General features: G+C 53.3%; 56 protein-coding genes (1 of these 56 running past the window's edge). 22 read left to right on the top strand and 34 right to left on the bottom strand.

The window, feature by feature from the left end; translation table 11 throughout:
* The 4 genes in view from R6U41_RS01610 to R6U41_RS01595 are tightly spaced (at most 52 nt apart) and all read right to left on the bottom strand, a layout consistent with a single transcriptional unit that may run on beyond the window.
* Positions 1-2492, bottom strand: partial view of an FAD-dependent oxidoreductase gene (locus R6U41_RS01610; protein WP_410268083.1) — the 5' portion only. Its footprint begins 763 nt before the window's first position; 2492 of the gene's 3255 nt are visible here — the first part of the coding sequence; its start codon is at positions 2490-2492; its stop codon lies beyond the left edge, outside the window.
* Between the two features lie 24 nt (positions 2493-2516).
* Positions 2517-4370, bottom strand: coding sequence for an NADH-ubiquinone oxidoreductase-F iron-sulfur binding region domain-containing protein (locus tag R6U41_RS01605; RefSeq protein ID WP_410268082.1), 1854 nt, complete (start codon positions 4368-4370; stop codon positions 2517-2519).
* Between the two features lie 30 nt (positions 4371-4400).
* Complete coding sequence (locus tag R6U41_RS01600; RefSeq protein ID WP_410268081.1) at positions 4401-4883, bottom strand: NAD(P)H-dependent oxidoreductase subunit E; 483 nt, start codon at positions 4881-4883, stop codon at positions 4401-4403.
* Between the two features lie 52 nt (positions 4884-4935).
* Positions 4936-5322, bottom strand: coding sequence for an FAD-dependent oxidoreductase (locus R6U41_RS01595; protein ID WP_410268080.1), 387 nt, complete (start codon positions 5320-5322; stop codon positions 4936-4938).
* A 436-nt stretch (positions 5323-5758) separates the two neighbouring features.
* Between R6U41_RS01595 and R6U41_RS01590 the strand changes: the two genes are divergently transcribed.
* From R6U41_RS01590 to R6U41_RS01580, 3 genes are all read left to right on the top strand, one after another.
* Positions 5759-7192, top strand: coding sequence for an ATP-binding protein (locus R6U41_RS01590; RefSeq protein ID WP_410268079.1), 1434 nt, complete (start codon positions 5759-5761; stop codon positions 7190-7192).
* A complete protein-coding gene (locus tag R6U41_RS01585; RefSeq protein ID WP_410268078.1) occupies positions 7189-8607 on the top strand; it encodes a sigma-54-dependent transcriptional regulator in 1419 nt (472 codons plus the stop codon). Before R6U41_RS01590 ends, R6U41_RS01585 begins: the two co-directional genes overlap by 4 nt.
* Before the next feature lie 381 nt (positions 8608-8988).
* Complete coding sequence (locus R6U41_RS01580) at positions 8989-10650, top strand: response regulator (protein WP_410268077.1); 1662 nt, start codon at positions 8989-8991, stop codon at positions 10648-10650.
* Positions 10651-10871: 221 nt separating this feature from the next.
* Here the strand turns inward: R6U41_RS01580 and miaA are convergent, their stop codons facing one another.
* From miaA to murJ, 8 genes are all read right to left on the bottom strand, one after another.
* Positions 10872-11858: a tRNA (adenosine(37)-N6)-dimethylallyltransferase MiaA gene (miaA, locus tag R6U41_RS01575; RefSeq protein WP_410268076.1), complete on the bottom strand. Its 987-nt coding sequence runs from the start codon at positions 11856-11858 to the stop codon at positions 10872-10874.
* The gene (locus tag R6U41_RS01570; protein WP_410268075.1) at positions 11836-12513 is read right to left on the bottom strand and encodes a response regulator; all 678 of its coding nucleotides are present in this window, start codon (positions 12511-12513) and stop codon (positions 11836-11838) included. Before R6U41_RS01570 ends, miaA begins: the two co-directional genes overlap by 23 nt.
* Before the next feature lie 80 nt (positions 12514-12593).
* Complete coding sequence (locus tag R6U41_RS01565) at positions 12594-13244, bottom strand: LuxR C-terminal-related transcriptional regulator (RefSeq protein WP_410268074.1); 651 nt, start codon at positions 13242-13244, stop codon at positions 12594-12596.
* Between the two features lie 82 nt (positions 13245-13326).
* Positions 13327-13782 carry a PaaI family thioesterase gene (locus tag R6U41_RS01560; RefSeq protein WP_410268073.1) on the bottom strand — a complete coding sequence of 152 codons (456 nt, stop codon included), beginning with the start codon at positions 13780-13782 and terminating at the stop codon, positions 13327-13329.
* Between the two features lie 8 nt (positions 13783-13790).
* Positions 13791-14720: a zinc metalloprotease HtpX gene (gene htpX, locus R6U41_RS01555; protein WP_410268072.1), complete on the bottom strand. Its 930-nt coding sequence runs from the start codon at positions 14718-14720 to the stop codon at positions 13791-13793.
* Positions 14721-14870: 150 nt separating this feature from the next.
* The gene (locus R6U41_RS01550) at positions 14871-15137 is read right to left on the bottom strand and encodes a hypothetical protein (protein ID WP_410268071.1); all 267 of its coding nucleotides are present in this window, start codon (positions 15135-15137) and stop codon (positions 14871-14873) included.
* Positions 15134-15466, bottom strand: a complete 333-nt coding sequence (locus R6U41_RS01545; protein ID WP_410268070.1) for an FtsB family cell division protein — start codon at positions 15464-15466, stop codon at positions 15134-15136. Before R6U41_RS01545 ends, R6U41_RS01550 begins: the two co-directional genes overlap by 4 nt.
* Complete coding sequence (gene murJ / locus R6U41_RS01540) at positions 15463-17013, bottom strand: murein biosynthesis integral membrane protein MurJ (RefSeq protein ID WP_410268069.1); 1551 nt, start codon at positions 17011-17013, stop codon at positions 15463-15465. Before murJ ends, R6U41_RS01545 begins: the two co-directional genes overlap by 4 nt.
* Positions 17014-18023: 1010 nt before the next feature.
* Here murJ and R6U41_RS01535 point away from each other — a divergent pair.
* From R6U41_RS01535 to rpsT, 4 genes are all read left to right on the top strand, one after another.
* A complete protein-coding gene (locus R6U41_RS01535; protein ID WP_410268068.1) occupies positions 18024-18476 on the top strand; it encodes a hypothetical protein in 453 nt (150 codons plus the stop codon).
* 103 nt (positions 18477-18579) lie between these two features.
* Entirely contained in the window at positions 18580-19179 is a 600-nt protein-coding gene (locus R6U41_RS01530; RefSeq protein ID WP_410268067.1) for a hypothetical protein, read from the top strand.
* A gap of 170 nt (positions 19180-19349) precedes the next feature.
* Complete coding sequence (locus R6U41_RS01525; RefSeq protein WP_410268066.1) at positions 19350-20255, top strand: HAMP domain-containing protein; 906 nt, start codon at positions 19350-19352, stop codon at positions 20253-20255.
* A gap of 170 nt (positions 20256-20425) precedes the next feature.
* Positions 20426-20683: a 30S ribosomal protein S20 gene (gene rpsT, locus R6U41_RS01520; protein WP_410268065.1), complete on the top strand. Its 258-nt coding sequence runs from the start codon at positions 20426-20428 to the stop codon at positions 20681-20683.
* Between the two features lie 18 nt (positions 20684-20701).
* Here the strand turns inward: rpsT and lptE are convergent, their stop codons facing one another.
* Both lptE and leuS read right to left on the bottom strand, forming a co-directional pair.
* Positions 20702-21178: an LPS assembly lipoprotein LptE gene (lptE, locus tag R6U41_RS01515; protein WP_410268064.1), complete on the bottom strand. Its 477-nt coding sequence runs from the start codon at positions 21176-21178 to the stop codon at positions 20702-20704.
* A 64-nt stretch (positions 21179-21242) separates the two neighbouring features.
* A complete protein-coding gene (gene leuS, locus R6U41_RS01510; RefSeq protein ID WP_410268063.1) occupies positions 21243-23849 on the bottom strand; it encodes a leucine--tRNA ligase in 2607 nt (868 codons plus the stop codon).
* A 285-nt stretch (positions 23850-24134) separates the two neighbouring features.
* On the opposite strand from leuS, the gene R6U41_RS01505 reads away from it, so the two are divergent.
* The 6 genes from R6U41_RS01505 (at position 24135) to topA (ending at position 32135) form a co-directional block, all read left to right on the top strand.
* Positions 24135-25595 carry a ribonuclease E/G gene (locus R6U41_RS01505; RefSeq protein WP_410268062.1) on the top strand — a complete coding sequence of 487 codons (1461 nt, stop codon included), beginning with the start codon at positions 24135-24137 and terminating at the stop codon, positions 25593-25595.
* A 70-nt stretch (positions 25596-25665) separates the two neighbouring features.
* On the top strand, positions 25666-25989 hold the full coding sequence (gene yajC, locus R6U41_RS01500; protein WP_410268061.1) for a preprotein translocase subunit YajC: 324 nt from the start codon (positions 25666-25668) through the stop codon (positions 25987-25989).
* 52 nt (positions 25990-26041) lie between these two features.
* A complete protein-coding gene (secD, locus tag R6U41_RS01495) occupies positions 26042-27610 on the top strand; it encodes a protein translocase subunit SecD (protein WP_410268060.1) in 1569 nt (522 codons plus the stop codon).
* 10 nt (positions 27611-27620) lie between these two features.
* Positions 27621-28688: a protein translocase subunit SecF gene (secF, locus tag R6U41_RS01490; RefSeq protein WP_410268059.1), complete on the top strand. Its 1068-nt coding sequence runs from the start codon at positions 27621-27623 to the stop codon at positions 28686-28688.
* A 37-nt stretch (positions 28689-28725) separates the two neighbouring features.
* Complete coding sequence (gene dprA, locus R6U41_RS01485; RefSeq protein WP_410268058.1) at positions 28726-29865, top strand: DNA-processing protein DprA; 1140 nt, start codon at positions 28726-28728, stop codon at positions 29863-29865.
* Positions 29862-32135: a type I DNA topoisomerase gene (topA, locus tag R6U41_RS01480; RefSeq protein WP_410268057.1), complete on the top strand. Its 2274-nt coding sequence runs from the start codon at positions 29862-29864 to the stop codon at positions 32133-32135. Before dprA ends, topA begins: the two co-directional genes overlap by 4 nt.
* A gap of 22 nt (positions 32136-32157) precedes the next feature.
* On the opposite strand, the gene R6U41_RS01475 is transcribed toward topA, so the two are convergent.
* From R6U41_RS01475 to cooS, 7 genes are all read right to left on the bottom strand, one after another.
* Positions 32158-33312: a hypothetical protein gene (locus R6U41_RS01475; protein ID WP_410268056.1), complete on the bottom strand. Its 1155-nt coding sequence runs from the start codon at positions 33310-33312 to the stop codon at positions 32158-32160.
* Entirely contained in the window at positions 33309-35618 is a 2310-nt protein-coding gene (locus R6U41_RS01470; protein ID WP_410268055.1) for a tetratricopeptide repeat protein, read from the bottom strand. The genes R6U41_RS01475 and R6U41_RS01470 overlap by 4 nt, the downstream gene beginning before the upstream one ends.
* A gap of 279 nt (positions 35619-35897) precedes the next feature.
* On the bottom strand, positions 35898-36746 hold the full coding sequence (fdhD, locus tag R6U41_RS01465; protein ID WP_410268054.1) for a formate dehydrogenase accessory sulfurtransferase FdhD: 849 nt from the start codon (positions 36744-36746) through the stop codon (positions 35898-35900).
* A 9-nt stretch (positions 36747-36755) separates the two neighbouring features.
* Positions 36756-37310, bottom strand: a complete 555-nt coding sequence (locus tag R6U41_RS01460) for a type I restriction enzyme HsdR N-terminal domain-containing protein (protein WP_410268053.1) — start codon at positions 37308-37310, stop codon at positions 36756-36758.
* Positions 37307-37939 carry a methionine biosynthesis protein MetW gene (metW, locus tag R6U41_RS01455; RefSeq protein ID WP_410268098.1) on the bottom strand — a complete coding sequence of 211 codons (633 nt, stop codon included), beginning with the start codon at positions 37937-37939 and terminating at the stop codon, positions 37307-37309. The genes R6U41_RS01460 and metW overlap by 4 nt, the downstream gene beginning before the upstream one ends.
* Positions 37908-39092: a homoserine O-acetyltransferase gene (locus R6U41_RS01450; RefSeq protein ID WP_410268052.1), complete on the bottom strand. Its 1185-nt coding sequence runs from the start codon at positions 39090-39092 to the stop codon at positions 37908-37910. Before R6U41_RS01450 ends, metW begins: the two co-directional genes overlap by 32 nt.
* Positions 39093-39225: 133 nt before the next feature.
* Complete coding sequence (gene cooS / locus R6U41_RS01445; protein WP_410268051.1) at positions 39226-41190, bottom strand: anaerobic carbon-monoxide dehydrogenase catalytic subunit; 1965 nt, start codon at positions 41188-41190, stop codon at positions 39226-39228.
* A gap of 296 nt (positions 41191-41486) precedes the next feature.
* Between cooS and R6U41_RS01440 the strand changes: the two genes are divergently transcribed.
* The 9 genes from R6U41_RS01440 to R6U41_RS01400 all read left to right on the top strand — a co-directional run bounded on the left by R6U41_RS01440 (position 41487) and on the right by R6U41_RS01400 (position 48695).
* Entirely contained in the window at positions 41487-41849 is a 363-nt protein-coding gene (locus R6U41_RS01440) for a DVU0772 family protein (protein ID WP_410268050.1), read from the top strand.
* 153 nt (positions 41850-42002) lie between these two features.
* Positions 42003-43958, top strand: coding sequence for a thioredoxin domain-containing protein (locus R6U41_RS01435; protein WP_410268049.1), 1956 nt, complete (start codon positions 42003-42005; stop codon positions 43956-43958).
* Positions 43959-44010: 52 nt separating this feature from the next.
* Complete coding sequence (locus tag R6U41_RS01430; protein ID WP_181551036.1) at positions 44011-44214, top strand: hypothetical protein; 204 nt, start codon at positions 44011-44013, stop codon at positions 44212-44214.
* Positions 44215-44235: 21 nt separating this feature from the next.
* Positions 44236-44868: a nitroreductase family protein gene (locus R6U41_RS01425; protein WP_410268048.1), complete on the top strand. Its 633-nt coding sequence runs from the start codon at positions 44236-44238 to the stop codon at positions 44866-44868.
* Positions 44869-44957: 89 nt separating this feature from the next.
* Complete coding sequence (locus R6U41_RS01420; protein ID WP_410268047.1) at positions 44958-45218, top strand: glutaredoxin family protein; 261 nt, start codon at positions 44958-44960, stop codon at positions 45216-45218.
* Positions 45215-45544 (top strand): ferredoxin-thioredoxin reductase catalytic domain-containing protein, encoded by a 330-nt coding sequence (locus tag R6U41_RS01415; protein ID WP_410268046.1) that lies wholly within the window; start codon positions 45215-45217, stop codon positions 45542-45544. Before R6U41_RS01420 ends, R6U41_RS01415 begins: the two co-directional genes overlap by 4 nt.
* 42 nt (positions 45545-45586) lie before the next feature.
* On the top strand, positions 45587-46129 hold the full coding sequence (locus tag R6U41_RS01410) for an acyl-CoA thioesterase (RefSeq protein ID WP_410268045.1): 543 nt from the start codon (positions 45587-45589) through the stop codon (positions 46127-46129).
* The gene (locus R6U41_RS01405; RefSeq protein ID WP_410268044.1) at positions 46126-46689 is read left to right on the top strand and encodes a dual specificity protein phosphatase family protein; all 564 of its coding nucleotides are present in this window, start codon (positions 46126-46128) and stop codon (positions 46687-46689) included. Before R6U41_RS01410 ends, R6U41_RS01405 begins: the two co-directional genes overlap by 4 nt.
* Before the next feature lie 299 nt (positions 46690-46988).
* On the top strand, positions 46989-48695 hold the full coding sequence (locus tag R6U41_RS01400; protein ID WP_410268043.1) for an FAD-dependent oxidoreductase: 1707 nt from the start codon (positions 46989-46991) through the stop codon (positions 48693-48695).
* Between the two features lie 3 nt (positions 48696-48698).
* Here R6U41_RS01400 and R6U41_RS01395 read toward each other — a convergent pair whose 3' ends face one another.
* From R6U41_RS01395 to R6U41_RS01335, 13 genes are all read right to left on the bottom strand, one after another.
* A complete protein-coding gene (locus R6U41_RS01395) occupies positions 48699-50345 on the bottom strand; it encodes a SidJ-related pseudokinase (RefSeq protein ID WP_410268042.1) in 1647 nt (548 codons plus the stop codon).
* 31 nt (positions 50346-50376) lie between these two features.
* Complete coding sequence (pcaD, locus tag R6U41_RS01390) at positions 50377-51168, bottom strand: 3-oxoadipate enol-lactonase (RefSeq protein WP_410268041.1); 792 nt, start codon at positions 51166-51168, stop codon at positions 50377-50379.
* Between the two features lie 44 nt (positions 51169-51212).
* Positions 51213-51767: a hypothetical protein gene (locus R6U41_RS01385; protein ID WP_410268040.1), complete on the bottom strand. Its 555-nt coding sequence runs from the start codon at positions 51765-51767 to the stop codon at positions 51213-51215.
* A gap of 44 nt (positions 51768-51811) precedes the next feature.
* A complete protein-coding gene (locus R6U41_RS01380) occupies positions 51812-52168 on the bottom strand; it encodes an Mth938-like domain-containing protein (protein ID WP_410268039.1) in 357 nt (118 codons plus the stop codon).
* A gap of 93 nt (positions 52169-52261) precedes the next feature.
* On the bottom strand, positions 52262-52576 hold the full coding sequence (locus tag R6U41_RS01375) for a carboxymuconolactone decarboxylase family protein (RefSeq protein WP_410268038.1): 315 nt from the start codon (positions 52574-52576) through the stop codon (positions 52262-52264).
* A gap of 461 nt (positions 52577-53037) precedes the next feature.
* On the bottom strand, positions 53038-53514 hold the full coding sequence (locus R6U41_RS01370; RefSeq protein ID WP_410268037.1) for a YqhA family protein: 477 nt from the start codon (positions 53512-53514) through the stop codon (positions 53038-53040).
* Positions 53515-53639: 125 nt separating this feature from the next.
* Positions 53640-54086, bottom strand: a complete 447-nt coding sequence (locus tag R6U41_RS01365; protein ID WP_410268036.1) for a CGGC domain-containing protein — start codon at positions 54084-54086, stop codon at positions 53640-53642.
* A gap of 295 nt (positions 54087-54381) precedes the next feature.
* The gene (locus tag R6U41_RS01360) at positions 54382-54834 is read right to left on the bottom strand and encodes an acetyl-CoA hydrolase/transferase C-terminal domain-containing protein (RefSeq protein WP_410268035.1); all 453 of its coding nucleotides are present in this window, start codon (positions 54832-54834) and stop codon (positions 54382-54384) included.
* Complete coding sequence (locus R6U41_RS01355; protein WP_410268034.1) at positions 54807-55073, bottom strand: hypothetical protein; 267 nt, start codon at positions 55071-55073, stop codon at positions 54807-54809. Before R6U41_RS01355 ends, R6U41_RS01360 begins: the two co-directional genes overlap by 28 nt.
* 94 nt (positions 55074-55167) lie before the next feature.
* Entirely contained in the window at positions 55168-55791 is a 624-nt protein-coding gene (locus tag R6U41_RS01350) for a DUF3786 domain-containing protein (RefSeq protein WP_410268033.1), read from the bottom strand.
* Positions 55792-55923: 132 nt separating this feature from the next.
* Entirely contained in the window at positions 55924-56487 is a 564-nt protein-coding gene (locus R6U41_RS01345) for a D-glycero-alpha-D-manno-heptose-1,7-bisphosphate 7-phosphatase (RefSeq protein WP_410268032.1), read from the bottom strand.
* 18 nt (positions 56488-56505) lie between these two features.
* A complete protein-coding gene (locus R6U41_RS01340) occupies positions 56506-56823 on the bottom strand; it encodes a hypothetical protein (protein ID WP_410268031.1) in 318 nt (105 codons plus the stop codon).
* A gap of 5 nt (positions 56824-56828) precedes the next feature.
* Complete coding sequence (locus R6U41_RS01335) at positions 56829-57149, bottom strand: hypothetical protein (protein WP_410268030.1); 321 nt, start codon at positions 57147-57149, stop codon at positions 56829-56831.
* Between the last annotated feature and the right edge of the window lie 522 nt (positions 57150-57671).

Here is a 57671-nt window from a genome sequence, read left to right as displayed (position 1 = left end):
CAGTACATGCGGCCCGGTTCCCTTGATCCAACGCATTGGATAAAAGCTGCGCTGTTGATTTTTTCAAGGCCCGGATCCTCCTTTTGGAACTTTTTGTCCAGTTCCAGGCTGGTAACAATCCTTTGATCCTGACCATAGGCGTATTCCGTGGGCTCATAGGGGGAAGCGCCCGTGGCAAGCACGGCGGCCCCGTGCTCGAGTTCAACTTCCTGGTCGTTTTCAAGCATGATGGTTTTGAAATTGCCCACAAAACCATCCACGTTCTGAATCCGGGTATTTAAGTGAAGGTTGATTTTTTCATGGCCCTTGACCTGGGAAATGAGATTTTCCAGGTTTTCGGCAACAGATTCTCCCTTGGCTGTGTGATAGAGGTTTACCGCCTGGCCCCCGAGATGGTCGGTTTGTTCCACCAGATGGGTTTCAATTCCCTGGTCAGCCAGGCTTTTGGCGGCTGCCATGCCGGCAATGCCGCCACCCACAACCATTGCGGCCGGGTTGACCGATAGCTCGGATTCCTTTAACGGCTCCATCCGGGCAACCTTGGCCACGGCCATGCGCACCAAGTCCCGGGCCTTTTCCGTGGCCAGAGCCGGGTTGTTTTTGTGCACCCAGGAATCCTGGTTGCGGATATTGGTCATTTCAAAAAGGTATTTATTGAGCCCGGCATCGGTCAGGGTTTCCTGGAACAGGGGCTCGTGGGTCTTGGGGGTGCAGGCGGCCACCACGATGCGGTTTAGCCCTTTTTCCTCGATAATCGCGGCCATGTTTTCCTGGGTGTCCTGGGAGCAGGAAAACAGGTTGTCATCCACATATTCCACAAAGGGCAGGGTACTGGCGTATTCCACCACTGCCGGGACATCCACAACACCGGCGATGTTGATGCCGCACCGGCAGACAAACACGCCGATTTTGGGCCGTTCCCCGCCCACGTTGCGTTCCGGGACAATTTCTTTTTCCTTGGTTCGCGTATTGCGGGAATCGGACAGGATTTCAGCGGCTGCAGAGGCTGCGGCACTGGAATCAATGACCGACTGGGGAATGTCCTTGGGCCCCTGGAAGGCGCCGCAGGCAAATATGCCCTCCCTGGAGGTGGCCACCGGGGTAAAGGTATTGGTTTCACAGAAATTGCCCGGCGAAAGTTCGATTCCCAGGTTCCTGGACATCTCCACGAGTTCGGGCGGAATCTGCAGACCAATGGAAAGCACCACCAGGTCGAATTTGTCAGTCAGGATTTCGCCATTATCCGAGACATATCGCAGTTCGAGTTCGTCTGAATCGGCAAGCGGGTTGATGGTATGCACCCGGCTGCGTACGAAGTTGACCCCGCTGTTGTTTCTGGCGCTTTCATAGAACTTTTCAAAGTCCTTGCCCGGGGTGCGCATGTCCATGTAGAAAATCGAGCAGTCCAGGGCGTCGCCGGCATGCTCCTTGGCGATAACCGCCTCTTTGATGGCATACATGCAGCAAACCGATGAACAATAGGCATTGTCGCACCGGTTCATGTCCCTGGAGCCCACGCATTGAAGCCAGGCGATTTTTTTGGGCTCCTGGTGGTCTGACAGGCGGATCAGGTGGCCGCCCGTGGGCCCGGATGCCGACAGCATCCGCTCCATTTCCATGGAGGTGATAACGTTGGGATGATCGTAATTGTAAAAATCCAGAGTGGACGGATCAAACGGCTCAAACCCGGGCGCCAGGATAACAGAGCCCACTTCGAGCTCAATGGTTTCGTCCTCCATGGAATGGTCAATGGCGTTGACCGGACAGATATCCGAGCAAATCTTGCAGCCGCCGGTCTTAAAGTGCATGCACACATCCCGGTCAATGACCGGGGTATTGGGCACAGCCTGGGGATAGGGCACGTAGATGGGTTTGCGCCCCCTGAGTCCCACATCGTATTCGGATTTGATGATTTGCGGCTTGTTGGCGGTGATCAGCTCATTGATTTTATCCAGGGTGATATGGCCGGTGGGGCACATAAATGCGCAGGCACCGCAGGCCTGGCAGATATCGGTTTGCACGTGAAACGGGGTGTCGACCTTTAAATCCAACCCCCGATCAGTAAGGGTAATGGCGCTGTTGCCCATTCTTTCACAGATCCGGGTACACAGTCCGCAAAGAATGCAGGTTTCGTGCTCCTGCTCGAATCTGGGCTTTTCAATTCCGTATTTCTCGGCCAGTTCCCGGATCACCGGCACGTCGGCGCACCTTGCCATGAGCATTTCAACGATAAGCTTGCGCCCTTCATGCACGGTTTCCGTGTCTGTCTGGACCTCCATGCCTTCCCAGATGGGATAGTTGCAGGCTGTAACAAATTTGGTCCTGCGGCCGTCAAAGAGTTCCACCGTACAGAGTCGGCACATGCCAGCGGGCTCAAGGGCTTTGTGGGCGCAGAGCGTGGGGATGTAGACCCCATGGTTCTCGGCTACCTGGATAATATATTGGCCTTCCTCGCCTTGAACCGTCTGACCGTTCAGCTTGAAAGTAATCATATCTGGTTAAATCCTTGTCATAAGTTATCGAATGGCAACGGCGTCAAATTTACAAATGTCGTAGCAAATGCCGCACTTAATGCATTTTTCCTGGTCGATTTCGTGGGGTTCTTTCTTTTCCCCGGAAATGGCCTCCTGCGGACACTTTTTGGCGCACAAGGTACATCCCGTACAGGCTTCTTCATCGATTTCATAGTGAAACAAGGGCTTGCAGACCCCGGCCGGGCATTTTTTGTCATAAATATGGGCTTCATATTCATCCCGGAAATACAAAATCGTTGTCAGCACCGGGTTGGGGGCGGATGTGCCCAGGCCGCAGAGGGAAAATTTCTGCATCATGGTCCCGAGTTCTTCAAGCAGCTCGATATCGCCCTTTTTTCCGTTTCCTTCGCAAATGCGGGTCAACACCGCCATCATCTGCTTGAGCCCCTCCCGGCAGGGATTGCACTGGCCGCAGGATTCGTCAATGAGAAATTCGATGAAGTAGCGGGCCACGTCCACCATACAGGTGTCCTGGTCCATGACGATCATGCCCCCGGACCCCATGATGGAGCCGAGCTTTGTCAGTTCATCAAAATCCACCGGGGTGTCAAGAAATTGTTCCGGAATGCAGCCGCCGGACGGGCCGCCGGTCTGCACGGCCTTGAATTGTTTCTTTTTGGGAATGCCGCCGCCGATATCAAAAATGATTTTGCGTAGGGTCGTTCCCATGGGCACTTCCACAAGACCTGTGTTGACCACCTTGCCCACAAGGGAGAAAATCTTGGTCCCCTTGCTGTAGTCAGTTCCCATGGAGGCGTACCACTGGGCGCCCTTGTCAATGATTAAGGGCACATTGGCCCAGGTTTCCACATTGTTTAAATTCGAGGGGCTGTCGCGGAACCCCTTTTCGGACGTGTGAATATACTTGGCCCGGGGACGACCGGGCTTGCCTTCCAGAGATGCCATCAGGGCAGTGGATTCGCCGCAGACAAAAGCGCCCCCGCCCTTGCTGATGTGGAGGTCAAAATCAAAGCCGGATCCCAGGATGTCTTCGCCAAGCAGCCCGCATTGCTTTGCATGGTCAATGGCTTTGGCAAGGTTGGCCACGGCCAGGGGATACTCGTGGCGGACATAGACGTATCCTTCATGTGAACCCATGGCAAAGGCGCCGATGAGCATACCCTCGATGATCAGATGCGGATTGCCTTCCAGCAGTCCGCGGTCCATGTATGCGCCGGGATCGCCTTCATCTGCATTGCAGATCACGTATTTGGGCCCTTTATGCCTGCTGCAGGAGTCCCACTTGATGGCCGCCGGAAAACCGCCGCCGCCGCGTCCCCGCAGGTTGGCGCTTTTGATCTCTGCGATGATCTCCTTGGGCTTCATTTCAAACAGGGCTTTTGCCAGGCTCTGGTAGCCGCCCACAGCCAGGTAGCTGTCAATGCTGTTGGGATCAATCAGGCGGTTCTTGCCGAAAATCGAACGGGTCTGCAGCTTGTAAAACGGGACGTCTTCTTCCCTGACAACCCGTTTCTTGGTTGCCGGGTTCTTAAAAAGCAGTTTTTCAGCCGGCTCATTGTTGACCAGGGTTTTTTCAACAATCTCCGGGATGTTTTCCAGTTCGACCTTGGGATAGAAAATACCGCCCGGATCAATGACCATGATGGGCCCCTGCTCGCAGTATCCGTGGCACCCGGTCAGCCGGATTTCGTATTTATCGGCAATTCCGTGTTTTTTCATTTCTTCCGTGAGCGTATCACGGATTTTATCACTGTTGTGGATGATGCATCCGGGCCCGGAGCACAGGGAGATCAGGCCCTTGTCAGGGCTCTGGGCTTTTGCCTGGAGCTCTTGAATATAGGATTCCAGTGCCTCTTTATTTTCAAATTTAACCATGGCTGAGTTCAACCTCCGTGACCAATGCCGTTAAGAGGCATTTTTCTTATAGTCATCAATTATGTTTAACGCACTTGATCGATCCAGGCCGCCGTGCATGTTCTTGTTTACCGTAAAAACCGGTCCGGCGGCACAGCAGCCCAGACAGCGAACGGTTTCCAGGGTAAACAGGCCGTCCTGGGTTGTTTGTCCGGTATCGATTTGGAGATTGTCCTGTACGGCATCAATGATTTTTTCCGCTCCCCGGACATGGCAGGCGGTTCCGGTACAGACGTTGATGATGTATTTTCCGCGGGGTTCGAGGCTGATGGTCTTATAAAAGGTGGCCACACTGTAAATCAGGCTTTTTGGCACATTGAGCTTTTGGGCCAGGACCGGAATTGTGTCAGGCGGGACGTAATTATACAGCTCGTTTATATCCTGCAGGATCATGAGCAGCGATTCTTTGTCGCTGTTGTATGCATTAATGATGTCGTCTATTTTTTCCCAATCGATGTCGTTGTTGTATGCCATGGCAGGGAAATCCTTTTTTGCCGTTTAATATGGTAGAGCGGTTGCAGAAACTTTAGTTTGCAGCGATGGTCTGGGAAACCGGGCAGTTTTCAACACAGGCGCCGCATCCGGTGCACAGATCCATGTTAATGCTCCGGGCCCGCTTTTTGACCTTGACTTTGAAATTTCCGGGTTTGCCTTCAACGGATTCCAGATCCGCATATGTGATTAGCTCGATGTTCAAGTGCCGGCCGACCTCGACCAGTTTGGGCGAGATAATTCACATTGCACAGTCGTTTGTGGGAAAGGTCTTGTCCAGTTGGGACATAACCCCTCCGATGGAGGGGCTTTTTTCCAGAAGGTAGACGTAATATCCGGAATCAGCCAGGTCCAGGGCGGTCTGCATTCCCGAGATGCCGCCGCCGACCACCAGTACGGATCCGATTGTTTCTTGTGTCATAATCTTCTCCAGCAAACATAAGGTTTGGATAAGAATCAAAAACAGAAAAGTTTTCCGGTATCTTTTAACGATCTCCGAAATGAATTTGCAAATTAAGTCCTTCTGATATCTGTAATTTGAAATCTTGTCAATGAAATTTTGTGCAATGATTCCTGTCAATAACAGCTTTTCAGCCGTGCAGAAAGTCTGTTTTGGCATTTTTTCAAACCCGGGATTTTGCACATATGCTGATTTCGGTTTTGTTGTTTTTCAGAAAAGATCAATCAGAAAGGGCTTTTCTCTGTTTCACGGAGCTTGCCCGTCGGATCGGGCTGCGGGTGCTTGGCCCGCTTTTCGTGTGGTTTGAAATTTCAATGAAACCTGTTATGTATAGAGCATCACCAATGGATTGTCCGTGCTTTTGGCTTTCACCCCCTATTTCCCAAGGAGATGTAACATGAACGTAGCCATTGTGGGAGGCGGCACTCGTGGTTTATATCTGCTGAATTTTCTGAAAGAAAATTCCTTTCAGATGATTGATCTCAATGTCGTGGCCGTGGCGGATATCAACGAAAATGCCCCGGGGCTGATCCGTGCCGCTGAAAGGGGGCTGTATGTCACATCCGATTACAACACCCTTTTTGAGCGCAACGATATTGACCTGATCATTGAACTCACCGGCGATCTTGAGATTTATAATGATATTTTGCGCAAGAAGAAAAAGCACGTGCACACCCTGGCCCATACCACGGCACTGCTGTTCTGGGAAATCGATGATGCCTGCAAAAAGGTCAACGGGGCGGACCTGCTGACCGGCCACAAGCAGAATGTCTATGAAGTCCTGATGAACCAGTTCATCCAGGAAGAAGCCATGGTCATTGACAAGGATTACCGGGTCGTGGACATGAACGAGGCCATGATGAAAAAGCTGGGCAGAACCAGCCAGGACGTGATCGGCCGGTTCTGCTATCAGGTGGGCCATCACCTGGATCAGCCCTGCAGCGGGAAAAATCATCCCTGTCCCCTGGCGGAGGTGTATAAGAAAAACGAACCCTGCATGACCACCCATGTTCACCTGGATCAGGACAACAACGAGATTTATTATGCCATCTCCTGCTATCCCTTAAACAATGACGAGGAAATCATCGGTGTTATTGAAATCCTGCGCGATATCACCCCGGAGATCAAAGTTCAAAAAGCCCAGATGCAGCAGGAAAAGCTGATGTCCATCGGCCGGCTGTCAGCCGGTATTGCCCATGAAATCAACAATCCGTTGACCACCATCATGACTTCCGCCATGATGCTTCAGGAAGATCTGGATCCGAAAGATGAGATGCATGAAGAACTCCGGATCATTTCCAGCGAAGCTCAGCGGTGCCGGAAGATCGTGCAAAGCCTGCTGGATTTTGCCCGCCAGACCAAGCCCATGCAAAAGCTCCAGGACATCAATGCCATTATCCGGGAAAGCATCTACCTGACCAAAAAACAGGCAGAGTTCAATGATATCACCATTGAGTCGGATCTGCCCGATGATTTGCCCCGGATTTATGTGGACAAGGAACAAATCCAGCAGCTGCTGATCAACCTGACGCTCAATGCGGTGGAAGCCACCGGGGCCGGGGGACGCATTATGCTTTCCACGGGTTATGACCCGGCAGCAGATACAATTGCCATCCATGTCACGGATACAGGCAAGGGTATTGAAAAACAGGATCTGGAAAAAATATTTGATCCGTTTTTCACCACCCGTGAAATCGGCACCGGACTAGGGCTTTCCATCGCTCACAGCATTGTGGAGCAGCACGGCGGCAACATCGAGGTTGCCAGCAGGCCCGGCAGCGGCACCCGGTTTACCGTTACGCTGCCGGTGAAAGGGGTTTCCGAAGAATGAACGAGCAAAAAGCGCCCCGGATACTCATTGTTGACGATGAGATGCATATTTGCCGAAACTGCCGGAAAATTCTGTCAAAGCAGGCCTATGAGACCGAGTACGTGCTAGACGGGCGCAGTGCCCTGGAAAAGCTGGCTGAGAAAAGCTATGATGTGGTGATCACGGACGTGAAAATGGGCCGCATCGGGGGCCCGGAGGTGTTAAAGTGGCTTCGGGAGAACCATCCGGAAACCATGGTCATTGTGATCACCGGTTATGCCAGCGTTTCTTCGGCGGTGGAACTGATGAAAACCGGTGCCTTTGACTACCTGCCCAAGCCCTTTACCCCGGATGAACTGCGGCAGGTGGTGGCAGACGCCGTGGAGCAGCAAAAGATTGTCCGGCAGAACCGCCGGCTGATGCAGGAACCCTATCCGCACATGCCCAGGCTGTCCCACCAGCTCATTGGCAGCAGCCCGCAGATCCGCAAAGTCATCAGCATGATTCAGAAGGTGGCCGATACCGATGCCACGGTTTTGCTCTCGGGCGAAAGCGGCACTGGAAAGGAGCTTGTGGCCCGGGCTATCCATGCCAACAGCGGCCGGCATGACAAGGTTTTTTTCGGGGTGGACTGCGGCACCCTAAGCGGGAATCTCCTGGAAAGCGAACTTTTCGGATACCGCAAAGGCGCTTTTACAGACGCGAAAAAAGACAAATCCGGCATCTTTGAGCTGGCTGACGGCGGCACTGTGTTTCTTGATGAAATCAGCAACACCACACCGGATATCCAGGGCAAGCTGCTTCGGTTTTTAGATACCCGGGAGTTTCTGCCCCTGGGTGATACCGCCCGACGCCGGGTGGATGTGCGGCTGATTTTTGCCACCAACCGTGAGTTAAACCAGATGGTGGCGGAGAAATCGTTTCGTGAGGATTTTTATTACCGGATTTTTGTTTACCCCATTTACCTGCCTCCATTGCGGGAGCGCAAAAGCGATATCCTGCCCATTGCCTATCATTTTCTGGGCCAGCTCAACAACCAGCGGGGAAAATCCATTTCCGGACTTGACCCGGAAGCCGCCAGCCGCCTTTTAAACTACCACTGGCCGGGAAATGTCCGGCAGCTGCGCAATGTCATTGAACGCGCGGTGATTATGTGTGAAACCGATACCATCACCATTCAGGACCTGCCCCATCTCAGTGATATTGATGACATTGAGCGCCTCATGGAATGCGTGCCCGAGACCAATGCGGAACTGATCCGGATCAAAAAGGAAATCCGCCAGAAGGCCGTGGCCAAGGTGGAGAAAAATTTTTTGCTCAATGCCCTGGAGCAAAACGACTGGAACATTTCCCGGGCAGCCCGCCAGACCGGGATGCAGCGGCCCAATTTCCAGAACCTGATGAAGAAATACGGCATCAGACCTTCTTCCGGATAGCTTCTGTCCGGTATTCGGGTTGCTGCTGGCCATTATACACCTGCATATTTTTCTTATACATCTTGTTTTGCCCGCATTTGCTTGAGCAGCCTGTTGTTGTTTGCACCGGGCTGAGGCGCACCAATGATAGCTTTACCTGTATTTGACCTTTTTGTTGTCCCTTTTCAGGCCGGGTTTTACGTGTATGCACAACAGCTTCAGTTCTCCCGGATAAAATGATTTTGGTTTTAAAAATTTATATTATAATTCAATATGTTATAATATGTTTGGGTTTTTGGCATGCAACCTGCATTTCTGTAATCAAAAGTTTGAAAACAAACAACGCATTGACATTGATTCTTTTATAACCCGCCGGCAAACCCGGCGCAAAAGGAGGCTGCCATGACCGGAAAACAAAAAGTCCTTGTGGTGGACGATGAAAAACACATTTGTGACAATGTGAAAAAAATCCTGGCCAAAAACGATTATGAAGTGGAACTGGCCCAGAGTGGTCAGGAGGCCCTGGAGAAGCTGTCCAAAGAACCGTTTGCCCTGATGCTCTCTGACATGGTCATGCCCGGGATGAACGGCCTGGAGTTGTTAAAGCAGGTCAAAACCGAATGGCCCCTGACCAAGGCCCTGATCATGACCGCCTACGGCTCCACGGACACGGCTGTCAAGGCAATCCAGCTCGGGGCCCTGGACTACATCACCAAGCCGTTTACCCCGGATGAACTTCGGGAAACAATCAATCTGGCGGCTTCTGAAAGGCTTGCCGAAGCGCCGACTCCCGAGGAGGTAAAGCAACAGATCAACGTGATCGACCTGGATATGCCTTTTGACGCAGACGAGGTGGCCAAATATACCGGAGAGGATTATGTCAATACCCTGAGCCGTTCAGACAGGCCGGTGGTGGAAGTCAAAAAACCGGAAAGTTACTGTGAAATGGGGCAGATGGTATGCGATATCTTCAAAAAGCTGGGCAAGACCTGCAAGGCCGGCCTGAAAACCCAGGAATGCCCCCAGAAAAAGGGAAAAAAGGCAAAATCCGCCAAAACCGGCAAGGCCCCGTCCGTGAAAAAGCTCGTGGGCATTGACATGCCGTTTAACTATGATGAGGTCGCAGCCCTGACCGGTCCGGAGTATGTCAGCAATCTGCACTCCGGTGAAATCGCCTTTATGCCCTATGAGCAGTTAAAGGCGCAGATGGCTGAAACCACCGGCCGCAAACAGGCCCGGACCGGCTCGGAGCAGCCCTTTGACATGGATGAGGTTTCCAGATATACCGGTGAAGAATATACCAAGTCCCTGGGCAGTTCCGACATGCCGGTGGTGGAAGTCAAAAAGTCGGAAAATTACTGCGAAATGGGACAAATGGTATGCGATATCTTCAAAAAGCTGGGCAAGACCTGCAAGGCCGGTCTGAAAACCCAGGAATGTCCCCAGAAAAAGGGGAAAAAGGGCAAGGCCGCAAAGAAGTCCAGGGGCCCGGCAACCAAAACCCTGATCGGCGTGGACATGCCCTTTGACTATGAGGAAGTCGCTGCCCTGACCGGAGCTGAATATGCCGCTAACGTGGACCGCAACGGCTATGCCGTGCCGCCTTATGAGGAGCTAAAGGCGCGGGTCCAGGCCATGATGGAAGAAAACAAGGTTCCATCCGATGCCGATGTGATTGCGTTTCCCGCTCAGGCACCGGGGGAAAATGTCCTGGTCATTGATGATGAGCCCTATATTTCCAAAAACGTCAAGAAAATACTGGCAAAAAAGGGCTATGCCGTAAAACAGGCTGTCACCCGGGATGAAGCCCTGGATCAGCTTGAGGCCGGCGCCTATGACCTGGTACTGCTTGACCTGAAAATTCCGGGGGTCAAGGGCCTGGAACTGCTCGAGGCGGTAAGGCAAAAGCAGCCAGACGCGAAGGTGATCATTATCACAGGCTATGCCAGCATTGAAAGCGCAAAGGAAAGTGCGCGCCTGGGCATTTACGATTACCTGCACAAGCCCTTTACACCCGAGGAGCTTCGCAAAACCGCAGAGGCCGCCATCAGCCTGGCTGCCTGATAAACGAATCAAACCATCCCCGGTATCCCGGGTTTATACCGGATACCGGGGACTTTTTCAGGTGTTATTCCTGATGGCACCGTAAAAGTCTGATTTCAGATGGTGCCGTAAAAAGTTCAAGATCAAGGCTTGCGCAATTTCGAAGAATGCAGCGTACTTAGCCGTACGTGAAATTCTGAGAAATTGCGCGTAACGCAGATATTGGACTTTTTACGGCGCCATCATTCCTGCCCTCTCAAAAATTCCCAGACCCGTCCGCAGGCCTCTTCCACGCTGTCAGGCCCCATCCAGAACAGATTCGGGTCCTTTCTGAACCAAACCAGCTGGCGCTTGGCATAACGGCGCGTGTCTTTTTTCATTTGGTCCAGGGCCTCGTTCCAGCCCAAACGTCCCTGCAGATAGGCTGTCATGTGGCGATATCCCAGTGACTGCATGGATTTGAGTTCAGGGTCATAGCCCATTTCCTGCAGATCCCGGACTTCCCGGAGCAGGCCGTCTGCCACCATCTGTTCCACACGCTGGTTGATCTGCGCATACAGCGCCTGCCGGTCCATGTGCAGACCGATTTTTAAAAAGCAGTAACGGGCATTGGCAAATCCGTGGTCATGCTGGTATTCGGAGATGGGCCGCCCGGTGAGAGCGTGGACTTCAAGGGCCCGAATGATGCGGTAGGCGTCATTGGGGTGAATCCGTCCGGCGGCTTTCGCGTCACAGGCCGCCAGCCGTTTATGGAGGATACGAGTTCCTTTTTGGGCGGCCTCATTGCGCAGCTTTTCCCTGAGCCCGGGCGAAGACGGGGCTGCATCAAACAACCCGTAGAGCAGCGCCTTGATATACAATCCCGTTCCGCCAATGATCAGCGGCAGCCGGTCCTGTTGTTCCAGGCTTGCAACCGCTTCTTGCGCTTGTCTGGCGTACCGGGCCGCATCATAGGGTTCGTCCGGGTCGGCCACATCAATCAAATAATGGGGGGCGGCGGCCTGTTGCGCTGCATCGGGTTTTGCCGTGCCAATGTCCATGTGGCGGTATATCTGCATGGAATCGGCGCTGACAATGCCGCCGTTAAAACGGTTTGCCAGGGCCAGCGACAGCCGGGTTTTTCCGATGCCCGTGGGGCCGCAGACCACAACAACCCGGGGTTTGGATATGGATGAACCATTCATGGCGCCGGAGTTGCCGTTTTTTTCATGATCCGGCACCGTAATCACTATCCACGTCCACTACACCGATCTTGATGGCATAGCGAACCAGCGTGGCCATGTTTTTCATCTCGAGTTTTTCCATGAGATTGGTGCGGTGCTTGGCAACGGTTTTGGGGCTTACAGACAGCATCATTGCAATGTCATTGGTTGTGTAGCCTTCAGCCATAAAGCGCAGGATCATGTGTTCGCGTTTTGTGAGCAGATCATATTTGCTCGCAAAGGGTTCGGTGGTTTCCCTTTTCAGATAATTGTCAATGATGTCTGCATTGATTTCCGTGCTCAGATAATATTTCTGCTCTGCGGCCGCGCGGATGGCCCCAAGCACTTCCTCATATGGACTGGTTTTCAGCAAATATCCCATAACCCCTGCATGGAGTGCTTCCCGGACATAGGAACGCTTCTGATACATGGTCAGAATGACAATGCCGGTTTTTTCAGATATTTTTTTGAGTTCCAGGATACTGTTAATGCCGTCAATCCCTGGCATGGAAATATCCATGAGCAGCACGTCGGGTTTGGTCTCCCTGAGACGTTTGAAACAAAGGGCTCCCTCGCCGGCCTCGGCCGAGACCTTGATGTCGGATTCCTTTTCGAGCAGGGCTTTGATGCCTTCCCGTACTATCGGCTGATGATCTGCAAGCATGAGTTTGATTTTGGCCATGATTTCTCTCTTTCTGCTGTTTGCCAACCCCCCGGGCGGGTATTTCCGGGGGAAACGGATGATTTTGTGTTTTTGACGGATCAAAGGTCGAGAATACCGATTCTGGCCGCATACCGAACCAGTGTGGCCGTGTTTTTGAGCTGGAGTTTTTCCATGATGTTCATCCGGTGCTTGGCCACGGTCTTGGGGCTGATGGTGAGCATATCTGCGATTTCGTCTGTGGTTTTGCCCTCGGCAATGAGCTTGAAGACTTGGCGTTCTCGCTTGGAAAGCTGGTCATATGGCTCTGCCTGCATATTTTTCTGCTTTTTTTTAACAAAAGTATGGATGATTTCAGCGCTGATTTCAGGGCTCAGGTAGTAGGACTGCTGCTGCACGGATCGGATGGCGGTCAGAACTTCCGAATAAGACGCTGTTTTCAGCACATAGGCCCGGGCGCCTGCCTGAAGGGCCTCACGTACCAGGCTCTTGCTGCTCTGGCCCGTCAGGATCAGGATCTGGCAGTCCACCCCGGCTGCCTGAATCATGCGAACTGTATCCGTGCCACCGGAGCGGGTTGTTGCGGTTTCAGCAACAACCACGTCGGGCCGGTGCTTTTTGATCAAATCCAGGCTTTCTGCGGTGTCTGCGGCTTCGGCCACCACTTCCATGTCCGGCTCTTTTGCCAGCAACGCCTTGAGGCCCTGGCGCACCACCAACTGATTGTCTATAAGCATCAGTTTCATTTTCATGGCATTTTCCCTCGTGGTTGATATTTCCAGGTGTTTGCCTGCGGGTTTTTCCGCAGCGGCTTCCAAACCTTTCTGCAATAGTTCAAAACGGCAGCGGTTTGCCGGTGCAATAGGCCAGGGCCTGGCAGGTGGCAATCAGCTGCTGGTTTTCATCGGTCACCCGGATATCGTAACTGGCGGTTTTCCGGGTCCGGCTGGTTTCACTGGCCCGGGCAAAAAGGCGCATGGGTTCGGCCGGGCTCTGCACGTAAGTGACATTGACGTTTAAGGCAACGGCAATTGTGCCTCCTGTCTGGCTGGCGGTTTCAAAGGCTTCGTCAATCAGGGAAAAAATAGCGCCCCCGTGTGCGCGGTTGTAAATATTGGCCATGGTTTTCGGGTCATAGCGCATTTCCACGCATGAACAACCCCTTTCCAGTTCCAGCAGCTTCATGTTCAGCGCACAGGCCAGCGGCTCACTGGCCACGGCCCTGTAAATGGCATCCCGGATTTCGGGATCAAGGGGGGGTGGGTCAGAACTGGTCTGGTTGTTTTTCAATGCATTGGTCATCCGCTTAAACGGTCCCAGAATTGTTTTGCCCGGGCCTCGGCGCCCGGGGGCCGGGGTTGGGAATGATTCACTGGCCCCGGATTTTGGCCCCGCAGCCGGGCAATGCGTTGTTCAATGGGGGGATGCGTGGAAAATAAATGGGTCAGTCCCCGCCGTCCGCCAAGTGGATTGGCGATAAACATGTGCGCTGTGGCGGGTTCGGCCTGCATGGGGATTTTTTTGCTGTATGCACCAAGTTTTTCCAGAGCCGAGGCAAGCCCGTCCGGGTCCCGGGTGATATCTGCGGACGTGGCGTCAGCCATATATTCCCGGGAACGGGATATGGCCATCTGCACCAGCATGGCGGCTACCGGGGCGATAATCGACATGGCAATCAGGCCGAAAATGCCGCCGCCTTCCCCCTCGTCTCTGGAAAGCCCCCCGAATATGGCCGCAAATCTTGCGAAATTGGCGATCATCATGATGGCTCCGGCCATGGTGGCGGCAATGGATCCGATGAGGATGTCGCGGTTTTTCACATGCCCCAGCTCATGGGCAATCACGCCCGCAATTTCCCGGTTGTTCATGTAGCGCAGAAGTCCCTCAGTGACAGCGACCACGGCATGATCCGGATTTCTGCCAGTTGCAAAGGCGTTTGGCGCCTGCTGAGGAATAATGTACACCCGTGGCATGGGCAGCCCGGCCTTTTGGGTCAGTTGTTCGACAATGCCGTAAAGCTGGGGCGCGCTTTGGGAATCGGCTTCACGGGCTTTGTACATTTTTAATACGATTTTATCTGAATGCCAGTAGGAAAAAAAATTCATACCACCGGCAAATATCAGGGCGATGAACATGCCGCCGGTGCCCCCGAGCATTTGCCCGATAAGCATGATAATCACCGTTAAAACCGTCAGCAGCAATACGGTGCGGAAATGATTGCCGATCATGGGGTTGTTCTCCTTTTCATATATGAATTCTCCGGATCAACCAGAGATCTCTTAGTCTACTGTTTGTTGCGGATTTGTCCATTTTCAGTAGCTGATTACCACAAATATAAAACCGGTTTTGCGCAAATCAAGGATAAAATCAGGAAGGATTTAAATTTTCGGATAGCGGTCTTTTTTGTAAAACCGGTATCTGGCCACCAGGTCAAGCCATCGGGCCATGCGGCCGGCAAGTTCAGAGACAGTGGTTTCATCGGCCGCAGGGCTTCCGGAATCCGCCATTGGGTCCGCCATTTGGGTTTCCCCGGGCCTTGCGGTTTCCCGGAGGCGGGCGCAGATGATTTCGGCCTGCCGGGTGTACCCCTGTGCCGCGTATAAACGAGCCAGGGTCCGGCTTGCATATAAGGGGTGATTTTTCATTGATTCTGTTTTTGTTGGTTTTTATCGGCAGCGTCGTCAAAGCGGAACACGATTTCATCCGGCCGGACCATGTTGAGTTCCTCCCGCGCCACCTGCTCGATATATGCCGGATCGTTTTTCAGCCTGTTGATGCTGCGGTACAGGTCTATGTTTTCCTTTTCAAGCCGGGCGTTTTCCTGCCGGATTTGCTTTAGCTCCTCGCGCATGGCTTTCATGCCTGTCAGGCCATGGTCGCCAAAGATAATGGCCAGCAGGTAAATGCCGAGCAAAAGGGCGGCAGCCCAGAGCCCCCAACGCACAAGACCGGAGTTCTCGGATGCGGATTTCAACTGCGTTTCACCATGGAGATCAGAGCATATAGGGCGCTGCGGTGCAGCAGCCATGCGCAGGCGCCGTAGACCAGTATACCGGCAAAAATTGCCGCTGCCAGCTCCACAATCAGCACCCGCGCGGGACCTGCGGCATCCAGGGGCAGAAAAGCCATCCACCCCAGTAGGCCAACACCCATTACACTGGCAATTATCACAGTTTTGCCGGTGGAAACAATGATCTTTTTCCAGTGCAGCCCCCCCAGGCGGCAATGGAGCACGCCGGTGAGCAGGATAAAATTAATCATGGAGGCAAGGGATGTGGCCAGCGCCAGTCCGCCATGGGACAGGGGACCCATGAGGATCACGCCCAGGCCGATATTGGCTATGATGGAATAGGTGGCCATCTTGACCGGCGTTTTGGTGTCCTGGAGGGCGTAAAAGGTGGAGACAACGATGCGCACTGCGGAAAAAGCCCACAGTCCGACGCTGTAATGAAACAGGGCAAAGCCCGTGGCCTGCAGACTTTCAATCTCAAATGCCCCCCGGTGAAAAAGCAGCCCGACAATGGGTTCGCGCAGAACAATCAGGCCCACCATGGCCGGAATGGTAATAAAAAAAACCATGTTCATGGCATAGGCAAAGGTGTCGGCCAGGGCGGTGAAGTCTTCTGCTGCCGCTTGGCGCGAAAGACTCGGCAGCAGGGCGACAGACATGGAAATGGCGAATATGCCCAGGGGAAACTGCACCACCCTGTCGGCATAGTACAGGTAGGAGACACTGCCTTCGGCCAGCAGGGAGGCCAGCAGGGTGCCGACGAGAATGTTGACCTGGTAAACCGCGGCGCCGAAAACAGCCGGTCCCATAAGCCTGGCGACCTGGGCCAGACCCGGATGGAGAAGCGGGGCTTTTTGCCAGACCCGGATTCCTTTTTGCAGCAGAAACGGGAGTTGGAGTGCCAGTTGGAGGCCACCGCCGATTAACACGCCGATGGCGAGTCCCATGACAGGTTCCTGCATGAGGGGCGCGATAAACAGTACTGCGCCGATCATGGAAAGATTTAAAAAAACGGGTGCCAGGGCCGGGGCCGCAAAATGGCCAAGCGCGTTTAAAATTCCCATGCACAAGGCCACAAGGCAGATGCAGACAATGTAAGGAAACATGATCCGGGTGAGGGTGACTGTCAGCTCGAATTTGTCGCCGGAAAAACCTGGAGCCACCCCCTTGACGATCCAGGGAGCCGCGAGGATACCCGCAATGGTTACAACCACAAGGATCGCCGCCAGCAGGCGCATGGCCGATCTGGCAAGCGCAAATGCTTCGGCACGGCCGGAGCCGGTCAGGTATCGGGTAAAGACCGGCACAAAGGCCATGCTCAGGGTGCCTTCGGCGAACAGGCGCCGTAGCAGGTTGGGAATCCGGAAGGCCACGAAAAAGGCGTCTGAAAGCCTGCCGGCCCCGAAAAACCAGGCAATGATCATATCCCGGATAAAGCCCAGAATCCGGCTCAGCAGGGTGGCCAGGCCGATTACGCCGGCAGCCCGGGTTACTTTTTGTTTTTCATCCATAATGCAGGACTTTTACAATACCCGTACGGCAAGATCAAATGATAAAAGCCAATGCTTTGATTATGCGGGCTTTCGTAGTTGCCTGAAAGGCAGGCTTTTTTATCGGTTTCAGCGTTAACTGCTGCAAAATATGCCTTTTTTGAGTAATATTAAAAAATTCAGCAAATAAAAAAACACTGTTTATTTAAATAAAAATATGTGAGCATAATGATAGCTGTATGAAGATCTGATATTTGGTTTTATTTTTCTTGACATGTTTTTTACATTCATATAAATAGTGCCTGAACGAAAACCGTCTTTTCCGCCAATCTCTGCGTCCGGCTCAAATTTTAATCCTCAAAATACGTCGAGTATTCCTGCGGTTAAAATTTTCGCCGTCCTTGACCTTGACGAAAAATCCTGGTTTTCGTTCGGGCACTAAATATCCATCTTATTGAAAAGAATTCAGAAAATTAACTTTGCAGAGCCGAATTATTGGCATCGGAAATTCAGCCGTTTCCTTGTTGCTGCATCCGGAGTCCAGGTGGACTATATTTATAACAAGCCGCAATAATAGTATAATTTCCGACATGAATTGGGGTGGAATAGACTGGCTTTCTTTAGAAAAAGTTCTTGTCATTTTGAGTAATATCCCGGGCTGTCTCAATTTTTCTCTCTTCACTTGTTGTCATCAAAAACGCAATTTTTTGCCTGTGATGAATTTTACCCGCTTGCATTTCTCAAGTTCGATTTCATGTGCCATGACAGTGTTATTTTTTTGTAACCTTAGAAATATCAAAGCCTTTTTTGCTTTTTCGCCTTTATGAAAGGTGGATCCTGGGAAGTTTTAACCATCTGCCGAGCGTGAATAAATGCCTTTCGGGCAGAAAATCCCGGATACGTCGGTGGTGAAGAATTTTATTCATTGCCGGCAAAGGCATTGTTTTGTGCAGCGTGTCATTGGCGGGTGGTGGCTGCGGTAAACAGCCATGTGGAAAATAATTTTTCCGTCATCAGAAGGGGGGGAGGCAATGGCCAATTTGCTTGATTTTCATTTTAGGAGAACCAGAGCGGATACAAGCAATGAGATTACTCTTGACAGAGACATGCTCAGGCTTCTTGCGGCATTGGATGAGCGAAAAACATTACGCCAGGTAATGACTGACGCGGAGATGACCCCTGCGGATTTCAAGCAGACGTTTTCGAGACTTTATAATCTTCGCCTGGTTGAAAAAGTGGAGCCGAATATATCTTATTTGAATCCGGCTTTTATTAACGATGTCAAATCAGATTTGGTCGATTTGCTGGGGCCTCTCGGAGAGACGCTGATTGAAGATGCCGCAAGTGAGATGGGTTTTTCCTTAAATGGAATTCCAACAACAGGTGCGTGGGATTTTATTGAGCGCGTGGCTGAAATGATTCCGGGCAATAAGGAAACAAGTGCTTTCAAAAATAAGATGAATAACAAAATGAAGGGGTTTTAACTGCCTGGAAGCTTTATTCACCAAGCAAAGCACAATTCATTTTCATTGCTTTTGAGAAAAATTGTCAATCAACGCGCCACAGCGTTACATAAGGAGAAGAACATTGCGGAAAAACATTTTTTTGTTTTCAGGCATCGCGATATTCATATTTTTTTCAGGCTTCATCCCGGCCCTGGCCCAGGACGATAACCTGACAGGAAGAGACCGGATCGCTAAACAAGCCGCCCTGAGTTGCCGGGATGAAGTTATCCAGGAGATGGAAAAGCTCGTGGAATCAAATGTGGTATCATTCGCTGGTTTGTTTGATACTTTTTATATTCCTATTCCGGACACGGATCCGCCAAAATATCATACTCAATACGATCGTCATACGGATAAGGTCTTGCGTATTATTCTGGATAAGTATCTCGGACAGCAGTCCTGGTTTTTGTATGTTGTGGCTGCGGATCGTAATGGTTATGTGCCTACCCATAACTCGAAATATTCCAAGGCACTGACAGATGATCCGGATTACAACCTGAAACATAATCGGACAAAGCGTATTTTCAACGACCGCACAGGACTGGCCGCAGCACGCAATACCGATTCGTATTTGCTTCAGGAATACAAACGGGATACGGGTAACACGACTGCAGATTTGTCTGTCCCGATTTATATCCGGGGCAAACACTGGGGTGCGATTCGTGTGGGCTATGAGAAATAGCGGCAATGCCCGTCAATACCCACGGGTTATGGATTTATCTTTGATGGCACCATCTGAAATCAGACTTTTTACGGTGCCATCATCTTTAGAAAACAAACAGGTTATTCTTTTGTGATATTTTTTCATACTGGTGGAGCCAGATGTTGTAACCAAAAACAGGGGATCAAATCATGCTTTCATTTATTACCGGAAAAATGAGTGTAAAAATTTCTTTGATCATCAGTGCGATTATTATCATTGTGTTTTCGGCGGGCACCTATTTTTTGGTAAGCCAGCAAACCAGCAGGCTTGAGGATGAGCTTTTATACCGTGCCAAAATTCAGTCTGTTCTGGGTGCGGAAACAATCGGCACAATCATAGAGGAAGCAATCGATAATGGCGTTTTTTCCGTTAACAAGGCATTTGACTCGGATTACGAAATATTAGGCAATTTTGATCCGCCTAAATATCATACTTCCTATGATTCATACCTGGACCGGGCCATTCTTTCCATACAGGACAAGTTCCTTAAGGATGACAATCTGATTTACGCGGTTGCAGCGGATCGCAATGGATATGTTCCAACCCACAATTCCAGTTATCAGCAGCCCATCACCGGTGATCCGGAAAAGGATCGGGTCCGGAACCGAACCAAGAGGATATTCAACGACCCGGTTGGAATTAAGGCTGCTGAAAATAAAGAAGAGGGATTTCAGCAGATATATCATCGTGACACCGGGGAAGTCGCATGGGATGTTTCGTCCCCCATCACTGTCAAGGGAAAGCATTGGGGCGGGTTTCGTGTCGGGGTTGAACTCAGTTCAATCAGTGCCGCGCAAAAGCAGCTGGTGAAAACAATGGGCTTGATCATGATCCTTATTCTTGTTGTATCCTTATTGTTTACATTTCTTTATGTTACCAAAGCCATGGCACCATTGCGAAAAATGACGGTTGTGGCCAGAAACATAGCCAAAGGAAACGAATTGGAGAGTGAAATCCCGGTCACCCGAAAAGATGAAATCGGGGGGCTCCAGGATGCCCTGAACCGCCTGAGGTTGAGTATATTAATAGCGCTGAAACGGAAAAAGGGAAAATAAGATCAGAGCAGAACCGGTTTTTTGCCGGGGGTTGGTGTTGCCTTCCTGTTTTGACTTGACACAAGTTTTTTGGGGGGGTATAAAAACAAATTACGCTATTTTATTTTCAAACAAATCGCAACCAAAGAACAAAAGCCAACGTATAAAAAAGATACAAGGAGATTGGAGCATTGGCAAATCACAAATCCGCGCTGAAGCGAATCAAGCAGAACACCATGCGCCGCATGCGCAATCGAATGGTCAAAACCCAAGTCAAGACCTCGGTCAAAAACGTGCTCACAGCGGCAAAGGGTCAGGGAGATGTCAGCGCAGAGCTTCAAAAAGCCCAGTCTGTCATTGACAAGGCGGCCCGCAAAGGCGTGATTCACAAAAAAACCGCCGCCCGCAGAATTTCCAGGTTAAACCGGCGGGCAAACCGCTCTGTATAAGGGTTTTAACGCCCCTTTTTAAAAATCATCGGTCATCCGATAATAAATCCGCTGTGCCAGCCGGCCGGAGAGCTTGGCCACAGCGGATTTTTTGTTTTGCTCAGTGCCCATGTTGTCGCCGGCCACCGCGTATTCCTCCGAGGTTGAGATGCCGCTTGCAGACCACAGGGTCTCACCGCTTGTGCTGACAAGCCTGACATCCACCACCACAGTCACCCGCTCTTCTGAAGTTTCATGAGCTGCACTGTGGGAGATGCTGCTGCTGCGCGCAGAGCGGATCACCCCGGTAAGCACCGCGTCTGCCCGGTTTTTGTCGCTTATTTTGGCCTTGTCCGTGCGCGTGATCTCGTAGAGGATGTCATTGGTGATCACAGCTTCGATGCCGATTTCACCGGTGCGATTGGTAAATGTTTCCACTGCGATCCTCCGGACATCTCCGGGGAGGCTGCCGCCGCCGGCCAGTCGGTACCCGCAGCCGGCCGTAAGCATCGCCATGGCGGCGAAAACCGTGAATACAGAAAACAGCCGCCATTTGCGTTTGTGGGGTTGCTTTTGGGTATTATACAACGATATTCACCAGCTTGTGTTTGACCGTGATCACCTTTTTCACCGGCTTGTCGGCGATAAAGCGCACCACGTTTTCATCCTCCAGGGCCCGGGCCTTTAAGGCCTCGTCATCTGCCTCCGCATCGATTTCAAATTTGCCCCTGAGCTTGCCGTTTACCTGCACAACGATCAGGCGGGTGTCTGCGGATAGCGCATCTGTCCGCCAGGCGGGCCAGGATTGATTTGCCAGGCTGCCGGGTTCATGTCCAATGGCAGCCCAGAGTTCCTCGGTAAAATGGGGAACCACCGGTGCAAGCAGCAGCAGGGCGGTTTCCATGGCTCCGCGCATTACGGATGTAGCTGTATCATCTGCGGTTTCCGGAGAGATGTCCCGGGTTTCAGCCTGATACATGGCATTGACCAGTTCCATGACTGCACTGATGGCCGTGTTAAAATGGAACCGGGCTTCGATGTCGTCTGTGACCTTTTTGATGGTCTGATGGGTTTTGATGTAAAGGGGCCGGATCTTTTCATTCAGGTCATCGGGTGCATTGGTGAAAGCCCGGGTTTGTCTGAATCGGACCATCCATGCGGAAGCCAGCCGCCAGATGCGGTTTAAAAAACGGAAACCGCCTTCAACCCCTTGTTCACTCCATTCCAGATCCCGCTCCGGCGGGGCGGCAAACAGACAGAACAACCGGACCGTGTCGGCACCGTAGCGGGCCACCAGTTCATTGGGGTCAATGATGTTTTTCTTGGACTTTGACATTTTTTCCACCCGCCCCACTTCCACGGGTTGGCCGCATTTTTTGCAGAAAACCGATTCGCCGTGCGCCCCGGCTTCCTCGGGATATAAAAAACCATGTTCCGGGCAGTGCTGGGTTTCCTTGCACACCATTCCCTGGGTGAGCAGCCGCGTGAAGGGTTCCTTGAAATCCACCAGGCCCATGTCCTTTAATACCCGGGTAAAATACCGGGAGTAAAGCAGGTGCATGACCGCATGCTCCACGCCGCCGATGTACTGGTCCACGGGCATCCAGTACGCAACTTCCTTTTTGTCAAACATGGCCGTATCGCAGTGCGGGCTGCAGTAGCGCTCAAAATACCACGATGATTCCACAAATGTATCCATGGTATCGGTTTCCCGCCTGGCCGCGGCCCCGCATTTCGGACAGGTGACGTTGACAAAGGCCTCATGAGAGGCAAGCGGTGAGCCCCCGCCGTCGAGCAGATCAACGTTTTCCGGCAGCACTACCGGAAGATCCGCGTCTTTTACCGGCACGATGCCGCATGTGTTACAATGGATCATGGGCACCGGCGCCCCCCAGTATCGCTGACGGGAAATGCCCCAGTCCCGGATGCGGTAGGTGATGCTGCGCTTGCCCAGGCCATGTTTTTCAAAATAGGCAATCAGGTCTTCATAGGCTTTACGGTTGTGCATGCCGTCAAAGGGGCCGGAATTGACCATGACCCCGTCGCCGGTATAGGCCTGCGTTGCTGCGGTTTCTTCAACGGAGAGGTCCTCCGGTTTGATCACAACGATGATGTCAATGCCATATTTTTTGGCAAATTCGTAATCCCGCTGGTCATGGGCGGGCACGGACATGACCGCGCCGGTGCCGTATTCCATCAGGGCGAAATTGGCAGTATAAACCGGGATTTGCGTGCCGGTGACCGGGTTGGTGCACCATGCGCCCAGAAACACGCCTTCTTTTTCCTTTGTTTCCAGCATCCGGTCGGTGCGGCTTTCCGCCGCCATACGGTCGACAAACGCGTCCACTGCCTCCTGCTGCCCGGTGCCACGGGAAAGGGTTCGGACCAGCGGGTGTTCCGGGGCCAGCACCATGTAGGTGGCCCCGTAGATGGTATCGGGCCGGGTGGTAAAAACGTCTATGACCTCATCTGTGCCGCTGACAGGAAAGCGGATTTCCGCGCCCGTGCTTTTGCCGATCCAGTTTTTCTGCATGGTCAGCACTTTTTCCGGCCACCCGGGCAGTTTTTCGCAGTACTCCAGCAGATCATCGGCATAGTCGGTGATCTTGAAAAACCATCCCCAGAGTTTCTTCTGTTTGACGGGCCGTCCGCATCGCCAGCACTCGCCGTTTTCCACCTGTTCATTGGCCAGCACGGTGCTGCAGGTCTCGCACCAGTTGACAAGCGATTCTTTGCGGTACACCATGCCTTTTTCATACATACGGATAAACAGCCACTGCTCCCATTTGTAATATTTCGGATCGCAGGTGGCCAGTTCCCTTTCCCAGTCGTAGCTTAAGCCCAGGCGTTTTAATTGTTTTCGCATGGCTGCGATATTGTCCCAGGTCCATTGGGCCGGGTGGGTTTTATTGGCAATGGCCGCGTTTTCCGCGGGCATCCCGAATGCATCCCATCCCATGGGATGCAGTACATTATAGCCGCACATCCGCTTGTACCGCGCCACCACGTCGCCGATGGTATAGTTGCGAACGTGTCCGATATGAATGCGTCCCGAGGGATAGGGAAACATTTCCAGCAGATAATATTTTTCCCGGGAGGCGTCGGCATCCGCGCAAAAGGCCCGGGTCTTTTCCCAGACCTGCTGCCATTTGGGTTCAATGGTTTGCGGGTCGTATCGTTGATCCATTTTCGCTTGCTGCCCTTTTTTTTGTGATTGTTGATAATTCCCACTTTCATGCCACAGGATAAATGAAATATCAAGCCTGAGGCATCAAAATGCCAGAAATCGTTTGACTTGTCTGCGCCAATTTCCTATTTATCTCCTGAATCGGCCATTGTGGACAAGTTGCCGACGAAAAACCGGAAATCTGGAACAATTTAAAAACATTCACATGCACCTCACATCACCATCGGCCTGATGCAGACGCATTGGATGCAAAAAATCAAAGAAGTATTCTGGAAAAAGCCGCATATGACAAGCAAGATTCTCATCAATGCCGTGGACCCGGAGGAATGCCGCATCGCCACGGTTACGGACAATCGGCTGGAAGAGTTTCACATTGAAACCAGCGCCCGGGAAATTACCCAGGGAAATATTTACAAGGCGGTGGTCTCAAGGGTGGAGCCGAGCCTGCAGGCGGTCTTTGTGGATTACGGGGCGGAAAAAAACGGTTTTCTGCAAAAGCAGGAAATTCATCCGGATTATTTCCACGACGATCCCTCCGGCAATCAGTCCCTGAAAAACGTCGTCAAGCGTGGCCAGGAACTCATCGTTCAGGTGACCAATGATCCCATCATGGAAAAAGGGGCCATGCTCACCACCTATATATCCCTTCCGGGCCGAAACACCGTGCTGATGCCCGGCACAAAAAACCGCGGGGTCTCGCGCAAGATTACCGATGAGAAGGAGCGCAAGCGGTTAAAGGAAATCACCCAGAACCTGGATTTGCCGGAGGATTACGGCCTTATTGTGCGCACGGCCGGCCAGGGCAGCAACAAGACCATTATTTCCAAGGATGTGCGCTATCTCATGCGGCTGTGGAAAAACATTCAGCAAAAGGCCGTTGAGGAAAAGGCCCCGATGCTTCTCTACAAGGAGCAGACCGTTGCCGTCCGGGCCATCCGGGATTCGTTTACCACCGATGTCAAGGAAATCCTCATTGATGATGACACGGTTTATCAGCAGGTTCGGGAGTTTATCCAGATTGTCTCGCCCCAGCACAAGAAAATCGTCAAGCGTTATTCGGCTGACAAGCCCATATTTACAAAGCACCAGCTCGAAGAGCAGATCGCTTCGATTTTCGATAACCGGGTCAAGCTCAAATCCGGCGGCTCCATTGTGATTGAACAGACCGAGGCCCTGGTTTCCATTGATGTCAACTCCGGCAAGGCCACCCAGAAGGCCTCAATTGAGGCCACGGCCCTGCAGACCAACCTGGAGGCCGCCGAGGAGGTGGCCCGTCAGTTGCGCCTGCGGGACTTCGGGGGCTTGATTGTCATCGATTTTATTGATATGCGGGACCGCAAGCACAAAGCCCGGGTGGAGCAGACTCTGAAAAACGAACTCAAGCCGGACAAGGCGCGCACCAAGGTGGGCCGGATATCGGCATTCGGCCTTCTGGAAATGTCGCGCCAGCGTATCCGCCCGTCGATCCGGTCGCTGAATTTTGAAACCTGCCGGTATTGCCAGGGCAAGGGCGTGATACAGTCGGTGGAATCCCTGGCACTGGGATTTTTACGGCGCCTGCGCCTGGAAACAATTAAAAGCGGGGTTACCACGGTCAAGGGATATCTGCCTTCAGAGGTGGCCACTTATCTGCTCAACCGAAAAAAGCGGGAAATCCTGGATCTGGAGATGCGCCGGAAAATCACCGTCTCCATTGAGACCGACAACAACATGCTGCCCGGCGATAGCAGGATTGAGTGCGAATAAATCCAGTCCATCATTGATTGAAAAAAAGCCATACCATAGATAGAAAACATTTGAAAAAGGAGGTTTAACGTTGATTGAACTAGCTTATGCCATGGGCCAGACAGGCGAGGGTGCTGCCCAGGGAGGTGGGTTGGCTGCATTTTTGCCTATCATCCTGATGTTTGTGATTTTTTATTTCCTGCTTATCCGGCCCCAGCAGAAAAAGGCCAAGGCCCACCAGGAAATGATCAACAACCTGAAAAAGGGAGACCGGGTCATTACCAGCGGCGGCATCCACGGCACCATCACTTCCCTGGACGAGTCAACGGCAACCGTTGAAATTTCCGAAAAGGTTCGCGTCAAGGTGACCCGGGGCAGTATTGCTGCTTTGAGCCAGTCCGCCCAGTCCGAATAATCCGGGACAGAAAAATAAAAGGGATGGACGCAGAAACGAAAGGGTATTGGTATTGAAAGGCTATACGTGGCGCGTGTTGGTGGTGCTCGGCGTTCTTCTGGCTGCAGTGGTGTATGTGGTGCCCACATTTAAGCCCGGTGTCTGGCCCGACAAGCAGATTAACCTGGGACTGGACCTGCAGGGCGGCATGCACCTGGCCCTGGAAGTGGAAACCCAGAAGGCCGTGGACGGCACCCTGGACCGGATTCAGGGAGAGTTGCGCTCCCTGTTGCGCGAGGAGCGCATCCGGCACAGCCGTATGGAGGCTTCCGGGGACAACGGGCTTGTCATCGGGCTCATGGATGCCGATGATGTGGAAAAAGTCGAGGAACTCATTGAAAATGAATTCGAAGAGGTCGCTGTTCGTTCCACTTCCCGCACCCAAAACGATGTGAACGTGGAAATCGCCATCATCGGTGAGCGGGCCAGGGAGATCCGGGACCAAGCCGTTGAGCAGGCCCTTGAGACCATACGCAACCGCATCGATCAGTTCGGCGTCAGCGAACCCGATATCCGGGTGCAGGGTGAACGCCGGATTTTAATCCAGCTGCCCGGGGTCACGGATACGGACAGGGCAAAGGAGCTGATCGGCAGGACAGCCCAACTGGAATTCAAGCTCCTTGACGAGGACAACTCCCTGCAGCGGGCCCTGGAGGGGCAGGTGCCGCCGGGCAGTGAAATTCTTTACCAGAGCGGCGATACGGCCCAGGAAGGCCGCCGGCCCTACCTGGTGAAAAAAGACACCCTGCTGACCGGGGCATACCTGGAGGATGCCCGGGTAAAGATTGATTCCCAGTATAACGAGCCTTACGTGACAATTGATTTTGACCGCAGGGGGGCGCGGATTTTTGAGCGGATCACGGCTGAAAATGTCAAAAAGCAGCTGGCCATTGTCCTGGACAACAATGTGTATTCCGCCCCGGTGATCCAGGAGAAAATCGGCGGCGGAACCGCCCGGATCACAGGCAATTTCTCCATGCAGGAAGCCCATGATCTGGCCATTGTCCTGCGCGCCGGTGCCCTTCCCGCACCCGTGGAAATCATCGAGGAGCGCACCGTGGGCCCGTCTTTGGGCCATGATTCCATCCGCATGGGCCTGATTTCAATGGCTGTTGGCGGTGTTCTGGTGCTGCTTTTCATGGCGGTTTATTACCAGTTGGCCGGCCTGATCGCCAACACGGCCCTGGTGGTCAATATCCTGCTCATTGCAGCCGGGCTTGCGGCCTTTGGCGCCACATTGACCCTGCCGGGAATTGCCGGCATTATCCTGACCATCGGCATGGCCGTGGATGCCAACGTGATTATTTTCGAGCGCATCCGGGAGGAACAGCGGCTGGGCAAAACCCCGGCATCAGCTGTGGCAGCCGGTTTTGACCGGGCGGCGGTGGCCGTGCTGGATGCCAATGTCACCACCCTGATTGCAGCCCTGGTGCTCTATCAGTTCGGTACCGGACCGGTCAGGGGCTTTGCCGTGACCCTGAGCCTGGGTGTGCTGGCCAGCCTGTTTACGGCCCTGTTTGCCTGCCGGCTGATATTTGACTATTTCTACAGCGTTCGGCACATGAAAACTCTCAGCATATAAGGATCTTTGTATGGAAATCATTAAACCCGGGATCAATTTCGATTTTATCGGCCGGCGATACCTGGGATACGGTGTATCGGCGCTGCTGCTGGTTGCAAGTCTGCTCACCCTGGTGATCAATGCCGGGCCCAATTTTGGCATTGATTTTGTGGGCGGCACCATTGTTCAGGTGCAGTTTGACCAGAGCGTGGAGGTCGCTGATGTCAAAACCGGGTTGGAGCAAATTGATCTTGGCGGCTCTGCCGTGCAGCGCTTTGGTCCTGCCGAACATAATGAATTTTTGATCCGGACCAATGATCCTTTGTCTACTGGGGACGATTTTTCGGAACATATAAGCAGTGCTCTTTCCGCATCCACCAATGCGAATCCTGAAATCCGCCGGGTGGAAATGGTGGGCCCCCAGGTGGGTGAAACCCTGCGGGAAAAGGCCCTGTTTGCCCTTTTTTATGCGCTGTTGTTTATTACCATTTACATTTCCGGCCGCTTTGAGATGAAGTGGATGCTCAGCGCAGCCACGGCCGGGGCCCTTATCGGGGCGGTGTATGTGTTTTCCCTTTTTAACGTCAGCATTCCGTTTCTGATCCTTGTGGCCCTGATTGTCAGCCTGGTTTTGTTTTACCAGCTTCACCTGCGCTTTGCCATGGGTGCCACCGTGGCCCTGATTCACGACGTGACCATCACTGTGGGGGTTTTTACCCTGCTGGGCAAGGAGTTTTCCCTGCCCATCGTGGCCGCCCTGTTGACGATTATCGGATATTCGCTCAATGACACCATCATTGTGTTTGACCGGATCCGTGAAAATTTCCGGCGCTACAACCGTAGCAGCCTGGAGGACAACATCAACCGCAGCATCAATGAGACCCTGAGCCGGACCATCCTGACTTCCTCCACCACCCTGATGGTTTTGCTCTGCCTGTTTTTTCTGGGCGGAGACATTATCCACGACTTTGCCCTGGCCATGATCATCGGGGTGTTGATCGGCACGTATTCTTCTGTTTTTGTGGCCAGCCCGATGCTGCTGTTTATGCAGGGCGGCGCTGCATCGGCCCAAAGGACGGCGTCATCGGAGGCGGCTTAGCCGCCCGGGCAGCGTCGGAAAAGATATCTGGATACGTATGGAAGGCGGGGGCAATCAGGATCGTGTTTGTGCATGGATCGCGTTGCGGCAGGCGCCGGGCGTCGGACCACTGACCTGTAAACGTCTGGTTGAGCACTTTGGATCCCCGGAAAACGTTTTTTGCGCAGACGAATCCCGGCTGCTGCAGGTAGAGGGAATGGGCGCAAAAAGTGCCCGGGCGGTGCTGCAGGGCGGCAACCGGCAGCAGGCGCAGCAGGAGATTGCCCGCTGCCAAAAGCGCGGATACGAAATTATTGCAGCCGATCACGCTCGGTATCCCTGGCGTCTTGCCCGGATCAGCGATCCGCCGCCCTATTTATACGCATTCGGCCGCCCCCTGGATCCGGAACCCGCTATTGCCGTTGTGGGCACGCGCAATCCAACCCGCTATGGTTTTTCCATGGCCCGCCGGCTGAGCGCTGATCTGGCGGACATGGGGCTGACTATTGTCAGCGGGATGGCCCGGGGCATTGATACGGCCGCCCATCAGGGCGCCCTGGGTGCCGGGGGAAGCACCGTTGCAGTGCTCGGAAGCGGCCTTTCCGTTATTTACCCGCCGGAAAACCGGAAACTCTATTTTGACATTTCCAGGCAAGGCACTATTGTATCTGAACGGCCTGTGGACGATCCGCCAAACAGTTACAACTTCCCGGCCCGCAACCGGATCATTTCCGGCATGTGCCTGGGCACGGTGGTGGTGGAGGCGGCCAAAAAGAGCGGATCGCTGATTACTGCGAGGCTGGCTGCAGAGCAGAACAGGGAAGTGTTTGCAGTACCGGGAAATATCAATTCCTATAAGAGTTCCGGGGCACATAACCTGCTCAAACAGGGAGCTAAGCTCGTGGAGCGGGCCCAGGACGTGATCGAGGAAATCGCCCCGCTGCTGCTGTCGGTCAAAAACAGCGAGGGTGCGAACTTCCGCCATCCGGAGAACCAAATCCAGGCCCCGGACTTGACAGCCGAGCAAGCCCGGGTATACCATGCGCTCGATCCGTATCCGGCCCATATTGATGAACTGGCCAGGGAGCTGTCCATGGATGCCGGCGCATTGCTCTCTGTGCTGTTAAACCTTGAATTAAAGGGCATGGTAACACAGATGCCCGGAAAATATTATTGTATCCGTGGAGTTGAAACGTGAGCAAACCGCTGGTGATTGTTGAATCCCCGACCAAGGTCAAAACCATAAAGAAATATCTTGGTGATCAGTATAACGTGGCCTCCACTGTGGGCCACATCAAGGACCTGCCTGCCAAGGAACTGGGCATTGACGTGGAGCAGGGCTTTAACCCCAAATACGTAACCATACCCGGCAAACAGAAGGTGATCAAGGCCCTGAAAACCGCGGCCGGAGATGCCACCGACATCTATCTGGCCCCTGACCCGGACCGGGAGGGTGAGGCCATTGCCTGGCACGCAGCCGAAGTGCTCAAGAAAAAGGGGCGGCAGTTTCACCGGGTATTGTTCCACGAGCTGACCCAAAACGCGGTAAAACAGGCGCTTTCCAGGCCCGAGGCCTTAAATGAGAACCGCTACAAGGCCCAGCAGACCCGCCGGATTCTGGATCGGCTGGTGGGATATCAGATTTCGCCGATTTTGTGGAAAAAGGTCAAATACGGCTTAAGCGCAGGCCGGGTCCAGTCCGTGGCCGTTCGCATGATATGCGAGCGGGAGCGTGCCATCCAGGCCTTTGAGCCCGAGGAATACTGGTCGATCACCGCCCGCCTGAAAGCCGGCAGTCCTCCGGAGTTTGAAGCCAAACTGGCCAAACACAAGGGCAAAAAGATTTCCATCCCGGATGAAACCACTGCCATGCAGTTCCGGGATGCACTGGCAGATGCAGATTTCGTGGTGGACAAGATCACCAAAAAGACCGTCCGCCGCCGGCCGTATCCGCCGTTTACCACCAGCAAGCTCCAGCAGGAGGCCATCCGAAAGCTGCGCTTCTCGGCCAAAAAAGCCATGACAGTGGCCCAGCAGCTCTATGAGGGCGTGGACCTGGGCGGCGAGACAGTCGGCCTGATCACTTATATGAGAACCGATTCCACCCGGATATCGGCGGAAGCCGCAGGCGAGGCAAGGGATTTGATTTTACAGCGTCACGGCAAGGGTTATGCCCTGTCCAAGCCGCGTTTTTTTGCCAACAAGAACCGCACCCAGGATGCCCATGAGGCCATCCGGCCCACATCCGTGCTCAATACTCCGGAAAAGATCTCAAAGTTTTTGTCCAAGGATCAGCTGGCCCTGTACCAGTTGATCTGGCAGCGGTTTGTGGCCTCCCAGATGGCCGAAGCCTTGATTGATCAGAAAAGCATTGCCATTGCCGCAGCCGGCTACCAGTTCACCGCTTCGGGCTCCACAGTGAAGTTTCCCGGTTTTCTGGCCCTTTACCAGTCCGCAGATGATACCGAGGCCGCCCAAAGCAACAAGGAAAAAGGCCAGCTGCCCGAGATGGCGGAAAAAGAAATCCTGGCCCTGCAGAAGCTTGAGCCCAAACAGCATTTTACCGCACCGCCGCCCCGGTTTTCCGAGGCCACCCTGGTCAAGGAGCTTGAGGAAAACGGCATCGGCCGGCCCAGCACTTATGCCGCAATTTTAAGCACCATTCGGGAAAAGGGATACGTGGAGCTGCTAAAGGGCTATTTTCATCCCACCGAACTGGGCTTTATCATCACGGACCTGCTGGTGGAAAACTTTCCGGATATCCTGAACGTGGACTTCACGGCCAAGCTGGAAAACGACCTGGACAAGGTGGAATCCGACGAGCAGGAAGCCCGGGAGCTTTTGCGGCAGTTCTACGAGCTGTTTGAGCAGCGGTTGCTTTCGGCTGCCGAAAACATGCTCAGCGTTAAGGGCCTGGGGCTGCCCACGGGGTTTAAGTGCCCGGAATGCGGCAAGGAAGCGCGCATCAAGGTGGGCAAAAACGGCCCGTTTCTGGCCTGCGAGGGATATCCGGACTGCACCTGGTCGCGCAATTACACGCGCACGGAAAAAGGCGCCATCGAGGCGGTAGAGCCTGCGGAAATCGAAAGCGACGGCGAGGTTTGTGAAAAGTGCAGCCGGCCCATGGTGGTCAAGCAGGGCCGGTACGGGGAGTTTCTTGCCTGCAGCGGCTATCCGGAATGCAAGCATACCCGGTCGCTCCACTCCGGCGGCCCGGCAACCTCCACCGGCGTGGCATGTCCGGAGGAGGGCTGTACCGGTGAGATCATGGAGCGCAAATCCCGGAGGGGCAAAATATTTTACGGCTGCAGCCGGTATCCGGACTGTACCTTTGCACTGTGGGACAAGCCGGTGGATCGCCAGTGCCCGGAATGCGGTGCGCCTTATCTTGTTGAAAAGGAGACCAAAAAGGAAGGCCTGGTCATCAAGTGCGCGCAAAAAGGCTGCGGTTACAAGGAAAAGGGGTAGGGGAGCGTCAGGGCGGGATTTTTTACGACGCCATGCGGTCTACGTAGGCCAGGTCCCGGTTTTGTGTGTTTTTTGTGCCAACTGCCATGATGTGGATCTGGTTGGCATCTGTCTTGCTGAAATAAAGCCGGCCATTGTAGGAAAAAACCACCTCAAAAACCGTGGCCTTGCCCTTTTTGTTAAACACCTTGCGCTTGACCGTCACCATGGAGGCATCATCATTTAACTGGTGGATGACCTCTTCGGCCTTCAGGGCCATGTCCTCAGTGAGTTCAGTCATGCCGCGCAAAGCGCGGTCATACATTTCCACCTGCTTGTAAAGTGCTTTAAAGCGTTTGCCCAGCCGCTCGGCTTCCTTTTCCTTCTGACGGTCCACGTTTTCCCGGAGTTTTTCCAGTTCTGTGAGCTGCTGCTGTAGCCGCGAGATTTCATCCTGCTGCTGCTGCTGCTCTGAAAGGTTTTGGGAAAGCCGTTTTTCCAGATCCTCGATTTCCTCGAACATGTCTTCTTCATTTTGCTCGGCCTCCCGGCGCTGGGCATCCAGGGATTGTTTCAGTTCCGTGTATTCGTTCATCAGGTTTCGGCGTTCGGAGTCGAGCTTATCCACCTGCCGGGCATACTCGGTTTCCAGGTTGTGCAGGCGTTCGAGTTCATCGGTTTTTTCCCGGTCTTCCCGCCGGATTCTGGCCACGGCCATCCGGTAATTCACGTACAGGCCGCCGCCAAACAGCAGAATATAAATCATGAGCACGGCCCCGGAAAAAATGGAAAGCGGCTCAATGGTGGCTTCCACCTCCAGGGACAGTCCCTTGTCCAGCATTTGAAAATTCTGCTGCGCGATCTTCGTGGAATCTGAGCCCATGGATTCGTCTATTTCATCCTCAAAAACAGGTGGATACAGAATTGTTCCGCGGTTTGTGGCCACCGTGACATCGACCTTGACGCCCATGCGAATCAGGCGGTTGCTGTCAATGTACGATGAAACCGAATCATTGATCGCATCAGACAGATGCAGGGAGCCGGCCAGCACGGCATTCATCTCAGAGAGATAGACATTGCTGACAGCTTTTTCGTAATAGCCGGTAAAATAGCGTTCCAGTGCGGATACCGTGGCCATGTACAAAAGCGGCGGCAGCAGAATGCACAGGATGATAATTTTAAACGGCAGGTGCTTCATTGGACCCCGGTATCCGGTTTTTGTTTTTTCAGATTGGCCAGCAGTCTGCGCGCCTCCTCGGCTTCCTCGAAGTGCTCCTCAAACCTCAGGGCTTTTTCCAGGGTGGATTGCGCCCGTCTAAAGTCGCCCTTTTTGTGATATGTCATGGCCAGGTGATAAAGGATTGTGGGATTGGCCGGCAGCTTTTCCAGGCTTGCGGAAAATTCCCGCACGGCTGCATCATAAAGGCCCATCTTATAGTAAACCCAGCCGAGGGTGTCTGCCACCCTGGGATCATCGGGCATACTTGCCCTGGCCCGTTTGGCCAGGTCCAGGGCATGGCTTAAATCCTCCTGCCTTTCTGCCAGCAGGTAGGCCAGGTTATTGGCAGCCGGAGCAAAATCCGGGTTGATCTCCAGGGCGCGCCTGTAGCCGGCCATGGCTTTTTCATCTTCCTGACGCATATAATGCAGAATGCCAAGCATCATGGGCAGCATTACCTGGTCAGGATTTTCACCGGCGGCTTTTTTGAAATTTGCAATGGCCCGGCTGCCTTCTCCGGCCTGGATGTAGAGTTCAGCCAAAGAATAGTAGGCCGGCAGATGATTGTCATCCTGCAGAATGGCCTGTTTGAACAGGGATTCGGCCCTTGCGGGCCGGTTTTGCAGCAGCATGAGCCGGCCTTTTAAATAAAGGACCGGGGCCAGGCTTTGGGGTTTTCCGGAAAATTTTTCAATGCGGTGATCACAGCGTGCAATGGCCTGGTCCAGTTTGTCCTGGGCAATGAGCATCTCCACAAGATTGACAAATGCCTGCAAGTGTTTCGGGTCCCGGGCCACTGCGGCTTCAAATGCGGAACCGGCTTTTTGATAGTCCTTGTGCAGTCGGTAGATGAGGCCCAGGTTATAATAGCCGGCCGGATTGGCCGGGGCAATGGTAATCATGCGTTTGAACAAAGCCTCTGCGGTTTTGTAATCCTGCTTGCTGGCATGGATGTCGCCGAGCATGGCCAGGGCCTGCAAATTCTGCGGAGATACCGCAAGGGCCTGCTTACAGGCTTCCATGGCCTGGGCCAGGTTGCGTTCCGAGTAGTAGATCCGTGCCATCATCAGCCGGGCGGACGGGTATTCCGGGCTTTTGGGTCCGATTTTGGCCAGGCTTGTCTTGGCGGCGTTTACCTCGTCGGCCTGCAGATGGGCCATGGCCTGGAGATAGTTGACTTTATCGGGTTCGGCAAAATTTTCCCGCAGATCTGCATACAGGGCAATGGCGTCATTGTACTGCCGTTCGGCCATGAGCACGCGGCCCTTGAGCAGGTGGGCTGGCAGATAATCCGGCTTTTTTTCCAGGGCCCTGTTAATATGGTGCCTGGCCTTTTCCAGTTGGTTGCAGCTGATGTAGAAATCCGATAAAGCCAGCATCAGTCCGATGTTTTCCGGCTGCAAAGACAGGGCCTTTTGGTACAGGGCCAATGCCTTTTCCCGGCGGTCCTGCTTTGTATAAAATGAGGCGGCTGCCAGGTAGGAGCGGATATTGGCCGGATTGGCGGCAATGGCCTTTTGAAAGGTTTCTTCGGCATCCTCCCACCTGGACCGGCTGGCAAAGTGATTGGCCAGGATCAGGTACAGCTTGGGTTCATCCGGGCGGACGGCCAGAGCCTCTTTGATAATCTCTTCGGCCTTGTCCATGTTGTTGGACCGGGCGTGGATTTCATAAAGCCCCAGCCGCAGGGGCAGGGATTCCGGATTTTGGTCAATGCCGTTTTTGAGAATTTCAATGGCCCGCAGCGGATCCTGTCGCTGGATGGCGATGCTGGCCAGGGATGTGTAGGCCCGCTCCCTTGAAGGATCAATATCGATGATCTGTTCGTAGATATCCACGGCTTTTCCCAGATCATGTTCCTGGGTATTGATACCGGCCATGAGAAACAGGGCGGACAGATTGTTTTCCTCCTGCTTCAGCACGCGCTGCAGCAATTGCTTGGCCCGGGAAAAATCCTTTTGCAGAAGATAAAGGGTGGCCAGACGGAGCTGGATATCGCTGTTGTCCGGATTCAGTTCTCCGGCCTTTTTAAAAATGGAAAATGCCTTTCCCACATTGCCGAGGCGAAGATAGGTTTCCCCGAGACTGGAATAGGCCGGGGCAAACTCGGGATCAATCTCGATTACCTTTTGAAGGGCATCACGGGCGCAGACATAATCCTGGTTGTCATAACATTTGCGGGCCTGGTCATAATGCGTCTGCTTGCGCCGTTCTTCAGGATCCTGGCATGCGAGGCAAAAACACAAAGCAACCAGGATAACAAACAACAATCGCGTCTTTGACATGATTGGCGTATCCTTTGACAAATCAATGATTCTAAGGAGTTTTATCTTGCTGATCCAAAAGGGAGTGGCAGGATGATTGCGGTGTTTCCGGAGTGCTGCATGCACATGCATGTTTATGCCCTTTCTGCCGTAAACAAACGTGGCATCGGGTGTCGGCGCACATCTGGCAGGAAAAGCAGTCCGGACAGGGATTTTTTTTGGGTGTATCAGGATCCTGGTCCGGAATGTAGACTTTGCCTTTCAGGCCGGGGACGTTGACAAAGGGCATGATAAAAATCCTTATTTGGGGTTTTGTGCCTGAATCTTCCGGCTTTCGGCGTGCCCGATTCTGTGATCCCCGCAAAATACCATCAATCTTCCGTCTTTTGCACAGGCCAGGGACATGTTCACCGACCGGGCCAGTTCCACTGCCAGGGCCGTGGGCCGGGATATGCCCACAAGCATTTCAAGGCCGGCGCGTCCCGCCTTTTGCACCAGTTCGTAGCTGAGCCTGGAAGACATGATGGCCAGACATGCGTTTTGAATCTGGTTTAGCATAAACACTTTGCCTATGGCCTTGTCAAGGGCATTGTGTCTTCCCACGTCTTCGGCAGCAGCCATGGGTTCCATGGAGTGGCTGAAAATGACGGCCGCATGGGAGCTGCGGCTCTTGCGATACAGGGGCTGATAGTCGGGCAGTTGCTCCACGCCGGCCATAATACGGCTGACAGGAAAAACAGTGGCCGCCTTGACCGGGACAAGAACCCGGGCAATGTCTTCTATGACTTCCTTGCCGCAGATGCCGCAGCTGGTCTGGCTGACAAAGCCTTTGCGCTCCAGCAGCCCGGCCGCCTGAATGCGCCGCTCTTCTGTGAGGGTCAGGGTGGCCACGTTGGTCTGGTCCTCTGTGCAAAAGCTGATGGTGACAATGTCCTCCGGGTGATCCACAAGCCCCTCGGCAAGGCAGAATCCGGCCACATGGGCGTTTTCATCTCCGGGTGTGCGCATGACAACCGAGTAGGGGCTGCCGGCCACGCGTATGGACAGGGGTTCTTCGGTGATCAAAGCCTGGCTGCGCTCCTTGCGCCGGTCTTCTGCATATTCGGCATAGGTCGCCATGACATGGGTGGGTTGGGCGGTTTCACTCATTTTATCCACTTATATGTTTTGACAGGTATATTCGTCGCACTCCCTTTGGGTGAGCACTTCCATGGCAAAAAGGATCTGTTTTTCTTTTTGCCGGCGCTGCGCCGAGAGCACCAATGGCTCTTGACTTTCCAGCACCCGGACCGCATCACTTCTGGAAACAATGGCTTCCAGGCCGGTGCCGGTTACCCGCCCCGTGGCCGTGTCAATGATCTCGGCATCCTCTGCGTTGGTCACCACTGCCCGGGCAATGGCTTTGTCATAAAAAATGCGGGCTGCAGCCACGGCCGTGCGTCTGCGCGACACAATAGAGCCGGGCCGGTATAAAATCAGCATCAGGGGGTTGTCACCGGCATGCACGACAAAATCCACAAACACCTGCCCGCTCTTTTTGTCGAGTTCCAGTTGCATCTGCTGCCGGGCCTGTATTTCGTTTTTGGCATAGCCTTTTTCTTCGACCAGAAACCGGGCAAGCTGCTGCCGCCGTCTTTCATCATGGGTATCAACAAGGCTTTGGCCCGTGAGAAAATCCGTGGTTTTTCCCAAAATCAGGTGGTGGGTTCTCATAACCGGTCTTTTTTCCTGCTGATGAGAAAAATACCATAGGTGGCCCGCAGGTTGGGAAAGGCCGTCACGATCCGGCCGCTTTTGTCCTGCTTGTCCGTGTTAATGGCCACTTCCTTTTGAATCGTAAATCCCATTTCCCTGGCAAACGCCCGGAAATCCATGATGGACAGAATCCGGATATTGGGGGTGTCATACCATTGATAGGGCAGCTGCGGCGTTACCGGGGCGTGGCCGGTAAAAAGCCCCTGCAGGCGCACATGCCAGTGACCGAAATTGGGAAAACTCACAATGGCCTGCTTGCCGATGCGCAGCATGGAGCGGATCAGTGTCAGGGGGTCATAGACCTGCTGCAGGGTCTGGCTTAAGATCACGTAGTCAAAGGCTCCTGCAGGATAATCATGGACTTCCTGGTTGATATCGCCCTGGATGACGCTTAGTCCCTTCTCAATGCACCTGACCACTTTTTCCTCCACCAGTTCAATGCCGGTTTCCCGGACCTGTTTGTGGTTTTTGAGGTAGGCCAGCAGTTCGCCCTCGCCGCAGCCAAGGCCGATAACCCGGGAGCCGGGGGTGATCCATGCGGCGATCACCTGGAGGTCAAAGCGCAGTTTGTTTTCCGGTATCTTCATAGACACTGTCGATAAACCCTCTGACCAGATTGGTCAGTCGTTGATTGGGCAGCAGAAAGGCATCATGGCCCCATTCCGCCTCGATTTCACAAAAACTCACGTCCCGCCCGCTTTTTTTCATGGCCTGGACCATTTCCCTGGACTGGTAGGTGGGATAGAGCCAGTCAGAAGTAAAAGAGACAACCATGAATTTTGCCCGGCTTGCGGAAAAGACGGTTACCGGGGAATCCGCCCCTCTAAAGCGGGTCAGGTCGAAATAATCAGCCGCCTTTGTGATATAGAGAAACGAGTTGGCGTCAAAGCGTTCCACAAACTTGGCCCCCTGGTGGCGTAGATAGCTTTCCACCTGGAAGTCCACGTCAAACTGGTATGAAAAATCCTCCTTGTCCTGCAGGCGCCGTCCGAATTTCCGGCGCATGGCCTCGTCTGACAGGTAAGTGATATGCCCGATCATCCGCGCCACGGAAAGTCCCACATCCGGCTGTTTTTTGCCGTAATAATCGCCCTGGTTCCAGTTGGGGTCGGCTGCGATGGCCTGGCGGGCCACCTCGTTGAATGCAATGGCCAGGGCGGAGTGGCGCATGGTGGTGGCCAGGGCAATGGCCGCGCAGACGTTTTCCGGATACTGCACGCACCATTGCAGCACCTGCATGCCGCCCATGGACCCGCCAATGAGGCATAAAATCCTTTCAATGCCCAGGTGCTCCATCAGGGCCTTCTGGGCCCGGACCATGTCACCGATGGTGACAAAGGGAAAATCCATGCCGTAGGGCATGCCGGTTTGCGGGTTGACAGAACAGGGCCCTGTTGAACCCATGCATCCGCCCAGCACATTGGAGCAGACCACGAAATAATGGTCCGTATCAATTCCCTTGCCAGGGCCGATCATGTTTTCCCACCAGCCCGGCTTGTCATCATCTTTCGAATAATAGCCTGCCGCATGGCTGTCTCCGGTCAGGGCGTGGAGGACCAACACCACGTTGCTGCGGTCAGGATTCAGGGTGCCGTAGGTCTCATAGGCCAAGGTGACGGGCCCGAGCCTTGCGCCGCTGTCAAGGGGCATTTCGTCCGGCGGCTGGGCAAAGGTGAAAAATTGCTTTTCCACAATGCCCACAGACCGGCCGGATTGGTCATGGGTGATGTATTCACTCATCTCAAAGGTTCTGCTTGTTTTATGATACATCAAGGGGGGACCTCATCAATGAGCGATCCCCCCTTGGTTTTTCATGTGCTTATTTGATACTACAGAATCCCTGCGGATTCAAACAAAACATGCGGTTTGTGGTTTATGCCAGTTCCCGGCGCTCAGCCATGTCCACGAGTTTGCGCTCCCGGGTTTTGTGAATGCCCAGGGCCTTTCTCTTGGCGTCGATATGGGCGATCATTTTCTGCGCCATTTCATAGGGATCCGGTGTAAAGCCCCATTTGCCCAGGCCCTGTTTTTCCAGGCCATTGAAGAGCAGATCGTGGAACCGGGTGTTTTGGGTGACCGGGAAAGTGACCCCGAATACCGTGTACACCCCTGAAGCCACAAAGTACTGGCCGATGGAAATGGCCTTTTCACTCATCCACTCCGGGGCTGCTCCGGCCACTGGCAGTTCGGCAATGCTTTCGCCCAGACCGCCAACCTTCACCATTTCACTTGCGGCGATCAGGATCCGGCTGTTGTCCACACAGGAGCCCATGCCCAGCACAGGGGGCATGCCCACGGCCTCGCAGACTTCACTCAGGCCCGGGCCGGCCAGGTATGCCGCTTCAGGTGAGCACAGGCCTTCCTTGGCCAGGGCGATTTGGGAACATCCGGTCTGGAGCACCAGCACGTCGTTTCGGATCAGCTCCTTGACCAGTTCTACGTGTACCCAGTCCTGCTTGACCCGGGGGTTGGTGCATCCCACAACTCCGGCCACACCACGGATCCGGCCGTTGATAATGTTGTCATTCAGCGGCGTATAAGAGCCACGGAAGGTTCCGCCGAGCATGTAATTGATGTACTCATAGGAAAACCCGTGAATACCGGTGTTGCGGATATTGGGAATCTGCACCGGGTATTTGCGGGACTTGAACCGGGAAATGGCCTTGATGACCACTTCATCGGTGCACGAGGACGGGTCGTGCTCGTGAAACTCGATATGTTCGGCCCCTTCAATGTGGCAGCGGGGGTTGGTGGTAAACAGATAGGTGCCGTAGCAGTCTGCCACCTTGGACAGGGCCTGCTGGATGCATTGCACATCCACGGCCATGGCGTCCACGGCACCTGTGACCATGATTGCCTCAGTGGAGGTGAAGTTGCCGGCATGGGGGATGCCGTGGCGCGACAGCATTTCCGCACCAGAGCAGCACATGCCCACCAGATTGAGGCCTTCAGCCCCGGCGTCCTTTGCCGCCTGGATAAGGGCCGGGGAGTTGACAGAGGCCATCATGGACTCAAACAGGTTGGGTTCATGTCCGTGGACGATGATATTGACCTGGTTTTCCTTGAGCACCCCCATGTTGACTTCCGCGGCCACCGGCACAGGAGTGCCGAACAGGATATCAGAGATTTCCGTGGCCACCATGGAGCCGCCCCAGCCGTCGGACAAAGCCGTTCGGTTTCCCTGTTTCATGATGTTTTCATAATGCTGGTCCACGCCTATGTGGGTGCGGTGCATCATTTCCATGATTTCGCGCATGGCGCCCCGGGGCACGATGCCCAGCTTGCGCCAGCTTTCCAGGGTCTTGGGCGGAACCCGTTTGACAAAGGGGATTTCGCCTTCCACCTGGGTATAGGTTCTTTCCAGTTGTTCATAAAGTGCATGGGCCACTTCCTCGGTGGTTTGCTCCTCGGTTTCAATACCGATGGACGCGGCGACTTCATTGAGTTTGATGGGATCCTTTATGGTGTATTCCTTGATCTTGCCGTTGACCACTTCCCGGAACAGATCCAGCATGGCCATGCCGTGGTCCGTATGGGCGGCTGCTCCGGCTGCAATCATGCGCCCGAAGTTCCGGGCCTGGATGGTGTCAATGGTTGCTCCGCAAACCCCCACTTTTGCGTAGGGGTCCTTGGCATTTAACCGGCAGGGGCCCATGGAGCAGTGCTTGCAGCATGCCGAGTCTGCGCCGATGGGGCAGGCCTTCATGGTCGCTGCCCGGTCAAAACACAGTTCAACCCCGTCTTTTCTGGCCTTTTCAATCATTTTGCCGGTGGATTCGCAAATGGTGATGTCTTTGATGTCAGGAAGGGTTTTTTCCTTGGTTTTTTTCGTATCCATACAACCTCCGTTTAAATGGATTTGGCTTTTGAATAAGCCTGTTCCCGCCGGTTCGTCCGGCGCATTACGCGTGAATGTTTCAAATAATAATACTTGGTAAACATATTTCAAGAAACATGCCATGAAATTTTGACGACACTGCGGAAAAGACCATGTTCTGGTGACGGGGGTGCTTTGACAATGATTTCACCCAAAAAAGAGTTAAAAGGCATGGTTCGTGCATTTTGTGTATAGCAGGAAAAATGCCGGGATTGGAATTTGAAGATCCATTTTTACCGAAAAAAGGAGAAAATCCAATGATGACAGACATTGAGCAGCTGCGCCGACAGCCTGGAATTATCAATGAGATCGACTGGGAAATGACCCCGGAAGAAGCCGTGCGGCTGTACCTGGAATGGGGTAACAACTGGGTTTACGGAAAGTACGTGATTCGCTCAAAGTCAGATGTTTCGCATTATTTCGTGGTTTACGCATGGGATGAACTGCCGGTGATTTACCTGATCCGCCGCAATTCCGAGCAGGCAGAGGAACTGGCCAAAATTGCCATGCCGGACTGGCTGGTCCGGCGTTTTCGCCATGATACAGGGCATCAAAAGGGCGTTTATGCCATTGAGGGCGAGGTGCGCCAGTGGCTGGAAGGGCAACTGGCCGGTGTTTGAGCAGATGACAGGATTTTATGTCTCGCAGGTTTAAAACATGATACATTTTTGTGTCAGGATACAATCAATACGCCCGGGCGGCTGGTTTGCTTAAAGGAATCGGGTGGCAAAATTTTTCTGGCATATTATGTTTGGAAAAAACAAGGAATCCATATGGCAGTATATCAAAGCACAAATGCAAACCGGCTGAAAAATGAAAAAAGCCCTTATCTGCTCCAGCATGCAGACAATCCTGTGGATTGGTTCGCCTGGGGGGATGTGGCCTTTGAAAAGGCCAGAACAGAAAACAAGCCGGTGCTGGTCTCCATCGGGTATGCCACCTGCCACTGGTGTCACGTGATGGCAGACGAATCCTTTTCCGACCCGGAAACCGCCCGGATCATGAACGAAAACCTGGTCAGTATCAAACTCGACCGGGAAGAGCGCCCGGACCTGGATCAGATTTATATAACGGCCGTGTCCGCCCTGACCGGATCGGCGGGCTGGCCTTTGAATGTGTTTTTAACCCCGGATGCCAAACCTTTTTTCGGGGGCACGTATTTTCCGACCCAACAGCGCTTTGGCATGGCTTCCTGGAAGCAGGTTGTGGAATCCGTTGGCCGGGCTTGGCAGGACCCTGAACAGCGGCAGAAACTGCTGACCTCTGCGGAAAATATCACTGCTGCGGTAAAGGCCCATCTCCAGGACATGGAAGCCGGTGCCGCTTCAAACCGTCCGGACAAGACCCTTCTGGATGCGGCTGCAGCCGGTTTTGCCGAAAATTATGATCCGGATGCGGGGGGCTTCAGCCGGGCGCCCAAATTTCCCATGCCTGCGGTCCTGCGGTTTCTGTTGTTTTATTACCGCCGTCTGCGGTTTGACAACAATCGGGCGCAAAACGGTCAAAAATACCTGGACATGGCTGTCCACACCCTTTCACTGATCAGTCAGGGCGGAATTTACGATCATCTCGGGGGCGGATTTCACCGGTATGCCACAGACAATGCCTGGCACGTGCCCCATTTTGAAAAAATGCTATATGACAACGCCCAGATGATCCCGGTGCTGCTCGAGGCCTACGAGATTACAGGCGATAGCCGTTTTGCCAGCATTGCCGTGCAAACCCTGGACTACATCCACCGGGACATGACCCATGAGCTGGGCGGATTTTATTCCGCAGAAGATGCTGACAGCTATCCCCTGGATCTTTCGGAGCCGGACTCACAGGCACCTGGCGGCCATAAGGCCGAAGGCGCATTTTATATCTGGAAAAAATTAGAAATTGATTCCATTCTGGACAAAAATGAATCCGAGATCTTCTGCCGGTATTACGGAGTGGGGGAAAACGGCAATGTCAAGGCCGATCCGTCCGGTGAATTTTCGGGCAAAAACATCCTGTATGAAGCGCGCAGCATCGGGCAGGTGGCCCGGGAGACCGGTATGGATGAAAAAACGGTTGAATCTCTTGTCCGACAGGCCGCAGAAAAGCTGCGCACGGCCCGAAACCGCCGCCCTCGGCCCTTTCGGGATGAAAAAATTCTTGTTGAATGGAACGCGCTGATGATATCGGCCCTGGTCAAAGCCTCCCGGATTCTCGGGGATGCGGCTTATCTGGACCGGGCCCAAAAGGCGGTTGATTTTATCCTGAACCGCATGGTTTCACAAGATGGCCGGCTTTATCGGAGATGGGCTGACGGGCAGCGAGCGGTTTTTGCCATGGCCGGCGATTATGCCATGCTGGTGCAGTCCCTGCTTGATCTTTATGAACATGGCCTTGATCCGGTATACCTCCGGGAGGCCCGGCAGATGGGGGCTGTCATGCTGGATTTGTTTTTTGATGACAAACAGGGCGGGTTTTTCATGACCGCAGCCGATCAGGATAAATATTTGATCATGCGGCCCAGGGATTTAATTGACAATGTGATTCCTGCAGCCAACTCAGTGGCTGCTCAAAACTGTGTCCGGCTTTTCCGGATCACCGATGATCAGCGTTTTTACGAGGCGGCGCAAAAGACGTTTCAGGCGTCGGAAAAGCGGCTCCGGCAAAATTCCCAAAGTGCGCCCCGGCTGCTTTCCGCCCTTGGACGGTTTCTGGAAATACAGGAGGACTCAGTGGACGTTCCGTCCTGATGAACCCGGATAACAATTGCAATTGATTTATGACAGCAAAGGAGGTTTCGTTATGGCCAAACAATACCGCTTAAAAGCAAAATGCCCCCAGTGCGGGTGCAGTGCCGTGATGCATCTGACCCCTGAGGAGATTGAGAAAAAATTCGGCAATGTGCCCAACGCAAAACTGGAATGCTCCCAGTGCATGGAAAAATACGAAGTGGCCATGAAAGATGCCTGCCCGGAGTGGGACAAGGAATGCCAAGCCATGAAATAGAAGGCCGGGAAAGGAGCGGGAATGGATTTCAAACAGGTCATGGACAACCGCAGGGCGGTGAATTTCTTTGATCCCCAAAAGGACGTGGCTGATGATGTGCTGCGCCAGATCATTGAAACTGCGGCCAAGGCTCCGTCAAGCTTCAACCTGCAGCCCTGGAGCCTGATGGTCCTGCGCGACCATGAGGAGAAACTGCGCCTGCAGAAGCACGCATGGGATCAGCCCAAGGTCAGCGAAGCCCCGGTGACCCTGATTGTGCTGGCGGATATGGATGCCTGGCAGGCCGGGCACCCCTTTGTGGAGAAAAATTTTGACTCCCTTGTGAAAATCGGTATGATGTCAGAGTCCCAGCGGGAGTGGTTCCATGATGCCTGCAAGAACCTCTACGGCGCAAGTGCCGACCGGCAGGTGGCCTTTGCCTGCAAAAATACCGGTTTTTTCGCCATGTCTTTGATGCTTGCGGCCAAGGATTTGGGCGTGGACACCCATCCCATGGACGGCTTTGATATCGAGGGTGTGCGAAAGGAATTTCATATCCCGGCAAATTACTGGATTCCGCTGCTTTTGTCCCTAGGGTATTTCAGGGCAGACAAAACCCTGCTGCCGGCAAAATGGCGCAAATCCTACGAGGAATTGGTTGTGCGGTTTGAGTGAAAACACCGATATATTGATCAACCCGGGTGTGATTGACCGGCCGCTTGTTGAAAATCCAGGTTGACCCGATGCGGCAAGGAGCTGTGAATATGACAGATGAACAAGATGTTAAGGTATATGCATTAAGTACATGCGGACACTGCAAAAAGGCAAAAGCGCTGCTCAATGAATGCAATGTCAGCTATGATTCCGTGGAGGTGGATCTGCTCGACAGCGAGGAGCGTCAAACGGTGCTCGAGGATGTCAAGGCGTTAAATCCCCGCTGCTCGTTTCCAACCATCCGGATCGGCGAAAAAGTCATTGTCGGTTACAAGGAAGATGAAATCAAGGAGGCGCTGGGAATCTCATGAATGTCCAAGAATTGTATGAAAAGCTCAAAAAGGTTCAGGAGCCCAAGGGTTATTACTTCAACAAGGACCGCGAGCTGGTTTTTGAGCTGCTCCAGGGTCTGCTGGCCAACAAGGAGCGCTACGGCCACATGAGCTGTCCTTGCCGGCTGGCTTCCGGTGACCTGGAAAAGGACAAAGACATTATCTGCCCGTGTGATTACCGGGAGCCGGATGTCCGGGAATACGGCAGCTGCTATTGCCACCTGTATGTCAGCGAGGCGTGGAACAATGAAACCATCCCTCATGTGGTTGTCCCGGAACGGCGGCCTGTTGAAAAGATGTTTTAATGCCGGATTCTGCAATACCATCTTTTATGGAGTCCTTGTTTCATGACAGATACATCCGCATGCCCTGAACCGGAATCCGGGGGCAAGCCGGTCAAAGACAGCATGGTGATCGTCTCCCAGGTCATGCAGCCTGCAGATGCCAACCCGGCCGGAAACGTGCACGGGGGCACCATCATGAAGCTCATTGACAACGCCGCCGGGGTGGTGGCCATCCGCCATTCCCGGTGCAACGCGGTCACTGCGTCCGTTGACCGTCTGGATTTTCATCACCCCGCATTTGTCGGAGATCTTTTGATCCTTTCGGCCAGCCTGAACCTGACCGGCCGCACTTCCATGGAAATCGGCGTGCGCGTGGAGGCCGAAACCCTGCTCAGCGGCCAGCGCCGCCACATTGCTTCGGCCTACATTACCTATGTGGGCTTAGATGCGCAGATGAAGCCCCGGCCCATTGCCCCGGTCATTGTCCGCACCCCGGAAGAAAAGCGCCGCAACAAAGAGGCCATGGCCCGGCGCAAGGCTCGGCTGGCCGAAAAAACTTCTGAGAAAGAATCCGAAGAAAAATTCTTCCAAGAAAACGCCAAATGACCGATATTCAGGAAGAACCCCGGGAACTGCCGTTTCGCAATGCCTACTGGGTGGAAAAAAACCGGCTGATGGCCGGTGAATATCCGCTGTCCTACACCCCGGAGCAATCCGGAAAGCGGCTGGAGGCGCTTTTTTCCGCAGGCATCCGCAAAATCGTGGATCTGACCGAACCCCAGGAAATCGGACGCCTGAGCCTGCATCATCCCCCCTATGAGGAAGTGGTCCGCCGTGTGGCCCGTCAAAAGGGAATTGAAGCGGTTTATTCCTCCATTCCGGTCCGGGATTTTGATATTCCGGACCGTAAAAAGCTCATGGAGATCCTCGATGAAATCGATGCCGCCATAGCCCATGGAAAGCCGGTTTACGTTCACTGCTGGGCCGGCATCGGCCGCACCGGCACGGTGGTGGGCGCCTACCTTGTCAGGCACGGCCATCCGGCCGATCCCAGCCTGCTGGATACCATTGATGATCTTCGCCGCCATACGGCCACTGCTTCCATGGCCTCACCCCAAAGCGTGATGCAGCGGGAACTGATTCTTTCCTGGAGTTACGGGGAATAGCCATTTTCGCCTGTTTCAGATGGTTTTGCGGAAAATCCCCTTGCATTGCCCTGCGGAAATTCCCTATAGTATCTAGTTTCAGTCTTATGCTCAAATTTGTTTCTGACTGACAAAACATGATGGCATCGTAAACAGTCTGATTTCAGATGGTGCCGTAAAAAGTTCAAGATCAAGGCTTGCGCAATTTCGAAGAATGCAGAGTACTTATCCGTACGTGAAATTCTGAGAAATTGCGCGTAACGCAGATATTGGACTTTACGGTGCCATCAAACATAGCGTACGAATAAAAGGGGGTTGTTATGACAGAGCGTGTAGTGGTGATCGGTGCGGTGGCAGCAGGTTCCAAAGCAGCTTGCCGGTTTAAGCGTCTTCGTCAGGATGCAGAGGTGATCCTTGTTGACGCGGATACCTATATTTCCTACGGCGGCTGTGGCATTCCGTATTATGTCTCCGGCGATGTCACCGATGAAAAGGAACTGCGCTCCACCAGCTTTCATATGGTCCGCGATGAGGCGTTTTTCAAAAACGACAAGGGTGTTGAAGCCATGACCGGCACCCGGGCACTGTCCATTGACCGGCAAAACAAGACCGTCCGGGTCCGCAAGTCAGACGGGCAGGAAACCGATCTTTCCTATGACAAGCTGATGCTGGCAACCGGCACCAGGGCCAAGAATCTGCCCATTTCCGGAATGGATCTTGAAAACGTCTACAGCGTGGGCAGCCTTCACCAAGCCATGGCCATCAAGGAGCTGGTCACCGGCGGTCAGGTGGAAAAGGCCGTGATTATCGGTGCCGGGTTCATTGGTCTGGAAATGGCCGAGGCCCTGGCCGACATGTGGGAAATCGAAACTTCGGTGGTGGAATACTGCAGCCAGATCATGCCCGGCTTTGTCAGCCGCAACCTGGCTCAGATGGCTCAGCGCCGGATGGAGGAAAACGGTGTTACCTTCTACCTCAACGAGGCCGTTGAGGCCATCGAGGGCACTGATGGCCGGGTTTCAGCGGTGAAAACCGGCAGCCGCACCCTGGAGGCCGACCTTGTGATTTCCGCCGTGGGCATTGAGCCAAACGGGGAACTGGCCGAAGAGGCGGGCCTGGAGGTGGCGCCTGGCGGCTTTATTGTGGTCAACGACCGGATGCAGACCTCTGATCCGGATATATACGCCGGCGGCGACTGCGTGCAGGTCACCAACCTGATTACCGGAAAGCCGGGATTTTATCCTTTGGGCTCCATTGCCAACCGCCAGGGCAGGGTGATCGGAACCAATATGGCCGGCGGAGACGCCAGTTTCAAGGGAGCGGTGGGATCATTTGTGGTCAAGCTGTTTGACGGCGCCTTAGCCGGTGCCGGCCTGACCCCGGAGCGGGCCTGCAAAGAAGGCTTTGACGCAGTGGGCATCCAGGTGAGCCAGTTTGACCGGGCCCATTTTTACCCGGAAAAGGAAATTATTTTCCTTGAGCTGGTGGTGGATCAAAAGACCCGGCGGGTGCTGGGCATCCAGGGCTTCGGCGGGGAGTCCAGCGGGATGTATGCCCGGGTCAACGCCGTGGCTGCCATCCTGGCCTACCAGCCCACGGTTGAGGATGTGAGCAACCTGGAACTGGCCTATTCGCCGCCGTTTGCCTCTGCCATGGACATTGTCAATGCAGTTGGCAATGCTGCTGAAAATTATCTGGAAGGCCGGTACAAGCCCGTTGATGCAGAAGCCTTTGCAGAGTGCTGGAACAACCGGGACTGCGGAAAATATTTTTTCCTGGACTGCCGGGCCGAAGCCGATGCCAAGCCCTTTGAGGAAAAATATCCGGATATCTGGAAAAGCATCCCCCATGATCAGCTTCAGGCCCGGATCAACGAGGTGCCCAAGGACAAGACCCTGGTGCTGGTATGCAATACCGGGGTGCGCTCCTTTGAGGCCCAGATTAACCTGGCGGCCTGCGGCATTACTGATACCTTAAACACGGCCACGGGCGTGGCCGGCATGAAGGAGTGTGGGATCCGTTTTTAGCGGTTATGCGGCAAACCGCTGCCGGCAGAACCGGTCCATGATGCACAGGGCCGAAAGGGCGGCCGTGTATTCGATAAGCTCCGGAACGGAAATGGCTTGGTTAAACCCGCCCAGATGCGGTCCGGTAAGGATGTGGATGTCCTGGCTGCCTTTTTGGAGGTCCTCAATGAAGAGCCAATCAAAACCCCGGCTTTCCAGAAACCGCCTGAATTGCGTATCACTCATGGCTTCCTGTTCGGTAATTCGCAAGATCTCCTCCATGTGCCGGTCAACACCCATCTCCTCGATCAGCCGGCGGCTCAAATTTTGGGGGTCAAAGGGCAGGTCCGCGCAGAAGGCCGTTTGGGTAAAGCCCTGATAATAGGCCTTGAAAATATCGATGAGCACATGGCTGAGCCATTGCCGGTCAAACAAATCCCGGGCGTCCACGGCACACCCCTTGTCATCCACGCCGATTCTGGCCTCATCATGGTTTCTGCAGTAGCTGCCGGCTACCAGAACCAGGCTCAACACATGGGTGCCGATGTGGTCGTAGAGCTGGCGGGTGGGGCCGTCAAAGGCGATGAAGTGTTCAAAGTCCCGGATGCCGCTTTTGCTGATGTTGGGAAACCGGCATGATGCCAGCCACTGATCCAGGCGGCCGGCGCGCCGCCATTGATAAAGCCCTGCATCGTTTCTGCGCTGTCGCTGTACCCGGTTGTGAAAAAGGGGGATCGGGGCGGTGTGGACGATGCCAAGGGATGCCAGATGTCCGAAAATGCCTGCATTTCTTGCCAGAATGGTTCGGCATTCTTCCATGCCGGGCATTTTTCCGTTGACCGGGTGATTGGGATAGGAAAAATAGTCCGGCCCGGTCTGAAACGCAATGGCGTGGCGGCGCCTGTCGATGTCTGCGCCCTCGGGGATCGCAAGGGTTTTATCCTCGATGCGGAATATCACCGGCGCGTGTTGAACCACAGCCGGCCGGGGAATGTCAAAGGCAAAGGGGGCGGGCAGTTCCAGCCGGGACAACTGCTGCATCCAGAACGTCTCTGCGGCCAGCTCCGAGAGCTTCTGCCCGGTGCGGGCAAATTTGAGAACCAGAATGCTTTCGGGTCGGTCCGGGTCTTTGAGTATGGCGCTTCTTCCCATCCAGTGCAGCATATCCACCGGCCGCCTGCCAACAATGGCTGAAATATCGCACACCGGTTCGACTGTGGGTTCCGGGAGTTGATAAGCGGTCTGTTTGCGGAGGTTTTCCGCCGCGGGCAGGGCGCCCATGGCTTCTGCCACGGCCCTGAACCGATGGCCGTTGTGTGCGGCCAGCAGGCGGGAGAGGGTTTTTCCGGCCGTGTGGGCCACCTCTTTTTCCGGCGCCCGGGAGATGATGTCCGCAATGGCGTCAGCCGCCTTTTTAAACAGGAAAAAAACCTGGCGTTGGCTGTCGTGCTCGTTTCCTTCAAGCACGCAGCAAAGCGCATGGACCGTGCCGGTGGTGACAATCTCGGGCCGGGTTTCGATGATGTACTGGATATTGGCCACCTGCATGTAAGTGGCCGTAAAATCGCTCCGGCGGCCGGCCAGATAGTTTTCGGCTTCAATGCATTCGTTTTGTAGGTTCCAGGAGTACATGGCTGCCGGCTTTTTACCGCCATGGCCCGGATTGGTCAAGCGGTTTTGCCATGTTTTGCCCCAGATCCCTTTATTGTTGCCTTGCCAGAAAATCGGCCACGGTTTGGTTAAACGGCTCTGCCGCCTCGATGTTGCTGAGGTGAAAGGCTTGGGCCAGGGTCACCATTTCCGCCCCGGACATGGCATCCCGGATCTCCTGTGACATTTCAACAGGGGTTCCCGGATCGTTTTCACCCACTATGATCAGCACCGGCACGGAAATTCGGCTGATTTTGTCTTTGACGTCAAAATCCCGGATGGCCCGGCAGCATCCGGCAAACCCGGCCACCGGCGTGGCCAGAATCATGTTTCTGATTTTTTCCGCAATATCCGGATGCGCTTTTTGAAACTCCGGGCTTAGCCATCGCTGCATGGTGCCGTCTGTCAGGGCGGCCATGCCGTTGTGCCGGGCCGCGGCAATGCGCTCTTCCCAGTCCTGATGGGTTTCCTGAGGGATTTTGCAGGCGGTGTCGCAAAGAATCAGGGAAGAGACCTTTTTCGGGTGCATCAGGGCCAGGCTCTGGCCGAGCATGCCGCCCAGGCTGATGCCCATGAAGTGCGCGCGTTGGATTTCCAGTGCATCAAGCAGGGCTGCGGCATCGGATGCCAGCATTTCCATGCTGTAGTCATTGTCCGGTGCCGACGTTGTGCCGTGGCCCCGCAGGTCATAGCGCAGGACCCGGTATTGCTTTTCAAGGGCCTTGATCTGAAAGTCCCAGATGCCCATGGTCCCGGCCAGGCAATGGCTTAACATGACAACCGGTGCGGACGCCGGTCCCGTGAGTTCGTAATGGATTTTTATGCCGTTTGCTTCTGCCTGCATGGCAACCTCCTTGTTTTCTGCCCCCTGCGCTTAAGGCTGACCGGCTATCCAAAGGTTCTGTCAAACAGTTCGGCTATGGCCTTTTTGCCGTTTTCCTCCAGATAGCGGGTCCCGGTTCCCGTGAAACGGGGCTGGGTGACCACCGGCTGGTCTTTTTTGCACTCGATCCAGTCTGTCGTGTTCCATTCAAACCAGGCGTTTTGTTTTTGATCAAAGACATATAACGGCTTGTTGCAAAGTTTTGCAAACTCAGCACCCCAGCCGGTGCCGCCCTTTACTGTCTTGTCATCCAGGATTTCCCCGACAACGTAGATTTCCCTTCCGCTGTTGATCTGATACCAGATGCTCTGCAGAACCTTGCGGATCATCGGGGTTTTGGCATAGCGCCGGTTCATCAGCCTTGAGATATATTCCAGGCTCACATCCCCGTTTTTCAGCTCTTCCTGGGTCAGCACCCGTATTCCGCGGCTGCGGACAATGGCATGTCCCTCAAACGAGAAATTGACTTCCTCTATCCCAAACCGCTCGGCATTCGCCCCGAATTCCGCCTCGGCGCCTTTGGTGCCGCCGCTAAACAGTATGCAGTCTTGCTTGTCCATGATGCGTGCTTCCTTTTTGATTATGATTGATGTCAATTGGTTTTTCAGCAGGTCAGGTGAAAGCCTGCAGCCACCAGGGCGCCTGTTTCAACAGCTTCATTGAATTTCTGCGCCGCCTCAGCAGTGGGGTACGCCTCGACCGCGATTCCCCGGGCTCGGCATGCCTCCCTGACCGATTCGGCTACTGACATGCGCCCGCTGACCCCTGTGCCGATGATGAGTTTTTCAGGGATGTCGTCTGTCAGCGGCCCCAGGTCTTCGGGCACAAGGTTGTGGCCCTGGCGGCGGCGCCAGTTGTCCCGAACGTTTCCGTTTGTATCAATGATCAGGTCAGAGGAAAAGGTTTTTCCGTTAATCGTCATTTGACCAAAAGCGCAATGATCAATTCTGGGATGCGTCATAACAAACCTTTGCAATTTCGTAAATCCGGGCCATCCGTCTCATGGACGCGGCTGATTTTATCATGGGCCATGAACTTTTGATCACTGGTGGTGTCAGTCGGTGATATCCCGGGCCCAACTCATGGCTGCGGCCACTGAGGGAAAACCCATGGTGGAGGTGAGCACAACCAGGGCGTGGTGGATTTCCTCCCGGCTTGCCCCGGCCTTAAGCGCCCGGCGGGCATGGCTGTGCACGGCCCCTTCCAGCCGGAGGGCGGCTGCAGCGGCCATTTGAATGAGCTCAACGGTTTTTTCATCCAGCGGACCTTCGGAACGTGCTGCCAGACCGAGCTCGGAGACGGCCTTCATCAGCCTGGGATGTTCAGATTCCATTACCTGGTAGTTTTTGGGCAGTGCCTTTTCAGACATTGTCTTTGCTCCTTTTTCAATTTTCATGGTTTTCGTGTCACCAATTCTGGTGGACGGCTCTTTTTGTAAAGATGCCTTGTAATTCAGATGTGTCAAACAATCCTTGTTCTTTCGCCGTCAACCACCGGCCTTGAAAAAGCCGGAAAATGCTTTTCCATGAAACCAGAAGCTTTCTCCAAAATAAAATCATAAGAGGGCAGGGCCTTGTGGGCAGTGGATTTTCCGAATCCGAGCGAGTCATGCAACAGCACCACCGGTGAGCCGTCTGTAGCGCCCGCAGGCGTCCATTTGCGCACAAAAACGCTGCCGTCGGCAATATCCCGGTCTCGGTTCTGACAGTTATCTGTGGAATCATGGTCTCGCCCTGATTTTTTGCAGCCGCTTGTTTAACCGCTGGCAACCTTTAACGGCTTTTTTATGATCGGGTTTTTCGGGCATGGGTTTTTCTCATGCGCTGCCCTTTACCTCATGTGCCGCGTTGCATAAACAGATGCCAATATGACCAGTGCCACGGCAGAACCAAAGTATAATATTTCCGACCTGGCGCCAAGCTCCACTGCCTGCTCAAGGAAAAGGATCACCAAGATCACGATTGAAACCTGAATAATCGTAATTTTCAGATCGTGAAAGCTTTTGATATTCAAGACATTAAGAAAGGTGCTGTTCTCTACCCGCAATGGCGTAATGAAAAGCCGATAGAGACTTACGGAAATCGTTTGCAATGTAATGGCGATAAGCAGCAAGTCTAATATTTTTAACAGCTTAACAGCAAGCATTTTACCGCTCTCGGTAGTTGTGGGAACTTCCTGGAGCAGGTCCATTAGCAAATGGATCAAAACACTCAAACTTCCAAAGTACAATACAATCGCAGATACCGACGCGGCTGCAATCGCGATCAACACAAGATAACGGCTGCTCTGGAAAATTTTTTCGATCATCCGGCTATCCCTTGATGTCAACAAAAGGCGTGCCAAAAAGAGTAAGCGCCGGTTTTATCGGGCTGAACCAAAATCCGGGCTGTCTGTCATGCCGGCCATGCCGGCGGCAATTCGGTCAATGGCGTTTAATTGTAACTTTCACGGATGGTTTCATCACTCATGGTTGGCGCGATAAGCGGCTTCCACGCAGGGTCTTCCCATGTCCCGAGATGCGTATGCATTTCAAGATATTTTTTCGGGATAGGGTGAGTGCCGACAACGACTTTGACCGCATAGCGTTTTTCAAGAAAAGCCTTAAATGTTTCAATGTAGGGACAGGGAGGATAGCCAACCACCAGACCGGTTGCCAGGTGAATAACTTCTGCGCCATTTTTCACCATCTCTTCGCCCGCATACTCGATATTGCCCCCGGGACAGCCATCACAGGTTGTAAAACCCACCAGCTCAACGTCTCTGTCCTGGTATATATCAAAAGCCCCCTCCTTGTTTCTCATGGCCCGGAAACACTTTCCACCCGCACAGCGGCGGTAACGATCACAGATAATGATGCCAATTTTTATCTTTGAATCCATTTCCATTCCTTTCAATTTTTGATGGATTGATCGCCTGTGTATCTTCACCGGCCCGACCTGACGCCAACAGGTTACCCCAATAGGGCCCGCTTTTTGAAGAGTTTAACCGAAACGCTGAATTTTTCAAACAAATATTGCCTTGTTTTCTTTGATTCCCTTTCACCGGGGCACACTGCCTCGGAGGGTTTGCTCCGCATATCCACTCTGCGGGAAATAACTCCCTGTCCCGGACCGGAAGGGGAAATCCAGGAAGGGGAGCATGCGCTTATTTTTCTGGCATGCGGCCTCTGAGCCCTTATTTTTTGTTGGACTGACGCCAGATTCCCCATTTTTTAGCCTCCTGGATCAACTCTTCGCGGAAGTCGGGGTGGGCGATGCTGATGAGTTTTTCCGCGCGCATCCAGGTCGGGCAGGCGGTCATCCGGGCACTGCCGTATTCGGTAACAATGGTATCCACCATCTGCCTGGGAATCGTGGTAATGCTGCCCTGGGCAAGCGCAGGGACGATGCGGGACTGGAGATTGCCGCCGGCGTCCGTGTAGGTCGAGGCCAGGCAAATGAAGCTCCGGCCGTTTTTGGACCAGCTTGCACCCAGGACAAAATCCCACATGCCGCCGTTTCCGGAAATCTGTTTGCCGCCCGAGCTCTCCGCATTGACCTGGGAGAACAGATCCACCTGAACAGCATTGTTGATGCTGACCATGTTATCGTTTTGTGAAATCACTCGCGGATCGTTGGTATAATCCATTTGTGCCGCCTGTCTGTCTCCCGGCTGTGATCCACGGTCCGGTATTTGCGGCTGTCGGTCAGGTGCCGGTAGTAGAAAGGCCCCCGGTGATACTGAATGGGGCAATAGTAGATGGGATTGACTTCCTGGTGCAGGATCCGGGTCAGCTTGCTCCAGTGCCAGTCAATATAAATGAAGCTTTCCGGAAAATTTGTCACCGCAGGCACGGGCGGCAGGTTGACAGCTGAATAAATGCTCATTTCCCTTTAAAAAATGCCTGTTCGTCTGTTTTTTTAGCGCTGATGCGCAGCGCCCCCTGACAGCCATACCGCACAACCGCCCGGGGGATCAATTTCAGTCAACTCTGCAAAATTTGAATACAAGGATGTTGGTCAAAGCAAAGACACCAGCCAAGTCAAGATGAAAATAGGCTCTGTCATCTATTCCGATCATTGCTCTGGCAGCAACCTCCTGATCTCCTCGCCAATATAAAATGTATAGGGGTACGTATGGCAACCCGGGCAATCGAATCGCAATGTCGGCTCCCTCAATCAATTCACCGCCGATTTCAAGGGCACGATGGAGCAAATGATCCGAAGCTTTTTCGAATTGTTTGGCCAATGGCCCGGATGCAACAGCATGCGCTCCGGTAAAAAACATTCGTCCGCCGGGAAGTTCCTGCGGCACAGTCATCCGTCCACTGGGCGGCACTCCCTTGGAAACAGATAAGGTGGTTAGCAGTATAATGCCGGCCTGATAACTGACCGGATAATCGGCATTGCCTTCCATATTGATTCGCTGATTAGCGGGATCAATGATATATTGGACACCCAACAGCGGCACTTTGAAGAATTGGCCATCCCATACCGCACCGACAGCCTCTGCTGCCTGTTGAGGCGGACGATTGCACAGATCGATCCATGATGCCGCTGGTATTTGGTCCGCCCGCCGGAACAATCCTTTTTGAGATGACGCCATTTGATTTATACCTCTATAGGTTAATCGCCGCGTTGATTTCTTCCACCCAGGGCAGCAATTCCTTTTTATGAAATATAAATTCATATTGAGGTAAACTCCCTGTTGATTGTTATGCGGAGTCGAACGTTTCGCTTAACGGCCGGCTGCTGGATTTCCGCAAATGATATTAGCGGCCTCCTCTATCCCGGCGGCGGTCACGGCATCTTTCCAAAGTTCATGCCGGTGCTTCATTCCGTGGCCGGTCAAAACGTAAACGCCGCGTGCACCGGCGTTTTCCGCAAACGCCACATCATGGGGATGATCCCCTATCGCAAATGACCGGGAAAGATCGATTCCGTGCTCCTTTTCCGCCTTTTTGAGAAAATAGGACTTTGGCTTGATGCATTCGCATCCGTCTAAAGAATCATGAGGGCAGACGTAGGTATCCGTGATCCGGATTCCGCATTCGGCCAGGCAAGACACCACATGCCCATTGACGCACCCGACATCGTCCATGGTCAGCAATCCCCTGGCAACGCCGGACTGATTGGTAACGATAAACAGCTCAAAGTGCTCGTTTAATCGGCGCAGGGCAGAAACGGTTTCTGCAAAAAATGTCACCTGCGAAGGCCGGCAGAGGTGGCCCCGGTCCTCGATAATGGTACCGTCCCTGTCCAGAAAAACCGCGGGCCGCTTTATGTTGTTTTCAATGGCCATGGAGTCAGACGCCTTGTTTTAACCCTTATCTCCGGGAGAGTATTTCCCAAAACCCCTTGGCCTTTCGAGCAATAATTTCCAGCGTCGCTGACGATGCCGGTAAAAAACATGCGCAAAAAGCCAGATCAACGGTGAGAGCAAGCCGGCGCTGATTTCGATCTTATCAGTGTAATGCACCGTCCCGGGGTATACTTCATGGAAGTACAAATAAAATATGTCGAAATCCGGGCGATCATTTTCTTGCTTTCCTTTATGGGCCAACAAAAAGTTCAGCTGCCGGGTTTGCGAAGTCGGCTGGCGCAACAGTTTCGCCGAAGAATCCTTTTCCGGCGTCATCCAAATCAATCCATCCTTGAAAAATAAAAATATATATAATCTTCTTCTATCCCGGCTTTACGCAACCTGGTGGAAAGCAATGCAGCCGGTTTTCCGAAATGGCCTATGCGTTTTTCCAGATTATTTTTATGCAAACCCAGATCATCGTCAGATATCAAATTAAGCTCCGGCAAGGAGGTCCTGGTTTTATCAGATTTCATTTTTTCTTTTATTTCTTTCGCAATGGTTGAATATGGAATACTTCCTTTCAAATCTTTCGTAAGCATATAACGTGTTTTGGCATCGTCGATACTTCTTGTCAGCTGCTGAAAAGCCTGCCATTTCATATCCAATAATTCTTCTGACCGAAGATGAGAAAGACAAAGTCTGAAGTTTTTATCTTTGGAATCATCATGGCGCCGGCGGCTGCTGTTGCCGCTTTTTTGATACTTTTATTGCACCACATAAAATAGTCAAAAAAGGAAACCCGTCAGACACAAGTATACACAAATTAGATCGCAAAATCAAACCGTAAGCACCCACCAGAAAGTTGCGTTTAAATGGAAAATTGACTTATCGGGCAGGGCAGGGCAGTCGGGCAAAAGTTTTATTGGAAGGCAATACAGGGAAACGGCGGCCGGGGCAACCCTTTCCCCCTACCATCAACCCTTTATAAGGTTTTTCAGGTGGGGCGGCTTTTTATTTTTTGCCGACACATGCTTGTGGATTGAATCAATTAGTGGTAATTTGACCAGCTGTTTGTTTTATCGACTCATTGTTAAAACCATGTACAAGGAAGTCCCATGCCTTATTATTGTCAGTATCATCCGGCCAAACTGGCTCACTGGTTGTGTCCATATTGTCAGAAG

This window comes from Desulfosalsimonas sp., from assembly GCF_046483245.1.
Classification (GTDB): domain Bacteria; phylum Desulfobacterota; class Desulfobacteria; order Desulfobacterales; family Desulfosalsimonadaceae; genus Desulfosalsimonas.
Note: the sequence above shows the minus strand (reverse complement) of the source record. Positions and strands in the feature narration are given on the sequence as shown.

Excerpts from the sequence above, each read along its gene's own strand:
- R6U41_RS01535 (WP_410268068.1), top strand. The coding sequence starts at position 18,024 with ATGGCCAATTTGCTTGATTTTCATTTTAGGAGAACCAGAGCGGATACA.
- R6U41_RS01370 (WP_410268037.1), bottom strand. The coding sequence starts at position 53,514 with ATGATCGAAAAAATTTTCCAGAGCAGCCGTTATCTTGTGTTGATCGCG.
- secF (WP_410268059.1), top strand. The coding sequence starts at position 27,621 with ATGGAAATCATTAAACCCGGGATCAATTTCGATTTTATCGGCCGGCGA.
- R6U41_RS01385 (WP_410268040.1), bottom strand. The coding sequence starts at position 51,767 with ATGGACAAGCAAGACTGCATACTGTTTAGCGGCGGCACCAAAGGCGCC.
- R6U41_RS01410 (WP_410268045.1), top strand. The coding sequence starts at position 45,587 with ATGACAGATACATCCGCATGCCCTGAACCGGAATCCGGGGGCAAGCCG.
- R6U41_RS01605 (WP_410268082.1), bottom strand. The coding sequence starts at position 4,370 with ATGGTTAAATTTGAAAATAAAGAGGCACTGGAATCCTATATTCAAGAG.
- leuS (WP_410268063.1), bottom strand. The coding sequence starts at position 23,849 with ATGGATCAACGATACGACCCGCAAACCATTGAACCCAAATGGCAGCAG.
- R6U41_RS01570 (WP_410268075.1), bottom strand. The coding sequence starts at position 12,513 with ATGGCCAAAATCAAACTCATGCTTGCAGATCATCAGCCGATAGTACGG.
- R6U41_RS01470 (WP_410268055.1), bottom strand. The coding sequence starts at position 35,618 with ATGTCAAAGACGCGATTGTTGTTTGTTATCCTGGTTGCTTTGTGTTTT.
- R6U41_RS01365 (WP_410268036.1), bottom strand. The coding sequence starts at position 54,086 with ATGGATTCAAAGATAAAAATTGGCATCATTATCTGTGATCGTTACCGC.
- R6U41_RS01590 (WP_410268079.1), top strand. The coding sequence starts at position 5,759 with ATGAACGTAGCCATTGTGGGAGGCGGCACTCGTGGTTTATATCTGCTG.
- R6U41_RS01380 (WP_410268039.1), bottom strand. The coding sequence starts at position 52,168 with ATGACGCATCCCAGAATTGATCATTGCGCTTTTGGTCAAATGACGATT.
- metW (WP_410268098.1), bottom strand. The coding sequence starts at position 37,939 with ATGAAGATACCGGAAAACAAACTGCGCTTTGACCTCCAGGTGATCGCC.
- dprA (WP_410268058.1), top strand. The coding sequence starts at position 28,726 with ATGGAAGGCGGGGGCAATCAGGATCGTGTTTGTGCATGGATCGCGTTG.
- fdhD (WP_410268054.1), bottom strand. The coding sequence starts at position 36,746 with ATGAGTGAAACCGCCCAACCCACCCATGTCATGGCGACCTATGCCGAA.
- R6U41_RS01400 (WP_410268043.1), top strand. The coding sequence starts at position 46,989 with ATGACAGAGCGTGTAGTGGTGATCGGTGCGGTGGCAGCAGGTTCCAAA.
- R6U41_RS01345 (WP_410268032.1), bottom strand. The coding sequence starts at position 56,487 with ATGGCCATTGAAAACAACATAAAGCGGCCCGCGGTTTTTCTGGACAGG.
- R6U41_RS01340 (WP_410268031.1), bottom strand. The coding sequence starts at position 56,823 with ATGACGCCGGAAAAGGATTCTTCGGCGAAACTGTTGCGCCAGCCGACT.
- R6U41_RS01355 (WP_410268034.1), bottom strand. The coding sequence starts at position 55,073 with ATGAGCATTTATTCAGCTGTCAACCTGCCGCCCGTGCCTGCGGTGACA.
- R6U41_RS01580 (WP_410268077.1), top strand. The coding sequence starts at position 8,989 with ATGACCGGAAAACAAAAAGTCCTTGTGGTGGACGATGAAAAACACATT.
- R6U41_RS01550 (WP_410268071.1), bottom strand. The coding sequence starts at position 15,137 with ATGAAAAATCACCCCTTATATGCAAGCCGGACCCTGGCTCGTTTATAC.
- R6U41_RS01405 (WP_410268044.1), top strand. The coding sequence starts at position 46,126 with ATGACCGATATTCAGGAAGAACCCCGGGAACTGCCGTTTCGCAATGCC.
- pcaD (WP_410268041.1), bottom strand. The coding sequence starts at position 51,168 with ATGCAGGCAGAAGCAAACGGCATAAAAATCCATTACGAACTCACGGGA.
- R6U41_RS01505 (WP_410268062.1), top strand. The coding sequence starts at position 24,135 with ATGACAAGCAAGATTCTCATCAATGCCGTGGACCCGGAGGAATGCCGC.
- R6U41_RS01475 (WP_410268056.1), bottom strand. The coding sequence starts at position 33,312 with ATGAAGCACCTGCCGTTTAAAATTATCATCCTGTGCATTCTGCTGCCG.
- cooS (WP_410268051.1), bottom strand. The coding sequence starts at position 41,190 with ATGGATACGAAAAAAACCAAGGAAAAAACCCTTCCTGACATCAAAGAC.
- R6U41_RS01460 (WP_410268053.1), bottom strand. The coding sequence starts at position 37,310 with ATGAGAACCCACCACCTGATTTTGGGAAAAACCACGGATTTTCTCACG.
- R6U41_RS01335 (WP_410268030.1), bottom strand. The coding sequence starts at position 57,149 with ATGAAATGGCAGGCTTTTCAGCAGCTGACAAGAAGTATCGACGATGCC.
- lptE (WP_410268064.1), bottom strand. The coding sequence starts at position 21,178 with ATGGCGATGCTTACGGCCGGCTGCGGGTACCGACTGGCCGGCGGCGGC.
- R6U41_RS01425 (WP_410268048.1), top strand. The coding sequence starts at position 44,236 with ATGGATTTCAAACAGGTCATGGACAACCGCAGGGCGGTGAATTTCTTT.
- R6U41_RS01350 (WP_410268033.1), bottom strand. The coding sequence starts at position 55,791 with ATGGCGTCATCTCAAAAAGGATTGTTCCGGCGGGCGGACCAAATACCA.
- R6U41_RS01440 (WP_410268050.1), top strand. The coding sequence starts at position 41,487 with ATGATGACAGACATTGAGCAGCTGCGCCGACAGCCTGGAATTATCAAT.
- R6U41_RS01450 (WP_410268052.1), bottom strand. The coding sequence starts at position 39,092 with ATGAGTGAATACATCACCCATGACCAATCCGGCCGGTCTGTGGGCATT.
- murJ (WP_410268069.1), bottom strand. The coding sequence starts at position 17,013 with ATGGATGAAAAACAAAAAGTAACCCGGGCTGCCGGCGTAATCGGCCTG.
- R6U41_RS01375 (WP_410268038.1), bottom strand. The coding sequence starts at position 52,576 with ATGTCTGAAAAGGCACTGCCCAAAAACTACCAGGTAATGGAATCTGAA.
- R6U41_RS01600 (WP_410268081.1), bottom strand. The coding sequence starts at position 4,883 with ATGGCATACAACAACGACATCGATTGGGAAAAAATAGACGACATCATT.
- R6U41_RS01415 (WP_410268046.1), top strand. The coding sequence starts at position 45,215 with ATGAATGTCCAAGAATTGTATGAAAAGCTCAAAAAGGTTCAGGAGCCC.
- R6U41_RS01360 (WP_410268035.1), bottom strand. The coding sequence starts at position 54,834 with ATGGATTATACCAACGATCCGCGAGTGATTTCACAAAACGATAACATG.
- R6U41_RS01430 (WP_181551036.1), top strand. The coding sequence starts at position 44,011 with ATGGCCAAACAATACCGCTTAAAAGCAAAATGCCCCCAGTGCGGGTGC.
- htpX (WP_410268072.1), bottom strand. The coding sequence starts at position 14,720 with ATGATCGGCAATCATTTCCGCACCGTATTGCTGCTGACGGTTTTAACG.
- R6U41_RS01420 (WP_410268047.1), top strand. The coding sequence starts at position 44,958 with ATGACAGATGAACAAGATGTTAAGGTATATGCATTAAGTACATGCGGA.
- R6U41_RS01435 (WP_410268049.1), top strand. The coding sequence starts at position 42,003 with ATGGCAGTATATCAAAGCACAAATGCAAACCGGCTGAAAAATGAAAAA.
- R6U41_RS01525 (WP_410268066.1), top strand. The coding sequence starts at position 19,350 with ATGCTTTCATTTATTACCGGAAAAATGAGTGTAAAAATTTCTTTGATC.
- R6U41_RS01585 (WP_410268078.1), top strand. The coding sequence starts at position 7,189 with ATGAACGAGCAAAAAGCGCCCCGGATACTCATTGTTGACGATGAGATG.
- R6U41_RS01565 (WP_410268074.1), bottom strand. The coding sequence starts at position 13,244 with ATGAAAATGAAACTGATGCTTATAGACAATCAGTTGGTGGTGCGCCAG.